The organism is Brevibacterium oceani (assembly GCF_013623835.1).
Classification (GTDB): Bacteria; Actinomycetota; Actinomycetes; order Actinomycetales; family Brevibacteriaceae; genus Brevibacterium; species Brevibacterium oceani.
Map to the genome: position 1 here is coordinate 1 of NZ_JABKDE010000003.1, position 57671 is coordinate 57671.

48 protein-coding genes, 1 pseudogene and 1 riboswitch (1 of these 50 running past the window's edge) are annotated in these 57671 nt (G+C 66.2%); of the genes and pseudogenes, 33 read left to right on the forward strand and 16 right to left on the reverse strand.

Going from position 1 to position 57671, the window contains the following annotated elements; translation table 11 throughout:
* Nucleotides 1-445 precede the first annotated feature (445 nt).
* Entirely contained in the window at nt 446-1306 is an 861-nt protein-coding gene (locus HK401_RS06535; RefSeq protein WP_181273872.1) for a methylenetetrahydrofolate reductase, read from the forward strand.
* A gap of 137 nt (nt 1307-1443) precedes the next feature.
* On the opposite strand, the gene HK401_RS06540 is transcribed toward HK401_RS06535, so the two are convergent.
* A complete protein-coding gene (locus HK401_RS06540; protein WP_181273873.1) occupies nt 1444-2193 on the reverse strand; it encodes an IclR family transcriptional regulator in 750 nt (249 codons plus the stop codon).
* Nucleotides 2194-2435: 242 nt separating this feature from the next.
* On the opposite strand from HK401_RS06540, the gene HK401_RS06545 reads away from it, so the two are divergent.
* The 13 genes and pseudogenes from HK401_RS06545 to HK401_RS06605 all read left to right on the forward strand — a co-directional run bounded on the left by HK401_RS06545 (nt 2436) and on the right by HK401_RS06605 (nt 17167).
* Complete coding sequence (locus tag HK401_RS06545; protein WP_181273874.1) at nt 2436-4949, forward strand: GcvT family protein; 2514 nt, start codon at nt 2436-2438, stop codon at nt 4947-4949.
* Between the two features lies 1 nt (nt 4950).
* On the forward strand, nt 4951-5820 hold the full coding sequence (locus tag HK401_RS06550) for an electron transfer flavoprotein subunit beta/FixA family protein (protein ID WP_181273875.1): 870 nt from the start codon (nt 4951-4953) through the stop codon (nt 5818-5820).
* Nucleotides 5817-6821: an electron transfer flavoprotein subunit alpha/FixB family protein gene (locus tag HK401_RS06555; RefSeq protein ID WP_181273876.1), complete on the forward strand. Its 1005-nt coding sequence runs from the start codon at nt 5817-5819 to the stop codon at nt 6819-6821. Before HK401_RS06550 ends, HK401_RS06555 begins: the two co-directional genes overlap by 4 nt.
* 81 nt (nt 6822-6902) lie before the next feature.
* Entirely contained in the window at nt 6903-7298 is a 396-nt protein-coding gene (locus tag HK401_RS06560) for an acyl-CoA thioesterase (protein WP_181273877.1), read from the forward strand.
* Between the two features lie 313 nt (nt 7299-7611).
* Complete coding sequence (locus tag HK401_RS06565) at nt 7612-8244, forward strand: HAD domain-containing protein (protein WP_181273878.1); 633 nt, start codon at nt 7612-7614, stop codon at nt 8242-8244.
* Nucleotides 8241-9023, forward strand: coding sequence for a glutamate racemase (locus HK401_RS06570; protein ID WP_181273879.1), 783 nt, complete (start codon nt 8241-8243; stop codon nt 9021-9023). Before HK401_RS06565 ends, HK401_RS06570 begins: the two co-directional genes overlap by 4 nt.
* A gap of 159 nt (nt 9024-9182) precedes the next feature.
* Nucleotides 9183-10187 (forward strand): slipin family protein, encoded by a 1005-nt coding sequence (locus HK401_RS06575; RefSeq protein WP_181273880.1) that lies wholly within the window; start codon nt 9183-9185, stop codon nt 10185-10187.
* Between the two features lie 139 nt (nt 10188-10326).
* The gene (locus HK401_RS06580) at nt 10327-10923 is read left to right on the forward strand and encodes an HdeD family acid-resistance protein (RefSeq protein ID WP_181273881.1); all 597 of its coding nucleotides are present in this window, start codon (nt 10327-10329) and stop codon (nt 10921-10923) included.
* A gap of 391 nt (nt 10924-11314) precedes the next feature.
* Nucleotides 11315-12829 carry an inorganic phosphate transporter gene (locus tag HK401_RS06585; protein ID WP_181273882.1) on the forward strand — a complete coding sequence of 505 codons (1515 nt, stop codon included), beginning with the start codon at nt 11315-11317 and terminating at the stop codon, nt 12827-12829.
* A 523-nt stretch (nt 12830-13352) separates the two neighbouring features.
* Nucleotides 13353-14135: pseudogene (gene erm / locus HK401_RS06590) on the forward strand (23S ribosomal RNA methyltransferase Erm); the annotation flags it as partial.
* 382 nt (nt 14136-14517) lie between these two features.
* A complete protein-coding gene (locus tag HK401_RS06595) occupies nt 14518-15318 on the forward strand; it encodes a hypothetical protein (protein ID WP_181273884.1) in 801 nt (266 codons plus the stop codon).
* Between the two features lie 25 nt (nt 15319-15343).
* Nucleotides 15344-16447 (forward strand): XRE family transcriptional regulator, encoded by a 1104-nt coding sequence (locus HK401_RS06600; RefSeq protein ID WP_181273885.1) that lies wholly within the window; start codon nt 15344-15346, stop codon nt 16445-16447.
* A gap of 60 nt (nt 16448-16507) precedes the next feature.
* Nucleotides 16508-16618, forward strand: a riboswitch (SAM riboswitch).
* 42 nt (nt 16619-16660) lie between these two features.
* Nucleotides 16661-17167 carry a hypothetical protein gene (locus HK401_RS06605; RefSeq protein WP_181273886.1) on the forward strand — a complete coding sequence of 169 codons (507 nt, stop codon included), beginning with the start codon at nt 16661-16663 and terminating at the stop codon, nt 17165-17167.
* Here HK401_RS06605 and HK401_RS06610 read toward each other — a convergent pair.
* The gene (locus HK401_RS06610) at nt 17164-17832 is read right to left on the reverse strand and encodes a metal-dependent transcriptional regulator (RefSeq protein WP_181273887.1); all 669 of its coding nucleotides are present in this window, start codon (nt 17830-17832) and stop codon (nt 17164-17166) included. The genes HK401_RS06605 and HK401_RS06610 overlap by 4 nt on opposite strands.
* A gap of 167 nt (nt 17833-17999) precedes the next feature.
* Between HK401_RS06610 and HK401_RS06615 the strand changes: the two genes are divergently transcribed.
* The 5 genes from HK401_RS06615 to HK401_RS06635 all read left to right on the forward strand — a co-directional run bounded on the left by HK401_RS06615 (nt 18000) and on the right by HK401_RS06635 (nt 24859).
* Complete coding sequence (locus HK401_RS06615) at nt 18000-18533, forward strand: hypothetical protein (protein WP_181273888.1); 534 nt, start codon at nt 18000-18002, stop codon at nt 18531-18533.
* A gap of 130 nt (nt 18534-18663) precedes the next feature.
* On the forward strand, nt 18664-20922 hold the full coding sequence (betT, locus tag HK401_RS06620) for a choline BCCT transporter BetT (RefSeq protein WP_181273889.1): 2259 nt from the start codon (nt 18664-18666) through the stop codon (nt 20920-20922).
* Nucleotides 20923-21244: 322 nt separating this feature from the next.
* Nucleotides 21245-22087 (forward strand): hypothetical protein, encoded by an 843-nt coding sequence (locus HK401_RS06625; protein ID WP_181273890.1) that lies wholly within the window; start codon nt 21245-21247, stop codon nt 22085-22087.
* A 110-nt stretch (nt 22088-22197) separates the two neighbouring features.
* The gene (locus HK401_RS06630; protein WP_181273891.1) at nt 22198-23793 is read left to right on the forward strand and encodes a lipase maturation factor family protein; all 1596 of its coding nucleotides are present in this window, start codon (nt 22198-22200) and stop codon (nt 23791-23793) included.
* 4 nt (nt 23794-23797) lie between these two features.
* Nucleotides 23798-24859, forward strand: a complete 1062-nt coding sequence (locus tag HK401_RS06635) for a hypothetical protein (RefSeq protein ID WP_181273892.1) — start codon at nt 23798-23800, stop codon at nt 24857-24859.
* A 70-nt stretch (nt 24860-24929) separates the two neighbouring features.
* Here HK401_RS06635 and HK401_RS06640 read toward each other — a convergent pair whose 3' ends face one another.
* Complete coding sequence (locus HK401_RS06640) at nt 24930-26204, reverse strand: Nramp family divalent metal transporter (RefSeq protein WP_181273893.1); 1275 nt, start codon at nt 26202-26204, stop codon at nt 24930-24932.
* Nucleotides 26205-26365: 161 nt separating this feature from the next.
* On the opposite strand from HK401_RS06640, the gene HK401_RS06645 reads away from it, so the two are divergent.
* The 5 genes from HK401_RS06645 to HK401_RS06665 all read left to right on the forward strand — a co-directional run bounded on the left by HK401_RS06645 (nt 26366) and on the right by HK401_RS06665 (nt 30759).
* A complete protein-coding gene (locus tag HK401_RS06645) occupies nt 26366-27055 on the forward strand; it encodes a TetR/AcrR family transcriptional regulator (RefSeq protein ID WP_181273894.1) in 690 nt (229 codons plus the stop codon).
* Nucleotides 27056-27137: 82 nt separating this feature from the next.
* Nucleotides 27138-27497, forward strand: coding sequence for a DoxX family protein (locus tag HK401_RS06650; protein WP_181273895.1), 360 nt, complete (start codon nt 27138-27140; stop codon nt 27495-27497).
* A 290-nt stretch (nt 27498-27787) separates the two neighbouring features.
* Entirely contained in the window at nt 27788-28603 is an 816-nt protein-coding gene (locus tag HK401_RS06655) for a class I SAM-dependent methyltransferase (protein ID WP_181273896.1), read from the forward strand.
* Between the two features lie 78 nt (nt 28604-28681).
* The gene (locus tag HK401_RS06660; RefSeq protein ID WP_181273897.1) at nt 28682-29191 is read left to right on the forward strand and encodes a hypothetical protein; all 510 of its coding nucleotides are present in this window, start codon (nt 28682-28684) and stop codon (nt 29189-29191) included.
* A gap of 179 nt (nt 29192-29370) precedes the next feature.
* A complete protein-coding gene (locus HK401_RS06665; RefSeq protein WP_181273898.1) occupies nt 29371-30759 on the forward strand; it encodes a uracil-xanthine permease family protein in 1389 nt (462 codons plus the stop codon).
* Between the two features lie 77 nt (nt 30760-30836).
* Here HK401_RS06665 and HK401_RS06670 read toward each other — a convergent pair whose 3' ends face one another.
* The 3 genes from HK401_RS06670 to HK401_RS06680 all read right to left on the reverse strand — a co-directional run bounded on the left by HK401_RS06670 (nt 30837) and on the right by HK401_RS06680 (nt 34408).
* Entirely contained in the window at nt 30837-32042 is a 1206-nt protein-coding gene (locus HK401_RS06670) for a LacI family DNA-binding transcriptional regulator (protein WP_258234049.1), read from the reverse strand.
* A 117-nt stretch (nt 32043-32159) separates the two neighbouring features.
* Nucleotides 32160-32870, reverse strand: a complete 711-nt coding sequence (locus HK401_RS06675) for a sulfite exporter TauE/SafE family protein (RefSeq protein ID WP_309135925.1) — start codon at nt 32868-32870, stop codon at nt 32160-32162.
* Nucleotides 32867-34408, reverse strand: a complete 1542-nt coding sequence (locus HK401_RS06680; protein ID WP_181273899.1) for an amidohydrolase family protein — start codon at nt 34406-34408, stop codon at nt 32867-32869. The genes HK401_RS06675 and HK401_RS06680 overlap by 4 nt, the downstream gene beginning before the upstream one ends.
* Before the next feature lie 152 nt (nt 34409-34560).
* Here HK401_RS06680 and HK401_RS06685 point away from each other — a divergent pair, with 152 nt between their 5' ends.
* From HK401_RS06685 to HK401_RS06695, 3 genes are read left to right on the forward strand one after another with little or no spacing between them, the layout of a single operon-like run.
* On the forward strand, nt 34561-35886 hold the full coding sequence (locus HK401_RS06685) for a methyltransferase domain-containing protein (RefSeq protein WP_181273900.1): 1326 nt from the start codon (nt 34561-34563) through the stop codon (nt 35884-35886).
* A 55-nt stretch (nt 35887-35941) separates the two neighbouring features.
* A complete protein-coding gene (locus HK401_RS06690) occupies nt 35942-36145 on the forward strand; it encodes a CopG family transcriptional regulator (protein WP_181273901.1) in 204 nt (67 codons plus the stop codon).
* 23 nt (nt 36146-36168) lie between these two features.
* Complete coding sequence (locus HK401_RS06695; RefSeq protein ID WP_258234050.1) at nt 36169-36513, forward strand: type II toxin-antitoxin system death-on-curing family toxin; 345 nt, start codon at nt 36169-36171, stop codon at nt 36511-36513.
* Nucleotides 36514-36592: 79 nt separating this feature from the next.
* On the opposite strand, the gene trpS is transcribed toward HK401_RS06695, so the two are convergent.
* Nucleotides 36593-37651: a tryptophan--tRNA ligase gene (trpS, locus tag HK401_RS06700; RefSeq protein WP_181273903.1), complete on the reverse strand. Its 1059-nt coding sequence runs from the start codon at nt 37649-37651 to the stop codon at nt 36593-36595.
* A gap of 498 nt (nt 37652-38149) precedes the next feature.
* Here trpS and HK401_RS20630 point away from each other — a divergent pair, with 498 nt between their 5' ends.
* On the forward strand, nt 38150-38296 hold the full coding sequence (locus HK401_RS20630) for a VOC family protein (protein ID WP_258234051.1): 147 nt from the start codon (nt 38150-38152) through the stop codon (nt 38294-38296).
* A 119-nt stretch (nt 38297-38415) separates the two neighbouring features.
* Here the strand turns inward: HK401_RS20630 and HK401_RS06710 are convergent, their stop codons facing one another.
* Nucleotides 38416-39300: a LysR family transcriptional regulator gene (locus HK401_RS06710; protein WP_181273904.1), complete on the reverse strand. Its 885-nt coding sequence runs from the start codon at nt 39298-39300 to the stop codon at nt 38416-38418.
* Between the two features lie 88 nt (nt 39301-39388).
* Between HK401_RS06710 and HK401_RS06715 the strand changes: the two genes are divergently transcribed.
* The 3 genes from HK401_RS06715 to HK401_RS06725 are packed head-to-tail and all read left to right on the forward strand — an operon-like array spanning nt 39389 to nt 42550.
* On the forward strand, nt 39389-40843 hold the full coding sequence (locus HK401_RS06715) for a CitMHS family transporter (RefSeq protein ID WP_309135926.1): 1455 nt from the start codon (nt 39389-39391) through the stop codon (nt 40841-40843).
* Nucleotides 40831-42237, forward strand: a complete 1407-nt coding sequence (locus HK401_RS06720; protein ID WP_309135927.1) for an acyclic terpene utilization AtuA family protein — start codon at nt 40831-40833, stop codon at nt 42235-42237. Before HK401_RS06715 ends, HK401_RS06720 begins: the two co-directional genes overlap by 13 nt.
* Nucleotides 42238-42250: 13 nt before the next feature.
* Nucleotides 42251-42550 (forward strand): AtuA-related protein, encoded by a 300-nt coding sequence (locus HK401_RS06725; protein WP_181273906.1) that lies wholly within the window; start codon nt 42251-42253, stop codon nt 42548-42550.
* A gap of 208 nt (nt 42551-42758) precedes the next feature.
* Here HK401_RS06725 and HK401_RS06730 read toward each other — a convergent pair whose 3' ends face one another.
* From HK401_RS06730 to HK401_RS06765, 8 genes are all read right to left on the reverse strand, one after another.
* Nucleotides 42759-43577 (reverse strand): IclR family transcriptional regulator, encoded by an 819-nt coding sequence (locus tag HK401_RS06730; protein WP_181273907.1) that lies wholly within the window; start codon nt 43575-43577, stop codon nt 42759-42761.
* Between the two features lie 61 nt (nt 43578-43638).
* Nucleotides 43639-45051 (reverse strand): formimidoylglutamate deiminase, encoded by a 1413-nt coding sequence (locus HK401_RS06735; RefSeq protein ID WP_181273908.1) that lies wholly within the window; start codon nt 45049-45051, stop codon nt 43639-43641.
* Nucleotides 45048-46331, reverse strand: a complete 1284-nt coding sequence (locus tag HK401_RS06740; RefSeq protein WP_181273909.1) for an allantoate amidohydrolase — start codon at nt 46329-46331, stop codon at nt 45048-45050. The genes HK401_RS06735 and HK401_RS06740 overlap by 4 nt, the downstream gene beginning before the upstream one ends.
* 137 nt (nt 46332-46468) lie before the next feature.
* Nucleotides 46469-48145 carry a histidine ammonia-lyase gene (gene hutH / locus HK401_RS06745; protein WP_181273910.1) on the reverse strand — a complete coding sequence of 559 codons (1677 nt, stop codon included), beginning with the start codon at nt 48143-48145 and terminating at the stop codon, nt 46469-46471.
* Between the two features lie 84 nt (nt 48146-48229).
* Nucleotides 48230-49501, reverse strand: coding sequence for an imidazolonepropionase (hutI, locus tag HK401_RS06750; protein WP_181273911.1), 1272 nt, complete (start codon nt 49499-49501; stop codon nt 48230-48232).
* Nucleotides 49502-49841: 340 nt separating this feature from the next.
* Nucleotides 49842-51563: a urocanate hydratase gene (hutU, locus tag HK401_RS06755; protein ID WP_181273912.1), complete on the reverse strand. Its 1722-nt coding sequence runs from the start codon at nt 51561-51563 to the stop codon at nt 49842-49844.
* 279 nt (nt 51564-51842) lie between these two features.
* Complete coding sequence (locus HK401_RS06760) at nt 51843-53039, reverse strand: CaiB/BaiF CoA transferase family protein (RefSeq protein ID WP_181273913.1); 1197 nt, start codon at nt 53037-53039, stop codon at nt 51843-51845.
* On the reverse strand, nt 53036-54859 hold the full coding sequence (locus HK401_RS06765; RefSeq protein ID WP_258234052.1) for an acyl-CoA dehydrogenase family protein: 1824 nt from the start codon (nt 54857-54859) through the stop codon (nt 53036-53038). Before HK401_RS06765 ends, HK401_RS06760 begins: the two co-directional genes overlap by 4 nt.
* Before the next feature lie 89 nt (nt 54860-54948).
* Between HK401_RS06765 and HK401_RS06770 the strand changes: the two genes are divergently transcribed.
* Both HK401_RS06770 and HK401_RS06775 read left to right on the forward strand, forming a co-directional pair.
* Nucleotides 54949-55851, forward strand: a complete 903-nt coding sequence (locus HK401_RS06770; protein ID WP_181273914.1) for a LysR family transcriptional regulator — start codon at nt 54949-54951, stop codon at nt 55849-55851.
* Nucleotides 55852-56250: 399 nt separating this feature from the next.
* Nucleotides 56251-57671, forward strand: partial view of an MFS transporter gene (locus tag HK401_RS06775; protein WP_181273915.1) — the 5' portion only. The gene runs 103 nt beyond the window's last position; only the first 1421 of its 1524 coding nucleotides appear in the window; its start codon is at nt 56251-56253; its stop codon lies beyond the right edge, outside the window.

Below are 57671 nucleotides of genomic sequence, written 5' to 3' on the forward strand. Positions count from 1 at the left end.
CCGCCGGTGGAGTTCGAAGAGGCTCTTCTGGTCGAGCACAGTGCCGGCCGGGTTCAGGAGGAAGCGTCTACGCAGGCTGCGTGACGTGGTTCACGTGTCCACGACTTGCGGGGAGCCCCACGCGGGTGATACATGCGGTTGTAGATCGACGCCCGCCAGCACCCCTGCTGCATGGACAGCTCCCAATAAGGAGACTTGCGGACACGGGTGTCGATGAGCATCTCGACCGGAGTGGGGCCGGATTGACGAAGGTTGATCGGGACTTCTCTGTCGCTTTGATCCACTGACGGGACGTTGTTGTCCATGGTGTTCCCCCTGCTCACACAGTTCTATATTATGGAACTCGACTCCCATATTATGGGTACAATGAGTGTAGGATCGAACACACCGGGACGCAAGGGATTCGCTCCCGCGAGTTTCATGCGACGCCACGAGGGAGACGAGGATGTCACAGGCAACACTGCGCACGCTTCTGACCACCGCCCGCTACGAGATCCTGCCGACGGCAGGCATCGTCGAACGCGTCGAGGAGTACGTCGCTCCCGGCCGCGAGATCACGATCACCGCGTCGACGGGGCTGAGCCTCGAAGCGACGCTGTCCACCGCCGAGCAGCTGCAGGCCCTCGGCTTCCGTGCCGTGCCCCACCTCGCCGCACGGATGATCCACGGCCGCACCGAACTGACGGAGATCGTCGATCGACTCGCCGAGGCGGCCATCGACCGGATCTTCGTCCCCGCCGGTGACGCCACTCCCCCGGCCGGCGGGTACGTGGGAGCGCATGACCTCCTCGTCGATCTCTCCTCCATGGCCGCACCGTTCCAGCACCTCGGCGTCAGCGCCTATCCGGAATCGCATCCGATCATTCCCGACGACGTGACGGTCCAGGCGATGTGGGACAAACGCGACTACGCCACGCACCTCGTCTCGAATCTCTGCTTCGATCCGAGTGTCATCGCCTCGTGGGTGGCCCGGGTCCGATCGCGGGGGATCGAGCTGCCGCTCGTCCTCGGCATCGCCGGCAAGGTCGAGCTCGCGAAGCTCGCCAAGGTGGCGACAAAGATCGGCGTGGGCGAGTCCACGCGGTTCCTGCGGAAGAATACGGCGACGTTCACCCGGATGGCCAAGCCCGGCGGGTACAACCCGCGGAAGTTCCTCGACAAGCTCGCCCCGATCCTCGACGACCCGGGCATGGGTGTGGCAGGGCTGCACATCTACACGTTCAATCAGATCAAGGACACCGAGGTGTGGCGGCGCAAGCAGCTCGCTGCCCTCGGCGGGGCGGAGGAGTTCTCCAGCCTGCAGTGACCTGTTCTCACCGAAGAGCGGGGCGCCCTCAGACGACGCCCCAAGATTAGGTCGCAAACGGACATTTCCGCCGCGCAGAAATTATCCGATTGCGACCTATTTTCGGGTGAGCAACGGCATTGCCCGACGTTCAACGCTCATCGGTGCGCGACCTTGCGTCGCAGGGTGCGTGAGAGCAGACCCGCTTCGTCGGTCAGCAGCGCACCGAGCTTGTCGTGATGCTCGGCGATGCGCATCGTCGGACCCGAGATGCCGACGGCCGCGACCACGGCGCCATCGGCGCCGAAGACGGGGGCGGCCAGGGCGTCGAGGCCGATCTCGAATTCCTCGTGCACGATGGCGAACCCGCGTTCGCGCACCTCGGCGAGGTTGTCCGTGAGCTCCTTACGCGACCCCAGCGTCCGATCGGTCCGGCGTTCGAGCCGACCCGTCGGCAGGGGGATGACGTCGAAGGCGTACATGACCTTCCCGAGTGCCGAGCAGTGCGGCGGCACGTCGACATCGGCCCAGTTCGTGGCCCCGAGGACGAACGTCGAATCGACCTGAGCGACCTGGACGACGCCCTTCGGTCCGGGCATCGCCAGATTGACGGTCTCTCCGGTCTCCTCGCTCAGGCGCTGCAGAGTCGGGTCGGCCGCGGAGACGAGGTTCTCGACCCGGTCGAAGCGCGAGGCATAGGTCGCGAACAGCGAACCCCCGCGATAGAGACCATCGCCGTCGCGTTCGACGAGGCCGTTGCGCTCGAGCGCCGAGAGCAGCCGTGAGACCGTCGATCGGGCCAGCTCGGTCGCGTCGACGACCTCGGTGTACGAGATCGGGTCGTCGGAGTTGACCACCAGCGACAGTATCTCTGCCGCCCGGTCGATCGACTGGGTCCCATTGCTCATCGTGCTCAGCTCCGTCGGGGAAAGGTGGGTCGGCGCCCTTCGGCAGACCGACCGGAATCACCCTACCGCACGGCCGTCTCCCGGGCCCGGCCATCGTCACCTGAGCAGCCGAGGGGAACCCTTGACACGCCTCGGCGACGGGGAGGACGATCAACCTACCGAGTTCCACCTCGTGCAGTCTGCCGCCCGCCGCGCGGCACCTGCCGTTGGAGGCGAAGGTGCCTCCGGAGAGGGGCCGTCCCATGGCTTCCATCCCCGCCCAAGCCAGCGTCGTCGTGATCGGCGCCGGCATCGTCGGCAACAGTCTCGTCCATCATCTCGCCGAGCTCGGCTGGACCGACATCGTCCAGGTCGACAAGGGTCCGCTGCCGAACCCGGGCGGCTCGACCGGGCACGCATCGAACTTCATCTTCCCCGTCGATCATTCCCGTGAGATCGCCGACCTCACCCTCGATTCGATGGCCCAATACAAGGAGCTCGGCGTCTTCACCGAGTCCGGCGGCTTCGAGGTCGCCCGCACCGAGGAGCGGATGGAGGAGCTGCGACGCCGCATGGCCTCGGCCAGGGCCTGGGGCATCGAGTCCTCCCTCGTCACCCCCGCCGAGGTGGTTGAGAAGGTGCCGTTCCTCGATCCGTCCGTGATCGTCGGCGGCTTCTGGACGCCGACCGTCGGCGTCGTCGATTCCGTGCGAGCGGGCACGATGATGCGCGAATCCGCCGAGGCGGCCGGTGCGCTGACCGTGTCCCCGAACACCGAGGTGACCGGCATCGACGTGGACAACGGCCGGATCACACGCGTGCACACGAGCAGGGGTGAGATCGTCACCGACCGCGTCTTCGTCGCCTGCGGGGTGTGGTCACCGCGGATTGCAGCGATGGCCGGCGCCGAGATCCCGCTGACTCCGGCGGTGCACCAGATGATCAGCGTGGGCCCGGTCCCGCAGCTGGCCGAACGCCCCGGCGAGATCTCGTTTCCGATCGTGCGCGACATGGACACCTTCTGCTACGAACGCCAGCACGGTTCGGACATGGAGATCGGCTCCTACGCGCACCGCCCGATCCTCCACGACCCCGATGAGATCCCGTCCATCGAGGCGGCCAAGCTCTCCCCCACGGAGATGCCCTTCACCGATGAGGACTTCGACCCGCAACTCGAACAGGCCGTCGAACTCATGCCCGAGGTGCTGTCGAACCCCGATGTCGAGATCCGCTATGCGATCAACGGCCTGCTGTCCCTGACTCCCGACGGAGCCCCCATCCTCGGCGAATCACCGCAGGTGGCGGGCCTGTGGTCGGCGGCAGCCGTGTGGGTGAAGGAAGGCCCGGGGGTCGGTCGGGCGGTGGCCGAGTGGATGACGAACGGACTGCCAGAGATCGATGTCCAGGGCGCCGACATCGCCCGCTTCCACCCCCACCAGCGCACCCGGGAACACGTGCGGGCCCGAACCTCGGAGGCGTTCAACAAGACCTACGGCATCGTCCACCCCGGCGAGCAGTGGGCTTCCGATCGGAACGTCCGCCTCTCTCCGATGCATGCTCGGGAGAAGGAGCTCGGCGCGGTCTTCTTCGAAACCGGCGGCTGGGAGCGGCCGCAGTGGTACGAGTCGAATGCGGGCCTGCTCGAGGAGTTCGGCGACCGTGTGATGCCGCGGCCGAACGAATGGGATGGACGCTGGTGGTCACCGATCATCAACGCCGAACACCTCGCGATGCGTCAGCGCGCCGGCCTCGTCGATCTCTCGAGCTTCGTCATCTTCGACGTCGCCGGACCAGCCGCGCTCGACGCGGTCCAGCGCATCGCGCTGGCGCAGATGGATGTGACGATCGGCCGGGTCGTCTACACCCCGATCCTCGATGAGAACGGCGGGTTCCGCTCGGACCTCACGATCATGCGCCTGGCCCACGACCGGTTCCGTATCGTCACCGGCGCCGCCCACGGCATGGCCGACGTCAAATGGTTTCACGACCGGCTGCCTGCTTCGGGTGCACAGATCGCCGATCTCACGAGTTCATGGACGACGATCGGGCTGTGGGGACCGAATGCCCGCGACATCCTCGGCGGTCTCACCAGTGCCGATGTCTCCTACGAAGGATTCCGGTTCGGCACCGCCCGCACGATCGAAATCGGGTCGCTGCCGGTGTTGGCCTCGCGCATCTCCTATGTCGGCGACCTCGGCTGGGAACTCTACGTGCCGATGGAATCCGGGCTGAGACTCTGGGACGTCCTCTACGAGGCCGGCCGGGACCACGGCCTCATCCCCGTCGGCCTCGGCGTCTACGGCACCACCGGCCGGATCGAGAAGGGCTACCGTGCGTTCGGCGCCGAACTCGACTCCGAACGCAGCGTCGTCGAGGTCGGGATGAGCCGGCCGAAGGTGAAGTCCCAGGATTTCGTCGGCAGGGCCGCACACCTGCGCCACCGTGAGGAGGAGCCGAAGGCGGTGCTGTGCTCACTCACCGTCGATGACCACACGAGCGCCAGCGGTCAGATGCGGTACATGCTCGGCGGGGAACCCATCGTCTCTGCCGACGGCGATCCGCTGATCGACGGGCACGGACGCAACGCGTACGTCACCTCGGCGGGGTCGGCTCCGAGCCTCGGCAAGCACGTCCTCATGGCCTTCCTCCCACCCGCCGAGGCGGTGCTGGGCAACCGTCTGCAGGTCGTGTACATGGAGGAGTTCTATCCCGTCACGGTGGCATCGGTCGATTCGACGCCGCTGTTCGACCCCGACAACGAGTGCATCAGGAGATGAGATGAACATTCTCGTGTGCATCAAACGCGTCCCCGATATCGCCGGCTCCGTCACCCTCGATGCCACCGGCACCAGGATCGACGACTCCGGACTCGGCCACACCAAGTCCTCGCATGAGGAATGCGCCGTCGAGCTCGCGATCCAGACCGCGGCCGCCACGGGTGGGACGGTCACGGTGCTCACGGTCGGTCCCGCCGAGGCGGTCGAACAGCTGCGAGCGGCCGTGGCCGTGGGTGCGAACGACGGCATCCTCGTCGAGGCGGCCGACCCATCCGTGTTCGCACCCGAGGACATCGCGCAGATCATCGGCGATGTCATCCGCGATCGCGCCGAGGCGGGACAGACCTTCGATCTCGTCCTCACCGGCGACGATGCCGCCGACACCGGCGATTTCCAGGTCGGGATCCGCCTGGCCTACGACCTCGAGTACCCGGTGCTGACGAATATCCAGACGATCAGAGCGGTCGACGGGGATGTTGGTGGCGGCGGTGAGGGCGGCGCGACCGGAAGCGGCGCGGTTGGCGCAGCCGACGGTGGATCCGGGGGTGTTGCCGACGGCGGCGCCGGGGTCATCGAGGCGCGCGGGATCGGTCCGGCCGGCACCGAGGTCTTCACGCTCGCGCTGCCGGCGGTCATCGCTGTCCAGGAGGGCGGAGTCGACCCCCGCTACCCCTCGATCACGGGGCGGATGAAGGCGAAGAAGGCCCCGATCGCCGAATACGACGCGCCCGAACCCGGCACCGGCAGCCCGCGGATCCGGCTCGAGCTGCCGGAGGTCAGGCAGAGTTCGGTGACCATCCTCGGCGAGGGCCCCGATGCGGCGCCGGCACTCGTCGACGTCTTGGAAGAGATCGGAGTGATGAGGCCATGACACTCGTCTTCGTCGAAACGGACACCTCCGGCGAGGTCACTCTCACCTCCGCCGAGGCGGTCACCTTCGCCCGCAAAAACCCCCAATTACTACCTGACGGCGGCGCAACAACCTCGCGCGAGGGTGCTGCGCCGCCGTCAGGTAGCACGGAGGGGGTGGTGATCGGGTTGCTGAGCGATTCCGCCGTGAACGAGCTGGGGCGCCTCGGGGTCAGCGTCATCCACCATCTCGAGCACCCGGACCTCGCTGACTATTCGGCGGCTGCATGGGCGCAGGCGATCGTCGACATCACTCCCGAGTCCGGGACGCTCATGGCCTCGGGGACGCCGCGCGGCATGGAGCTCATGGCCCACGCCGCCGTGCGCACCGGCCAGCGGATGGCCGCGAACGTCATCGCCTGCGATGACGACGGGCTGCTGCGGCAGGTCTTCGGCGGCACCGCGTTCGAGAGGCTCCGCCTCGACGGCGATCTGCACGTGATCACGATCGCCGGCCACGCCTGCACCCCGGAGGAGACCGACCCGACCGATCCGGAGGTCTTCGACTATGACCTCGACGTCGCCGAGGCGGACCTGACCACCCGTGTCCGACGCACCGAGGCCGAGGCCGCCGACGACGCATCCGGACTGACCTCGGCCCGGGCCGTCGTCGGGGCCGGTCGCGGTGTCGGTTCCGAGAACGGCTTCGGCGAGGTCCTCGAACTCGTCGACCACCTCGGCGGGGCTTTGGGCGTCTCTCGCGTGGTCACCGGACTCGGGTGGCGACCGCACGCCGAGCAGGTCGGCCAGACCGGTTCCCGAATCTCCCCGGACGTCTACATCGCCTGCGGAATCTCCGGCGCGATCCAACACATGGCCGGCATCGAAGGCGCGAAGACGCTCATCGCCATCAACACCGATGAGGAGGCGACGATGGTCCAGCGCGCCGACTACGCGATCATCGGCGACCTCCACGAGGTGATCGCCGCCGTCAACGAGGAGATCGTCCGCCGCCGAGGCTAGAATTTCCGTTGCCGCAGTGCACCTGGTTTACTGTAGAACGCTCGTTAAGTACCAATTTCTGCGACGTTCCCGGAGGCAAGCGTGGCGACATTCGAATACACACCCGAGGTGCGCTGGTCGGACCAGGACATGCTCGGCCACGTCAACAACGCGCGGCTGATCACCATCGTCGAGGAGTGCCGCATCCGCTGGATGCACGAGGTCAAGGCCGGTCACATCACCGGCGGCGGAATGCTCGTCGCCAACCAGAGCATCGACTACCTCGTGCCTGTCATGTACGGATCCGAACTGCTGATGACCGTGACCGTGAAGCGGATCGGCACCTCGTCGTTCACCGTCAACACCCGCGGTGACCAGGACGGACGTCAGGTGTTCGACCACGACTGCGTGCTCGTCCACATCGACCGTGAGACACAGAAGCCGACCCCGCTGACGCCCGAGCTGCGCGCCGCGTTCGAGCCCTACCTCCAGAGCTGAGACCCAATCCGCCCGGCCTGAGCCTCCCGCTTGGGTGGTCGAAATGGTCGGGCCCGCCGCGGGCGGAACCCGACCATTTCGACCACCCAAGGAGAGCAGACAGGCTCTCCCGGAACCGGGCGATGCGGGCCTGTCTGTACACTTACTCGGCCTTCGGTGGCGGTCGGCGGTAAACTCGAGGGTGATCTTCTCGTGCGAGCGACGCTATCTGTCCCCAAACCAAGTGATCGTCCCCGGACTCAGCGGTCTGCCCCCACACTAACGCGCGATCGGTCCTCACGGGGCCGACCCCACAGACTCACAGGAAGGAACGATGGCAGCAGCATCCGCAGCGCCGGTGTCGGCGCGCAGGCAGGCTCGCCATGTCACCGTGTTCCTCGATGTCGACGGCGTCCTCAACTCCTACCCGGTGCCCAAGCTGCGCGGCATGGCCGAGGGGCGGAAGAAGCTGCACGCGTGGCATTACGAACTCCACTACCGGCCGTCCGTCGTCGAATTCTTCGACCGCATCGTCGAGACCCATGAGGTCGATGTCGTGTGGCTCTCGACCTGGTCGCAGCGGTGCAAGTCCGAACTCGAACCGAAGTTCGGTCTGCGCAACTCCTTCGACGTCATCGAAATGCCCGATGAGACGCACAACCGTTTCGCTCACGATCCGCAGCAGTGGTGGAAGGCCCGCGCCATGGAGGACTGGCTGGCGGAACACGAGCACGGGCGCGCGATCTGGATCGATGACGACCTGGCCTGGCCGGCCACCCGCGAGTACTTCCTCAGCCACTACTCGCCCAACCGCCTCAAACTCATCGCCCCGGACTTCGCCCATGGCCTGACGAAGGCCCATCTCAAGGAGATCCGGGAGTTCGCCTACCCGAAGGCCAGCAGTCCAAAGACCGACGAAGCCAAGACCGGCGATCCGACGACATCCGACCCGAAGGGGACTTCATGACGCGCATCGGCCTGCTCGATTCCGGACTCGGACTCCTCGGCACCGCCGACGCGCTGTTCAACCTCGCTCCCGACGCGGATCTCGTCCTCGCTATGGATCCCGACTTCACTCCGTACGGCAGTCTGAGCACCGACACCCTCGAACAGCGGGCCCTGCATTCGGCCGGGGTGCTCGCCGACTGGGAACCCGACGCCATTGTCATCGCCTGCAACACCGCCTCGGTGCAGGCCCTCGAGGCCGTCCGCGCCCGCTACGAACCGGCCATTCCCGTCATCGGCACCGTGCCGGCGGTGAAGATGGCCGCCGGCACCGGGCAGGACTTCGCGATCTGGGCGACCCCGGCGACCACGGGCAGCGAGTATCAGCAGAACCTCATCGACTCCTTCGCCGCCGACCTGCACGTGGCCACGGTGGCCTGCCCCGGCTTGGCCGAGGCCATCAACGCCGCCGACCTCGCGACGATCGACCAGGCCATCGAGGACGCCTTCGCGACGATGGGTCCCGGCATGGAGACCGTGGTGCTCGGCTGCACCCACTACGGCCTCATCGCCGACCGGATCATGGCCGCTCGCGCCGGGGCCGTGACCCTCTTCGATTCGCCGCTGCCGGTGGCCAAGCAGACCCTGCGTCGCATCGGCCTCGAACCGGCCGGCGTCGGCGAGGAGCAGCCGGGCACCGGTCGCGTGCTCGCGACTTTCGCCTCCGGCCGTCGCGTCAGACTGCCGGAGTCGCTGGGCGCCTACCCCGCGGGGAAGAGGTTGCTGGCGCGGGAGGCGTGAGCGGGGCGGAACCCGCTGTCAGGCCCGGCTGACCGCCCGCACCGCCACAACCATCGCCACCCCAACCCCCACCTCAGCATTGCCTCTGAACCGGGTCTTTCCGCGCCCGCCAGGGGTAAAATGGGGTGGACAGTCAATCGTCAAAGGAGGCGATTCGACATGTTGGCACTCAGTATCCTCGCCGCACTTGTCGCACTCGGAGCCATCACGCTGGGAAACAGCCTGAAGATCGTCAAACAGTACGAGCGTGGGGTGGTGTTCCGACTCGGCAGAGTGAGTTCCGCGCCCAAGTCTCCCGGCATGACGGCGATCGTCCCCTTCGTCGACAAACTCGAGAAGGTCAACCTCCAGATCGTGACCATGCCGATCCCGGCCCAGGAGGGCATCACCCGCGACAACGTCACCGTCCGCGTCGATGCGGTCATCTACTTCAAGGTCATCGACCCGCGCAAGGCACTCGTCGACGTCGAGGACTACCAGCTCGCCGTCGGTCAGGTCGCCCAGACCTCCCTGCGGTCGATCATCGGACAGAGCGAACTCGACGACCTGCTCACCAACCGCGAGCGCCTCAACCAGGGCCTGGCGATCATGATCGACAGCCCCGCCGTCGACTGGGGCATCCACATCGATCGCGTCGAGATCAAGGACGTCGCCCTGCCCGAGACGATGAAGCGCTCGATGTCGCGCCAGGCCGAAGCCGAACGCGAGCGCCGGTCCCGCGTCATCATCGCCGATGGTGAGCTGCAGGCGTCGAACAAACTCGCACAGGCCTCCGAGGCGATGGCGCACACGCCGTCCGCCCTGCAGCTGCGTCTCCTCCAGACCATCGTCGAGGTCGCTGCCGAGCGGAATTCGACCCTGGTCCTGCCCTTCCCCGTCGAGCTGCTCCGCTTCCTCGAGTCCAACACCCCGACATCTCGTCCCACCGCCGAGGCGGCCGCCGACTCCCGCACGCACGCCGAGTCGGGTGCGCCGACCGATCCCACCACCGCCAACCCGACCGCACCTCCGGCCGACCTCGACGCGATCGTTCAGGCGATGTCCGAATCGCTCAAGCTCACCGGGCTGATGCCCGAGACCGAACGCGTCACTTCGGACATGCCCGAACAGGAGCGCACCACTTCGGACGCCGCCGAGCAGGAAGAGCATCTCGGCCACGCGTGAACGCCGAAGCCCTCGTGATCGTCGAAGCGCGTGTGAACGTCGAGGCGGTGGCGACCGTCGAACCAGCCGACCGCGACAGCCGCCACAGCCGCAGCCGAGTGCTCAGCATCCGTCCAAATCGACCGACTAGGCTGTGTCCATGGACCTCAAACGCACCGGCAGAACAGTCATCATCAACGGCGTCATCGCCTTCGTGATGGGTGTGCTGATGATGGCTTGGCCCGGTGCCACCGCCGAGGTGGTCGTGCGCATCTTCGCCTGCTGGCTGGCCGTCATCGCCGTCTCCTCCCTCGTCTTCGCGCCGCGGGGAGGCCGCACCGGCAGCCTGGTCACACGGGTGGTCCTGCTCATCCTCCTCGGGGTGCTCATCTTCCTCACCCCGATGCTGTTCGCCTCGATGGTCACGGTGCTCACCGGCTTCGCGATCGTCTTCTTCAGCTTCCTCGCCCTCACCGTGTCTTTCTTCATCCGCCGTCTCGGCGTCCGCTCGTGGTGGGTGCTCACGGTCATCGGTGTGCTCGGCATCATCCTCGGTGCGTTCTTCCTGTTCGCTCCGGGTGCGGGAGTCCAGGCGCTGATCTTCACTCTGGCCGGGTTCATCATCCTCGTCGGCATCGCCCTGGTCTCACTCGGATGGCGCCTGCGCAAGGTTGACCAGCGGATCAAGTCCGATCCGCATCGCAATCGTCCCGAAGACGGGGGCGGCGACGTCATCAGCGGCGAGATCATCGAATAGGGGCGACCACCTCGGCGGGCATTTCCCACCGAGTTCGCGGCCACCTCGGCGGGCATCTCCCAGCGACGCCGCGCCAGGGCCCGGATGAGCACATCTGCTCGTCCGGGCCTTTTCGTGCCCCGTTCCATGCGTTCGTGACGATGTTCACACCGTCATCCTGTGCCCCGCTCGGTCCCCTTCGCTCCCCTCGGGCACTCGCGCTCGTAGCACCTGACCTGGAACATTGCGTGAACTGCCGGCGAAAAGCACCGACTGTGCATGAGCATTTCGCGCACGTCCGATACGGAGTTCACCGTCTGTTCACCGTATCCGTAACCTGGCAGTCATCCAGCCTGCGAATCATGGAGGCAGACCCCAGCCTCGACGACTGATCCGCGCAAGGAGAACTCACATGACCCAGGTTCTGGCCCCGGAGCACCACGCTCCGACGCCTGCCGTCGGCCGCAGCAACGACCGCCTCTGGCACCTGGCCTTCGGGGCCCTGCTGGCGATCACCCTCATCGCCTTCACCCTGTGGTCGTTCGACTTCGTCGGCCGGGACGCACCGCGCATGGTGCTCATCACGACCGTGATCTTCGGTGCCTTCATGGCCTTCAACATCGGCGGCAACGATGTCGCCAACGCCTTCGGAACATCGGTGGGCGCGGGAACTCTGACGATGAAGCAGGCACTGCTCGTGGCAGCCGTGTTCGAGGTCAGCGGCGCCCTGCTCGCCGGCGGAGATGTCACCGACACGGTCAAGAGCGGAATCGTCGACCTCGGCGCGGTCGCCCTCGACCCGATGGACTTCGTGTTCATCATGATGGCCGCCCTCCTCGGCGCCTCGGTGTGGCTGCTCCTGGCGACCCGGATGGGCTGGCCGGTGTCGACGACGCACGCGATCATCGGCGGCATCATCGGCGCCTCCCTGACGATCGGCTTCGTCACCGGCACCGGCAGCTTGGCCATGGTGCAGTGGTCCGAGGTCGGGCAGATCGCGGTCTCGTGGGTGCTCTCCCCGGCCCTCGGCGGACTCGCCGCGTTCGTCATCTACGGACTGATCAAGAAGTACGTTCTCGGCAGCTCGCTCTCCCACACGCTCAAGCCGCATATGCTCGCCCCGGTCACCGCTGCGGACGATTCCGTCGATGCCCGACTCGACGAGGTGACCGACAGCTCGGACTCGGCTGCAGCCACCGGTTCCGGCCTCATCGGAACGCACGCGGCGCTGCAGCGCTGGGTTCCGCTCATCGCCGCCTTCGGTGCGGTGATCATCACCGCGATGCTGCTGTTCAAGGGCCTGAAGAACCTCGACATGAGCGTGTCCACCGTCGGCGGCGTCATCATCATGACGATGATCGGCGTGGCCGTGTGGCTGGCGGTCTTCGTCTTCGCCAAGACCCTGCGCCGACAGACCGTCCCCCGCGCCACCTTCGTCCTCTTCTCCTGGATGCAGGTGTTCACCGCCTCCGCGTTCGCCTTCAGCCACGGTTCGAACGACATCGCGAACGCCGTCGGACCCTTCGCCGCCGTTCTCGACGTGCTCCGCACCGACAGCATCCACGCCGAGGCGACCGTGCCGTTCGCGGCAATGCTCACCTGCGGGATCGCCCTGGTCGTCGGGCTGTGGTTCATCGGCCGCAAGGTCATCGCCACCGTCGGCACCAAACTCACCGAGATCCACCCGGCCTCCGGCTTCGCTGCGGAGCTCGCAGCGGCCGGAGTCGTCATGGGCGCCTCGGTGAGTGGACTGCCCGTGTCCTCGACGCACATCCTCATCGGCGCGATCATCGGCGTCGGCCTGGTCAACAGGTCGGCGAACTGGAAGCTCATGAAGCCGATCGCGTTGGCATGGATCATCACCCTTCCGGCCGCCGCGGCCATCGGTTCGATCGGCGTCATCACCTTACGCACCATGATGGGATGACCCACTGACACGAACGCCCCCGAAGCGTTCATCGGGTCGCACTCGCAGCATCCGCTCGAAGGGATCCGGCTCCCCGCCCCTTCCGCCCCGCCGATCCCCCGCCCCGCCGACCTCCCCGCCGACTCGATTCAGAAGTCGGCGGGGTGTTTTTTCGTCCGCACCCTGGTGGAGGCAAAGCACCCTGTGCTACCTTGTCCAGCATGGGAACATTGAACAGCAGCGCAGTGACTGCGCCTTGCTTCTACATTCGTCACCGCAGCGCCTGACAGCGCGCTCGACGAATTCATTCGTGATCGGCTGACCGACGACGGTCATCCGGATCCATTCTGCAAGCGCGTTGTCCTCCCGGATCACTACGGCATCCGGGCGATGCGGCAATCGGCTGACTCCCATCTGATCCTGCACTGATCTCATCGGTCAGCACGGGTCGATTCGACCACCACAGAGCTGGTCCTCACCGATCCACTCATCCTCATCGCGCTGCCTCGGTTGCCTCCACACTTCTTTTCTGGAGCACCGCCATATGCGAACCCATGCACGTTCGACTCAATCACGTTCGACTTCTTCACGTTCCGCACACGGAGGCCGGCACGAACTCGGCCAGAACTTCCTGCGTTCACGCACCATCATCAACACGATTGCGAGCCTGGCTCGCTCCACCTCGGGGCCGATCATGGAGATCGGGCCCGGCGACGGAGCAGTCACGGCCGAGCTCTACCGGCTCGGACGCCCGCTCACTCTCGTCGAACTCGACGAAACGAGGCTTGATCACCTTGAAGACACATTCCCGCGGGCAGAGGTCCGGCACGACGACATCCTGACCACCCGGCTCGACCGGCCGGTCATCGTCGGCAATCTGCCGTTCCACCTCACCACTCCCATCCTCCGCAGGCTCCTGCGTGCAGAGCGGTGGCAGCAGGCCATCCTGCTCACCCAATGGGAGGTGGCCCGCAAACGTGCCGGAGTCGGCGGTTCGACCATGATGACCGCGCAGTGGTCACCCTGGTTCGACTTCCGCCTCTCACGACGCGTCCCCGCCGACGCGTTCACCCCGAAACCCAGCGTCGATGGCGGAATCCTTGCCATCGACCGCTGTTCCACCGGCCGGATCCCGTTAAAGGACCGCGCCGACTATCACCGATTCGTCCATTCGGTCTTCACCAGCCGTGGGCGAGGAATGAAAGGAATCCTGACGAAGATGAGCATCACCGATCAGCGCAGCCTGCAATCGACCATGGACCGCAACGACGTCAGAGGAGACACCTTGCCCAAAGACCTCACCCCCGAGCAGTGGGCCGGACTCTACACCGAGCTGAGCACCGGTTCGGACCGTGCACACACCGCTCATCAGCCGAAATCTGCACAACAGAAGAAGAATTCACAGAAGGGAAACACCAGGCGAAACAACAAAGGATCAAAGACGAGCCCCATCGCCGAGGCGGCTGCTGAGAAGCCGGTGATCACCGGAGAGATGCCCATCATCGGTGCCGAACAGGCCACCGAGAAGCTCCAAGCATCCATCCCAGGCGCAGAAGCGAGGGGGAAGAGTCACGACAAGGGACATCTGCAGGCCGAACGCGGATTCATGAATCAGCATCAGAAGCCGCAGAAGCCCCAGCCGAGGTGGAACCTGCCGCGGCGGTGAACCGCTCACAGGGTCGATCCCCAGACGACCGTGAGCCGACGAAGTGAACAGCTGCGGCCCGGCGACTCCAGGGAACTGGAAGTCACCGGGCCGCAGCTCTTCCGCTTTCGAACACTTTTATGAGAGCATGAAAAGCAGGCGCATAGGAGGATCGGAAATGACTGGAACAGAGCACTCGCTCGCGGGCGACGATCCACGGCGAGTCCGGCAGGGTGCGGACGCACTGCAACGGCTGAGTGAACTCGCCATCAATGCCGAGGCGATCATCACTGCACTCAGAGCCGGCGAACTGAGCGCGCGACAAGCCGACGAATTCAGCCCGGTGACTGCCGGTGGCACACAGCAGTGGAACGGCACCGTCCAGGAGCTCAGACGAAACCTGGCGATCGACGGTTGGCTTGTGAGGAATCCGAACAACTCACCCAGGGTCGTCCGCCCCGATGGACAATTGTCCATTGCTGTCGTGTCGGGCAACCACAACACCGGAATTCCCTTCAAGGAGCCGAGGAACGCACATCCGCTGGGCCCGACTGTCGATGCCTCAGTAGTCAGCAATCGACTCGGCGAGGTCACGGGTCAGCTCGTTTTCGAGAGCGTCGAAGAGGCGGCGATTGCCGATGCCGTCTCTACACCGCGCCTCGATCCCAACACGTGGATCCTGCTCTACGTCGACGATCCCGTCAATGGTGTTCGAGCCGAGCTGTCCCGCCCGGATTCGACTGCCGACAGATTCATCTCGCATTGGCTGGAACGCATCATCGTGCCCGTGGAGAATACGATGGACGAGACACTCCCGATCGAGACCCCGGTCGAAGACGTCCATTTCGATATCCGCGAAGCCTGACCGTTCCGAGAAAGCAGAAATCCCCATGCTCAACCCTGCCCGCATCACTCTTGCGCGGGAACTGCGCGGCCTGACCAAGGCCGCCTTCGCCGCCGCACTCGGGGTCAGCTCGCGTACTGTGCGGACCTTCGAGTCCGACGGAGCTCCGACATCACGGTCGGCGGACATGGCCGGGGTTCTCGATGTCAGTGAAACGTTCTTCAGCCTTCCCGACGCCACGGAAGTCTCCCTGCAGGACGGCTTCTTTCGCTCACTGCGGTCAGCGACGGCATCGCAGCGTGCCTCGGCCCGCGCCTCTGCGTCCATCGGCACGGACCTCTATCGGTTCATCACTGACAGGTTTCAGCTGCCCCACCTCAACCTCCCCGAGGAGGCTCTCTCATCTCCGGAGCAGGCCGCTCGCAGCCTGCGGGCGGCATGGGGACGCGGCGCCGAACCCTTACCGAACCTCATCCAGCTCTCGGAAGCCCATGGGGTGCGAGTCATGTCGCTGCCGGTGAAGTCTCAGACAGTCGATGCCTTCAGCTTCGTCCGCGATCAGCAAGCCTATGTTTTCTTATCGACGGAGAAGACTGCGGAACGATCCCGCTTCGATCTCGCACATGAGCTCGGACATCTGGTGATGCATACGCACCAACCACTGACAGATGACGCGGACTCGGCGCCGAACCGGGAACTCGAGCGTGAGGCCGACAGGTTCGCTGCCGAATTCCTTATGCCCGAAGAGGCAGTGCTTCCCCGCAGCAGCAGGGAGCCTGCAGTTCCGGAGATCCTTAAGCTCAAGGGGCATTTCCATGTGTCGGCGATGGCGATGACGAAGAGACTCCACACCGTGGGACGTGCCACGGATTGGACGTACCGAAAGAACTGCTCCGAGCTCACCAAACGCGGGTTCAAGGCCGACGAGCCCGAGGGCATGCCGCGTGAGCGCTCACGAGTCTTCGATGTCGTATTTCCCGCACTGCGCAACAAGGGCAATCTCGAAGAACTGCTGTCAAATGAACTGGGCATATCGCTCCCTTTGGTGCATGAACTGTCCTTCGCCCAGGTGCCGATCTCTTTGTCCGGGGGGCGGGAAACAGTCACCTCTGACCGTCCGAAGCTGACGGTCGTCAAGGGATCCGCCTGAAGTCTGCAGTCTTCGGTGTCAGACCATCCGTGTCACCGCCCCCCGCTACACTGAGAGCACGTTCACGAGTCGTGGCCATCGGTACCTGGCCGGCCACGCGGCAACCCGTCATCGACCGGGTGCCCCAGGGGAAGAACGGGTCCGGACAGCCAGTCCGGACAAGCTTCGATCCGGGTCTGCGCCGAACGGCGCTCCCGGGAAGGACGGTCCATCATGACTGCAGACTTCAATGAACATTCCTCGTCCGACAGCGACGATGAGTCCAACAGCAGCCGCGAACCCGGATTCCGCTGGCCGGGATTTGAGAAAGACGAGGCGCTGCACTGGTCGCGTGTTCTCCTGCGTCACTCCCCCGACCCGCAGCGTGCCGGCATCAAGGCGCAGATGTCCTCAGCCATCGCGCGCGGTGTCGCCGTCGCCGGACCCGGCTGGGTGAGCACCGCCGATGCCGCCCGCAGCGACGGCTTCACACCTGTGCTCTACCAAGCTCTGTTCGAGGCGCTGGGCACCATCCCACCCGGCTCGTTCCGGTCCCACCCGGGGCATCGGAAGGTGACGTTCAAGACCTATCTGCCCGGCATCCCCTATGAGTCCGAGCTCTGGAGCGACTGGCCGCGTCTCTTCCTCGACGAAGGGTTCGATGCCCATGCGGCCACGGGTCTCACGCTTTTGCGGGCCGAGCCGAAATTTCCCGTGACCCGAGGTCAGGAAGGGTCTTAAGGCGCACTCAGATACACCGCCGAGGCGGCTTCCGGGTCGATTGAGACAGACGTCTCTGCATCGATGACCACGGACAGGTCCTCTCCCTCCACGGTCACCTCGATGACCTCGACGGAGGCCCCCGGTCGCACCCCCGCCTCGGCGAGCTGTCCGAGAACCGCGGGATCCGCATCGGAGACCCGCAGCACGACGTAGCGACCGGGGGCAGCCTCGGCGAGCAGGGTGGGCGTGTGGGAATCCACGCGCCCATCCGGCCCCGGAATCGGATCCCCGTGCGGGTCCGCGGTCGGGTGCCCGAGGAACACGTCGATACGGTCGATGAGCCGATCCGAGGCGGCATGTTCGAGGATCTCGGCCTCGTCGTGGACCTCGTCCCACCCATAGCCGAGCGACTCGACGAGGAACGTCTCGAGCAGCCGATGCCGTCTCACCATCGACAGGGCGATCGTCTTACCTTGGGCGGTGAGCACCGGCGGACGGTAGGGCACCCGCGTGATGAGGCCGAGCTCGTCGAGACGCTTGAGCACCTCGGTGACGTTGGCCTTCGTCGTGCCGAACCGGTTCGCGAGCTCCGTGGCCGTCATCGGATCCCCGCCCCATTCCTGGGCCGACCAGATCGCCTTGAGATAGTCCTGGCTGACCTCGGACACTTCGCCTGCACGCATGAGTTCAGTATCCCACGGACGTTCCGAACCTAGCCGATGACCGCGGGCGCCTGGCTCCGGAACCAAGCCGCTCACTTCACCGGTCGTGAACGTTCGGGAACAGATGTTGCGAAACGATTACCTGCCGACCGGTCCCTCGCCGAGGCGGCCCTGCCAGAATCTCAGACATGACCTCCCCTTCCACCCCCTCCGAGCCGGTGCCCCCGACCGGCGACGCCGGCCCCACCCGCTCCGGCCCATCCGGCTCCGCTTCCGAGAAGTCCTTCCTCGCGTTCGTCCGCGCACCCTTCCTCGCGCTGCGCAGACGACCCGAAGTCAGCCGCGCCCCTGCCACCCGGGGCTCCACCCGTCGCACCCCTGCCGGCCAGTCGAGCCTCCCACCGGCAGAACTGTCCGGGCTGTTCCGCCCCGGCGAGGTCGAGTACACCCGGCTGCGCAGCCAACCGCCCTTCGACTCCGACCTGTTCATCCTCACCGACCGGCGGCTGATGCGGGTGCGCACCGATGGCTCCGGCGCCGTCGCCCAACTCTCCCAAGCCTCCCCCTGGCAGATCGCGCGCGCCCGCGCCGAAGACTTCCGCAATCATGCGAGCGTCACCGTCGAACTCCACATCGGTGCCACGATGCGACTCGAGGAGACCGCACCGAACGAAGCCGAACGTTTCGTCGCCACCCTCACCGAGGTGGTCGCCCGCGCCTGACCAGGACCTCCACCAGGCTTAGTCGGTTTCCTGAGAAGAGGGGGTGCTGTCTTTGTGAAAATCCTCCACTCGTAAGATGGATCAGGCCCCTTTTCGGGGCCGTCCGTTCTTCCCGACCGGAGGTTGATGCGTGCAGGACCCGAACGACGAGAAGTTGAAGCGCCCGGTCGTCGAACGTGAACGGTTCGGCGGCACCGATCGAGCGACGAGAATCAGCAGAGACATCGACCCCGACAAGCGGCCCCCGATCGACAGTTCGGAGCTGAGCAAGGGGCCGGCGGAACTCACCGACGAACGTGGCTCTCGGATCAACTGGCGAGTCTTCATCGTCGCTTCGCTCATCATCCTCGCATTCTCCGTCTGGGCCATGCTGATGCCGGGCCAGGCACAGTCGACGATGAAGACCGTCGTGGACTGGATTGCGGAGAACCTCGGCTGGTTCTACGTCGTCACCGTCACCGTCGTCATCGGCTTCGTCCTCTGGGTCGCCCTGTCCAAGGAAGGTTCGGTCAGGCTCGGCCCCGACCACTCCCGGCCGCAGTACAACCTCTTCACCTGGGTCGCCATGCTCTTCGCCGCGGGCGTGGGCATCGACATGCTCTTCTACTCGGTGACCGGACCGATCACCCAATACCTCGAACCGGTCAACGCCACAGCCGAATCAGCCGCCGCCGCACAGGACGCCGTGGTGTGGACGATGTTCCACTACGGCATCGCCGGATGGTCGATGTACTCACTGCTGGGCATGGCGATGGGTTACTTCGCCTACCGCTGGGGCATGCCCCTGTCCATCCGCGCGGTCCTCTACCCGCTGCTCGGCAAGCGCGTGCGCGGTGCCACCGGTGACGTCATCGACATCTTCGCCCTCGTCGGCACAGTCTTCGGAGTGGCCACCTCGATGGGCATCGGCGTCGTCCTGCTCAACGTCGGCTTCGCCACCCTCTTCGGACTCGAACAGGGCCTGGCCCTGCAGATCGCTCTCGTCATCGTCGCCGTGGTCATGACTGTCGCCGCCTGCACCTCGGGCGTGGACAAGGGCATCCGCCTCGTCTCCGAACTCAACCTCTGGTCATGTGCGGCGATGATGCTCTACATCCTCGTCACCGGCAAGACCGCGTTCCTGCTGGGCGCCATGGTCGAAAACGTCGGCCGGTTCATCTTCACCCTGCCCGAACGCACCCTCTCGACCTTCGCCTACGTCGACGGCGGCTCCGAATGGATGGGCGGCTGGACCCTGTTCTTCTGGGCGTTCTGGCTCGCCTGGGGTCCCTTCGTCGGACTGTTCCTCGCCCGCATCTCCCGCGGTCGCACTCTGCGCGAGTTCGTCATCGCCGCGATCACCGCCCCCGTCATCTGCGACTTCATCATCGTCACGATCTTCGGCAACTCGGCCCTGTCCGAGGTATTCGACGGCAACACCGAGTTCGCGCAGACGGCCATCGCCTCCCCCGAACAGGGCTGGTACGACCTGCTCGAGATGTTCCCGGGAGCGACCTTCCTCATCGGCCTGGCCACACTGTCGGGTCTGCTGTTCTACCTCACATCCGCGAACTCCGGGGCCATGGTGATGTCGAACTTCTCCTCCTCGATCCCGAACCCGGAAGAGGACGGAGCCAAGTGGCTGCGCATCTTCTGGGCCCTGGTCACCGCGGTACTCACGATCGCCATGCTCGTCGCCGGCGGCGTGACCACCATGGAGTACGCGACACTGATCTTCGCCCTTCCGGTGACGATCATCGCCTACCTCGTCATGGCCTCGTTCTCGAAGGTGCTGCGCATGGAGCGCGCCGAACGCGAGGGCCGGACCCGCAGGCGGCGGACCACTGCCGCCCACGGCGGCAGGGCGCCGGAGAAGACCTGGCGACAGCGGCTGGCAACTCTGCGGTCGTATCCGTCGAAGAAGTCCGTCGAACGCTTCGTCGCCGAGGTGGTCGGGCCGTCCCTGACGGCTGTGGCTGCGGAGTTCCGCGAACTCGGCTACACCGTCGAGCACGTTCAGGCCATGGACGAGGACGCCGGCATCACCTCGAACACGATCAACGTCGACATGGGCGAACAGCGCGACTTCCACTACGAGGCGGCCGCCGTCGAGGCGAACGTGCCGTCGTTCGGTGCCCGCAACGCACCACGCGGAGACGACCGCTACTACCGCATCGAGGTGTTCACGCAGACCGGTTCGGAGGGCTACGATCTCATGGGCCTGAGCGGTCAGCAGATCATCGACGACGTTCTCGACCGCTACGAGAACCACCTGTCGTTCCTCGCCTACTCGCACGAACATTCGTACCAATCGGTCGTCACCCCGCCGAGTCCGCCGGCCACGGATTCGATCCCGGCGGTCCCCACCTCGGCGGATGACGTCGAAGAGCTCGAAGACCCGAAGCACTGACCCCGCCCCTTCGCCGAGGTGGCTGTGCCCACCGGTGCACAGCCGCCTCGGCGCGGGGATGAGTTCAGAAGGAGCGGTGACCGTATCGGTCACCGCTCCTTCTGCGTCGTCGAATCAGAACTGGAACACGCGACCGCCGCTCGTCGCAGGCGCAGCTGAGAGAATCGACGCATGAAGCTGAGAGCCCACAAACTGAGTACGACGGTCTTCTACGGCATCGTCCTCGCCGGATTCGTCACCGTCGTCTTCTTTCCTGACCAACGCAGGCATCGATCCGCGCGCCCATCGCTACGGGGACTTCGATCCTGCGAACGCCGGCGCAGTGAGCATCGGTCTCTTCGGGCTCTACCATGCGATCGCGATCATCTTCTTCGATGACGACCCCGAGCTGGTCTCTGCCGAGGATGGCCGGCCCACCGATGTTCCGACGACGCCGAGGAAGGCCGGGTCGTTCACCGCGTTCGTTCGCCAGCCGGCGCTCAAGGTCTTTTCGGTCGGCCCGATCTGGGCGGTGATCTCTGCGGCGGTGATCTTCATCTGGTTCGCTGCTGCGGACGTGCCCGGAGCAATCGGCACGGTGTGGGGCGACTACGGCGTCTCCCCGGTTCCCGCGCTCGCCGTGCTCTTCACCTGCTGGGCGGCAGCCAACCTCGGTTTCACTTTCTCCACTCTCGCCGGGGCGGGCCACCGTGACAATCCGCCGCTGTACGTCGCCTCCCTGGTCCTGCTGTTCCTCGTCGCTGCTGGTGTCATCATCTACTTCCTGGCAGCGCTGCCTGACATGCGTTCGGGTACGGCCCTGGCGGTCAACGGACTCATGCTGCTCATCTCCTTGGCGGGCCTCATGGGCGCCCGGCTCTGGGCTATGCCCCGCTTCGCCCGCGACGCGAAGGAACAGCAACAGGGTTCACGCGGACGCAGGCAGCACAAGCGCTTCGGCTCACGCCCCGCGGACTCCCCTCAGCCGCCGCATGACGTGCTAGAGGCCGGCGAGACGCTGCTCGGCGCCGAGATGACCCGGAAGGGAACAGCGATGGTCACCATCGTGCACCTGCGCGATCGTCCGACCATGCTCGTGACCGGCGGCGATCCTGCCGCTGCCGCCCGGTTCGCCGAGGCGCTCACGTCCCTTGCGGGCACAGGACAGCTCCCGAACACCCGGTAGCCCCGGACAGCCCTTGCACAACCTCGGCACGAGGACCATAGTCGTCACCAGGGCATCCGGAGCGCAGCGGACCACAGCTGCGGCAATCGACGGGAAGGGTGGTGCATACCGTGGACCTCAGCCAGGTGATCGCGCTCCTCACCGCGGGTGATTACACCATCTCCCGCGAGATCATCCAGCGCGGCTTCGGCGCCCTCTTCTTCATCGCTTTCCTCTCTGCTTTCAACCAGTTCCCGGCACTGCTGGGTGAGCGCGGGCTCACCCCCGCCCCGCGGTTCATCGCCCTGACCACCTGGGCGCAGGCGCCGAGCCTCTTCCGGTGGAAGCGCTTCTCGTATTCGGATCGGCGGCTGCGCATCGTCTGCGTGGTCGGAATGGTCCTGGCCGCCTCGGCGATCATCGGACTGCCCCAGGCCGGGCCCGCGTGGGTGCCGATTCCGGTGTTCCTGGCGATGTGGGGACTCTACTTCTCGGTCGTGTCGATCGGGCAGCGCTTCTACGGCTTCGGCTGGGAGTCGCTGCTGCTCGAAGCCGGGTTCCTCATCGGGTTCCTCGGATCCGCCGAGGTGGCCCCGACCCTGCCGATGATCCTGCTGCTGCGGTGGTTCGTCGTCCGCGTCGAGTTCGGGGCGGGCATGATCAAGATGCGCGGCGATGCGTCGTGGCGCGATCTCACGGCGATGGACTATCACCATCAGACTCAGCCGATGCCGAACCCGGTCTCCCGACGCGCTCACTTCATGCCGGGCTGGTGGCACAAGGGCGAGACGCTGGGCAGCCATATCGTCCAGCTTGCCGCCCCATGGCTGCTGTTTCTGCCCCAGCCGATCGCGTCGTTCGCCGCTGCGTCGATCATCATCACACAGCTCGCACTCGTCGTGACCGGCAATTATGCGTGGCTGAACTGGGCGACGATCCTGCTCGCCTGCTCCGGCATCAGCGATACGTTCTTCCGCTGGATCGTGGGCGGGCCGTTCCCCGGGTGGGGATGGAATACCGTGGGCTCGATCCTGTCGGATCCCACCGGCGCCGAGGCGGCTGGTGGGGGCGTCGGCCCCGTGTCGCCTGTGCCCCTGTGGTGGCTCATCGTCGTCATCGTGTTCGTCGCGTGGCAGTGCTGGTTGAATGTCCCGGCGCTGCGCAATCTCTTCTCGTCACAGCAGCTGATGAATGCGAGCTTCAACCGGCTCGGCCTCGGCAACGCCTATGGCGCGTTCGGGTCGATGACCGAGACCCGAGAGGAGATCATCATCGAAGGCTGGATCTCCGACGGTGCCGACAGCGCGGGTGATGACGACGCGGACAACGACGATGCGGACGGCGCCGATGACGGCTGGCGGGAATACGCGTTCAAGGGCAAACCCGGTGACGTGCACCGTCGCGCACCCGTCGTCGCGCCCTATCACCTCAGACTCGACTGGCTGATGTGGTTCGCCGCCCTCGGTGACTATCGACAGTCCTGGTTCACCGAGCTGCTGCGTCGCATCGGCACCGGCGACGCACAGATCCGCCGCCTCATAGGCCCCGATCCCTTCGCCGGTCGCGCCCCGGACCTCATCCGCGCCCGCGTCTTCACCTACCGCTACGCCACCCGAACCGAACGCCGTGACGCCGCCGCGGCCGGGCAGCCGCGACCATGGTGGGTGCGCTCGGACCCACGGATCCTCGTGCGGCCGATCGATCTGCGGACCGAGCGGCAGAGCTGACGACATGAGCGAACACAGACGGATCCTCTCCCACGCTCTCCTCGGAGCCGTCACGTTGAGCGTCCTGGCGACGATGCTCTTCTTCGTCTTCAACACCGGGTCGGCGCGCGCATCCAGCACCTCGAACAGCGTCATCGACGCCGAGGCGGCCGGACCGCTGAGCTTCGCGTTCATCGGACTCATCACCTTCGTGGCGATCATCTTCTTCACCGGCACCGACCGAGGCGAGGGTCTCAGGTCCGAACTCAACGGTGCCCCACGAGGTGCCCTCACACTCTTCACACGAGATCCGCTCATCGGGTTGATGAGCATCGCGCCCCTGTTCGGTCTCTTCTTCTCCGCGGCGGCTCTGCTCTGGAACTCCTTCGCCACCGCACCTGGAACACCCGGAACCGTGTGGGGAGATCTCACGAGTTCTCCGCTGCCCTTCTTCGCCCTGTTCGCGGCGACGATCGCCTCGACGAACTTCGGTCTGGCGCTCGCGGGACTCACCGTTGCCGTGCGCAGCCGGGTTCGGCTCGCACTCACCCTCGTCTTCGCTGAAGTCATTCTGGGAATCGGCGTCGGCGCGCTCTTCGCCTGGTTCTCTGCGGCAGGCACCGTCGTCACTGCCGCTGCCGCTCTCCCCCTGGCCATGATCTCCGTCGTCGCACTGGTCGGGGCGCGTCGCCTGGCCGTCTCGAGCCTCGGTGCCGATGGGCACCTCTCTGCGCGTGCCCGCCGGAGGGGTCCGACCCCACCTCCCTATGACGCCCTCGAGCGCGGGGAGACCGTGCTGCTGAAGATCGGCAACCGGATTCCGCGTGGACAGGAATTCCTCCTGGCCACCGCCACCCGCTTCGTCCACGCCCGAACGCGCACTGCCGGCCCCACGGAGATCCTCGACGAGGCGGCGCCGAATCAGCTGATCGAAGCGAGCACCCGCATCGACCACGGGCACACGACCGTCGTCGTCCGGTTCCACGACCGACCGGCGATGCGACTGCTCCAGGCCGACACCGAGGAGGCATCCGAGTTCGCACACAGGCTCACCGTGCTCGCCCGCTCGGGAATCCTCCCCGACTGACGGGCCCCTCCAGGGAAGATCCCCGGATCCGCAGCACGAGCATGGCTGCCGAGGCCCACCTCGGCGAAGGTCATTCCACGCCGAGCGCGAGGAGGACGATGAGCACGACGTTGAGGACGATGATGAGCGCCGAGGCGGCCGCCGCGATGGCCGTGATCCACCGAGCATTCGCGAACTCGCCCATCACCGTCCGGCTGCTCGTGAGCCTGACCAGGGGAATCATCGCGAACGGGATGCCGAGGCTGAGCACGACCTGGCTGAGTACGAGCGCCCATGTCGGGTCGATGCCGAGACCTAAGACGATGAGCGCGGGGATCATCGTCACCGCGCGCTGCCACACGATGGGGATGTCGACGCGCAGCAGACCCTGCATGATCGACGCCCCGGCATAGGAGCCGACCGCGCTCGAGGCCAGGCCGGAGGCGAGCAGGCCGATGCCGAAGAAGAGCCCGACGATCTCGCCGAGGTTGGCCGTGACGACGGCGTGCGCGCCCTCGATCGTGTCGGTGCCCGCCTGCCCGCGCAATGATGCCGCGGCCAGGAGGAGCATCGCGATGTTCACGGAGCCGGCGACGACGAGGGAGAGGACGACGTCCCACCGGCTCGCGCGCAGCAGCTGTCCGGTAGAGGCTGTCGTGTCGCGGCGGTGGCGGTCGACCGAGAGTGCCGAGTGGAGGTAGATCGCGTGGGGCATGACGGTGGCGCCGAGCATGCTGGCGGCGAGCACGACCGAGTTCGTGCCTTCGAGTCTCGGCACGATTCCACCGGCGGCGTGTCCCCAGTTCACGTCCCCGACGAACAGCCCTGCTAGAAAGCCGATAGCGATGATGACGAGCATCGCGATGATGACGAACTCGAAGGGGCGCTGACCGCGGGTGGACTGGATCGAGAGCAGGAACAGGGACACGACGCCGACGATGAGTCCGCCGAGCAGGAGGGGTAGGTCGAAGAGGATCTTCAGCGCAATGGCACCGCCGATGACCTCGGCGAGGTCGGTGGCGACGGCGACGATCTCGGCCTGGCCCCAGTATGCGAGGCGGGAGCGTCGGCGCAGCCGATCGCCGAGGATGCTCGGCAGGGACTGTCCGGAGACGAGCCCGAGCTTCGAGGACAGGTATTGGACGAGAACGGCGATGAGGTTCGCGGCCACGAGCACCCAGACGAGCAGGTACCCGTATTCGGCTCCGGCCGTGAGGTTGGCCGCGACATTGCCGGGATCGACGTAGGCGATGGCGGCGACGAAGGCCGGGCCGAGCAGCGCGACCGTGGAGATCTTCTTCGTCCGGCCGCGCCGGTTCCGCCCACGTTCGCTGGTGTGCACTGCTGCAGATGGATCGACGTTCATGAAGTTAAGGTACATTAACTTTTCTGTGCGGGCAAGACGATCGGCAACGCAGAGGCCAAGCCTCTTGCGATGCTCGGATCGGGCGACTCGCACCTCATCCACCAGCCCCACCCGCGACGCATGACCTGGAAAGTGAACACGAAAGGACTTAAGGTTCGAGCATGGTGAGTGAACATGTTCAATTTTGCGCCGACAAGCGTCGACAGACCGAAGCGAGGATCATTTCGGCCGCCGCCGACCTGTTCCTCGAACACGGGTACAGGGCCACGACCATCCGTGCAGTCGCGAAGGCCGCCGAGGTGTCCGTCGGCCGAGTGATGGCGATCGGCGACAAGGACTCCATCCTCGTCGCCTGCTTCGACCGCTGGATCGGCCAGCTCCAGGACGGAACGTACACCCCTCCGCCACCGCGGAGAGCGACCCTGTCGAAAGCAGGCAGCGAGCCGGCAACAGCCGCGGGGACAACGTCAATCGGTGGGGCCACGACCGCCGCCGATCTTCGACCCGCCTCGGCGGTGCAGCGGCACCTGCTCGACCTCTTCCTGCCCTTCCTCGAATTCTTCGCCGCACACGAAGATCTGTCGCGCGACTACACGGCCGCGATGGTGCGGGTGAAGGAGGATCCCGAGGTGTTCCACACTCTCGCCGAGGATCTGCAGGGCCGCCTCGGCGACTCCCTGACCTCGATCGGCATCGGCGAGGACCATGCCCGGGCCAGCGCGGTCGCACTCTATGACTCCTACCTGGGCATCCTCTTCCGCTGGGCGGCCACCTCGATGACTCTCGCCGAGGCCACGGACGCACTGCTCGCTGTCATCGCCTTCCACACTCGCGTCAGGAGTCCGCTGTGAGCGCGCAGCCTGAGACATCTATCGCTGCCCCTGACACCGCCATGCGCCGAACGCGGATCGCTGAAACCGTGGAGGTTCGCCCATGACGCTGCTCCCCGATCCCATCTGGCCCGTCATCGTCCTCGCGGTCACCGTCTTCGGCGACGGATTGCTGACGTTCCGACCGCCCAGGGCGATCGCCGCGTGTCTCGACGGGGTCGGATTCCCGCGTGACTGGTGGTGGGTGATCGCGGTCGTGAAGTTCCTCTCCGCGGCGGGGCTGGTGGCGGGCATCTGGGTCCCCGGGGTGGGTGCGGCCGCCTCGGCGGGGCTCGTCGCCTACTTCGCCTGCGCGGCCGCCGCTCACCTGCTCGCACGCTATGTCGGGCGGGACTTCTGGCTCAACTGCCTGGGCATGCTCATCGTCTGCCTGGCCGTGTTCGTCATCTGCTTCCTCGTCTAGCCACGCCACGCACACCCGCAGCCCGCGACGCGGACGAACCAGCTGTCTTGGGTGGGCGAAATGATCGGGACCACTCGCCTTGGGCGGGCGAAATGGTCGACCCGCCGGCGGTGAGTATCGGAGAATTCCGGCGATTCCCATGTGCGCCGCGGCATTTCTGCCCTAGAGTCGAAGTACGGCATCGCCGCCGGCCCAGGCACAGCACGAACCGCCATCGGCGGCAGATCGTTCGGCTGACGCACCGCGTCGTCCGGCAACCGTGCCGAACCGCCTGGCAGAGGAGTGTGGACATGCCCGAATATGCCGACAGCAGTCGCACCCGCGACGAAACTCCCCACGAACGCTACGAGCGATGGTCCTGGATCCACGAGACGGCCACCATGACGGGATGGGATTTCTCCGCACTGGCCGGCCGCCTCATCGCCGATGACCCGCCGTGGGACTTCGACGAGATCTGCCTCGAGGCGATGGCCGAATCGACTACCTGCCTCGACATGGGCACCGGCGGCGGCGAGCGCCTCAGCGAACTCATCGACCGCCTCGACGAGGCACGGCCACCCGGGGAATCGACCCCGACGATCACCGCAACCGAGGGGTGGGAACCGAATGTCCCGTTGGCCACCTCGGCGCTGGAGGACTACGGGGTCACCGTGACCCGGTACGACAGCGATCACCATCCGGAGATGCCGTTCGGCGACGGCGAGTTCGACCTCGTGATGAACCGACACGAAGGCTATGACATCGCCGAGGTGGCCCGCGTCCTCACCCCGGGAGGGCTGTTCCTCACCCAGCAGGTCGACGGCACCGAGGCACAGGAGTTCCGTGATTACTTCGGCGGCGGCCTGGGCAATCTCAGCCAGCAGCTCGAACCCTGCCTCGACGGCCTCGAACGTCACGGGCTGACGATCGAGGCCGCCCGGAAGTGGCAGGGGACGATGTCGTTCACCGACGTCGAGGCCGTCATCGAATACCTCGCCTACATCCCGTGGGACGTGCCCGGATTCACGGTCATGCCCAACCTCGGCGTGCTCGGGCGCCTGGCCGAATCGAGCGATCCGATCGAGGTTACGCAGAAGAGATTCCTCATCGTCGGCCGCAAGCCCTGACCTGAGGGAGGTTTTCCCGACCCACGGCTTGGGTTATCAGCATGGGCCGCGTCACGCCCGCGTCGATAGCGTCGAGGTATGACTTCGACGGACTTCACCTATCCCCAGCCGACCGATGACGAGCTCGCGGCACAGCAGCCGCGACATCCCTCCCCTGACGCCCCGCTGATCTACTCCTCACCCGGCGCCGCCGGGCGGCACTCTGCCGCGCCGCACTCTCACAGAACCAACTCCGCCGATGCGACGAACTCGCCTGCCCTGGGTCGAACGGCGATGGTGCTGTCGCTTGTGGCCGGAGTTCTCTCCGTGGTCGCCTCGGTGATCCTCGGCGCCACGGTCGGACCCTCCGAGGCCGCCTCCGGGTACTACTTCACCGACACCCCGGACTGGTACCAGTCCCTGGCGGCCGCTCTCGTCGGCCTGCAGGCCCTGTGCACCGGGCTGGGCGTCACGGCCATCATCCTCGGCATCGTTGCGGCGGTCACGGCACGCGGTCGCACCTTCGGCATCATCGCGAATTCTGCGGCAGTGGTCGCTCCGTTCGTCTCCTTCGGCACTTTCATCGCCCTCAGCTTCGCCTTCGCCTGACCGCCGACCGCCGAACGCCGAGCGGCACGCAGCGTCGGCACCTCGTGCCGGCAGCCTCCCGGCGCTGTCCGAATCGCGAGTCACCTGTTGACACTGCCCCCACCACGGTGCACGATTGAACAAATCGATTTGGCCATTGAGTTCCAGGCCGATCACGATGCGCCTCAAGGAGCAGTGCCATGAGCGAGACGAACGATGCCAACGACGACATCCACCCGGTCGACCGACTGCGTCCGATCCACACACTCATCCCCTTCGCGATCCAGCATGTGCTCGTCATGGTGGCGACGCCGATCTCCTCGGTGTTCCTCATCGCCACCGCGCTCGGGCTGGATGCCAGGACCACCTCGGCAGTGCTGTCTGCGGTCTTCGTCTTCTCCGGTCTCGGGTCGATTCTGCAGTCGGTGGGGGTGTGGAAGATCGGCGTCCGGCTGCCGTTCGTCATGCTTCCCGGCGGGGCGGCGACGATCCTGTTCATCACGATCGCCCAGGGCACCGACGTCGAGACGGCGGTCGGCGCCGTCCTGCTCACCGGTGTCTTCTACATCCTCGCGGTGACCCTGTTCGTCAAGGTCCTCAAGTTCTTCCCGCCGCTGGTCATCGGCATCATGGTCATCGTCATCGGCATCAACCTCGTCCAGGTCACCGGCAAGCTCATCGTCGGCGAAGCGGACTCTCCGGACTTCGGCGACCCGCAGAACCTGCTGCTGGGACTCATCACCATCGTCATCACGGTGCTGTGCTTCCGGTTCCTGCGCGGGATGCTCGGCAAACTGTCCGTGGCCATCGGGCTCGTCGGCGGCACCATCGTCGGCGCCTTCATGGGGGCGACGGACTTCGCCGGGCAGACCGACGGCCCGCTGTTCGCCCTGCCCACGCTCTTCCCGTTCGGTTCTCCGAAGTTCGACCTCATCGCCGCGATCCCGATGCTGCTGTGGGCACTGGCCTCCATGGCCGAGGCGACCGGGCAGACGATCATCAACGCTGAGGTCGTCGAGAAGAAGGTCGAACCCGCCCGCGCGGTCCCTCGCCTCATCCGCGCCGACGGAATCACCACGATCATCGGCGGGCTCTTCGGCACCCCGGCCATGGTCACCAGCGGCGAGAACGTCGGCATCGTCCGTGCCTCCGGCGTGCGCAGCCGGTACGTGACCGCGATCGCCGGCATCATCCTCATCCTCATCGGCGTCAGCCCGATCGCCCGGATCCTCAACGGAGTGCCCTCGGCTGTGGTCGGCGGCACCGCCGTGATCGTTTTCGCGATCATCGCGGTCCTCGGCATCCAGATGCTCGCGAAGATCGACTTCAACAAGACGGGCAACCTCATCACCGCCACCGTGGGGTTGGCCGCGGGTCTGATGCCCGTGCTCATCCCCGGCATGTACGCGCAGCTGCCGCAGAGTGCGGCATCACTGCTCGGCAGCGGTGTCGCCATGGCCGCGTTCGTCTCGGTGCTGCTCAACCTGCTCTTCCATCACACGGGCAAGCGCAACCGCCACCCGAAGGCACGCACACCGATCGCCGATCCGAGCGGCCTGGAGCAGCGGCCCGCCGACTACCGGATCTGAGTCGGGCGGACCGTCCGCTGCGGTTGGTGGGCGGTGTGGCTGACTGACTGAGTCGGCGAACTCGCGATCGCCTCAGCCTAGCGCCGCGATCCCGCGGTCGATTCCCGGACGACGAGTGCAGGTCCGGGCATGGTCGCCGAGGCGGCTGTACCCGTGGCCGTGGCGGTGGCAGTCTCCCCGGGGCTCGCTGACTTGCCTGGCTCACCTGGCCCCGTCGGCCCCGTCGGATCGTACTTGAGGACGGCCACCAGCATCTCGACGGCTGCGGTCGAGATCGCCTCGAGTCCGAGGTCGACCGCCGTCAGCGGCGGCGTGCTCGTGCGAGCGCGCAGCCCGTCGTAGCGGGTGGCGATGAGCAGGTCGCCTCCGACGGTTCGCCCGGCTTCCTGCGCGGCTCTCACCGCGCCGGTGGCGAAGGTGTCGATGGGAGCGAGCAGGGCATCGATGTCCGGGTGGGCGGCCAGCAGCCGCGCGGCGGCCGCATAGGCTCCGTCTTCTCCTGTCGTTTCGTCCGCCTCGGCGATCAGTGGGGCAAATCCCCTCGCCGAGGCGGTCTGAGCGTAGATCTCGCGTGCTGCCGTCTGCGCACCGCGCCGACTGCGACCGACGAGCAGAGCCGGCTGCCGGGCGCCCTGGTCGAGGAGGTGATCGAGCAGAAGCTGAGCGGTGCGCTCGTGATGCAGGTCGATGCTCCACCGGCTGTCGGCAGCACTCGGCTCGCCTCCCTCGGCGGCTGGCTCACCTCCCCTGGCAGCGGACACCCTCGGATCGGAGCCGGGCTCACCCGCCTCACGCTCAGCACCCGCCTCGGCGCCGGGCCCGTCGATCGTGACATAGGGGACCCCCCGGGCACGCAGCGCCTCGGCGATGGGGTCGTCGGCGGCCGGTTCGAGCAGGATCGCACCATCGATGTCGAGCAGATCGACGGGATCGGTCTCCTCATTCGGCGGCGCGAGGACGAAGACATATCCTTCGAGCAATGCGGTGCGCGCGCACCCCATTGCGAGTTCGGTGAAGAACCCGAGCTGAGAGGGCCCGGCAGACACGGCCGCCGGCATCGACGACAGCAGTGCGAGAGTCTGCGACTTCCCGGATCGCAGGCTCTGGGCACGGGCGCTGGGTCGATAGTTCAGCCGGTCCGCGACCTCTTTGACCTTGGCTCGAGTGGCCGCGTTGACCTTGCCCTGACCGCTGAGCGCATGGGACACCGTCGTCCGCGACACTCCGGCCTCACGCGCCACATCGGCGATCGTGACGCGGTGTGCGCGCGGGAGGTCGGACATGGAATCAGCCTACTTCACACAGCGACGGGAGGCGGGCCGACAGAACCCAGGTCGCAATCGGACATTTCTGAGCCCTGAAAGTATCCGATGCTGACCTATCTTTGCCGCGACCGGCCCTCACGCCTGGACGATGACGATGGCCCCGGACACGATGGCGAAGCCGAGGACGATGTAGCGCAGCACCGGTCCGTCGAGGCGGTGGTGGACGTAGCGGGAGAGGAACGACCCGACGGCGAGGAACGGCAGCATCCACGCCGTCGTGACCATCGTGTCCGCTGAGACCTGCCCGGAGAAGGCGAGCACGATGAGCGAGATGACCTCGCCGACGAGGAAGCACACCGCCACCGTCGACCGCAGCTCCGGGCCGGGACTGTGCTGGTAGGCCAGCGCATAGGGCGGCCCGCCGATGCCGGTCGACGTCTCGGTGACGCCGGTGACGAGCCCGACCGAGGCGAGGACCATGCGATTCGGCGTGAACTTCGGCGCGAGCAGGGCGATGACCGCGGCGATGAGCGTCGACCAGCCGATGAGCAGGGAGAGCTGGTGGAGGTTGATGATGACGAGGATCCACAGACCCGCGAACGTCCCGGCGAATCGACCGACGCTGATCCATTTCACCCCCGTCCAGTCGATGTGCTCACGTTCGCGCGCGGCCACGTAGAAGTTGAGCGGGATCATCAGCACGAGCAGCATCACCGGGATGAGGCTTGGATCGATGAACGTCACAACGGGAGCGAGGATCATCGCAAACCCCATCCCCGTCGACCCCTGCACGAACGCAGAGATAAGAACGACGACGGCGATGATCGTGAACGCGAGACCCGTCACCAGTCGACACCTCCCGCCGAGGTGGCTGTGCCGTTCCGTGAACCCGTCACCGAGGCGACGCCTCCGTCCCGAAGCGGAGTGCCCTCGTGCTCGGCCATCCACCTCGACCGATGCTCGGACGCGCTCGGATCGATGCGGGTGATCGGCGAGTTCTCGACGACTCGGCGCGAGACCTCCCTGGCACGGTCGAGGAATTCGCGTCCGTCCCAGTCGACGGGCCACCCGTGTTCGAGTCGCAGCTTTCCGTCGACGATGACCGCCTCGATCTGGTCGCGATTGGCCACGCGGACGAGTTCCCAGGGCAGGTCCCAGGAGGGGACGAATTCCGGGGTGTCGATGTCGACGACGAGGAGATCGGCGTGGGCACCGGGGGCGATCTCGCCGACCCGGCCGCTCAGTCCCACTGCGTCAGCACCGCCGCGCAGTCCCTGTTCGAGCCAGGTCCAGCCGCCGCCGGACGAGGAGTCGACGACGTCCATTCCACCGGTGAGTCGCTGCGCGGTCTCGGCGGCGTCGAGGAGTCGGAACGCATCCGAGCGGGTGCCGTCGGTGCCGAGTCCGATGCGCACACCGAGCTCGTGCATGAGCAGGGCGGGCGCCACGGCGTTGCCCTTCCATGAGCTGGCCACCGGATTGTAGGCGATCGCGCCGCCGGAGTCGCGCAGCAGGCGGATCTCGCGCGGGGTGAGCAGGGTGGCGTGCGCGGCGAGCAGTTCGGGACCGAGGGCGCCGAGGCGGGCCATCCTCTCGAGCGGACGTTCCCCGCTCGAATTCAGGGAGCGTTCGACGGCGACGATGTGTTCGTTGAGGTGCGTCTGGAAGGGCACTCCCGCCTCGCGGGCCATTCGCGTGAGGGCTACGAGAGCCTCGTCGGAGGCGACCTCGGGGATGGATACGGCCAGGGAGGGGTGGACGAGCGGCTCCGCGTCCCACCTGGTCAGGTGGGATTCGGCGGCGGCGACCACCTCGGCGACGGTCGAGGTGCGCACTCCCCCGCCGAGGTCGTTGCCGATCATCCCGAGCACGCAGCGCAGACCCACCGCCGAGGTGACGTCGGAGATCGCGGAGACGTCGACGCTCGAGCGGGTGCCGGCGTCGGCGACGGTGGTGAAGCCGCCGCGCAGTGATTCCCAGGCGGCCAGCCGGGTGGCGACGTCGATGGCCTCGGCGTCCATGTTCGACTCCATCGGCACCCACACGCGCTGGAAGATCTCGGAGGGTTCGCCGAAGACGAGGGACTTGCCGAAGGTCTGCGTGAGGTGATGGTGGGCATCGATGAAACCGGGCATGAGCAGGCGACCGGGCAGGTCGATGCGGGTGACCTGGCGTTCGATATGGGCGGTGCCCGTCGTTACGGGGGCGTGCACTTCGGTCAGCAGCGCTGGGACTTGGGCGGCCACCTCGGCGAGGGGACCGACGGCGAGGATGCGGCCGTCGGCGACGAGGACCGCATGACCGGTCTGCGGACCCTCGGGGAGGAGGACCTGGTCGGGAACGAGCAGGGCCGGGGACTGGTGGAGCGTGCGCAGCTGGGACATGGGTTCCTTCGCACTCGACAGGGATGGAGCCAAATCGATTTGGTTACTTCGATTGTACTGTTCCCGACAAGCTGGGGTCAACGATTTCTCGGGGGTCGCGGCACGAGGAGCTGCGCGATTCCGCGGCCCGGATCGGCGACTAGAATGAGGGGATGACGACCCTGCCGCTCACCCCCGCCTCGGCGGATCATGGGCACTTGGAGTGCGGGTATTTCGACCGCGGAGAGTGCCGCTCGTGCGCGCTCCTCGAGACGCCGTATCCACAGCAGATCTCGGACAAGGAATCCTGGTGCCGGGAGATCCTCGCCGAGGCGGCTCCGCAGGTGTGGCTGCCGAGTTTCGCCGGCGGGATGGCCGGCTTTCGCAATCGGGCGAAGCTCGCCGTGGGCGGGTCAGCCGGTCGCGTCACCTTGGGCATCCTCGATGGGGAGTTCCACGGCGTCGATCTGCGCGACTGCGGGATCCAGGCGCCGGCGATCCGGGGCGTGGTCCCGGCCCTCGCGGACTTCCTCGACGGCACCGGGCTCGAACCCTACGATGTCTCCGCACGCCGCGGTGAGCTGAAGTTCGTCCACGTCACGGCGGCCCCGTCCGGGGATCTGATGGTCAGATTCGTCGTGCGCACCCAACACGGGCTCGACGTGCTGCGCTCGCGACGGACTGCACTGTTCGAGGCGGTGCCGAGCGCGACCGTGGTCTCGGTGAATCTGCTGCGGGAGCACAAGGCCGTGCTCGAGGGCAGCCGGGAAGAGATGCTGCGGGGCGAGTCGCTGCGGATGAACCTCGACCGGGTCGATCTGCACCTGAGGCCGCAGAGTTTCTTCCAGACGAACACGGATGTGGCCATCGGTTTGTACAACCAGGTGGCCGAGTGGGTGGATTCGGTGGAGGCGGAGAACCTGTGGGATCTCTATTGCGGTGTCGGCGGGTTCGCTCTCTACTGCGCGGGCGCCGAAGCGACGGCGGCGGGCACCGCTGCGGAGCCGTCAGCGGCCGCGTCCGGAAACGAACGGTCGATCGACGAGGTCACCTCAGGTTTCCGCCGACCCCGCCGAGTCACCGGCGTCGAGGTCAGCGAGCAGGCGATCGAGTCGGCGAAGATCAGCGCCGCCGAGCTCGGCATCGATGCACGTTTCCTCGCCGTCGATGCCACGGAGTTCGCGGAGGAGCACCTGGGTGGTGCTGGTTCCACGCCCCTGGTCGGCACTTCCGCCTCGGCATACGAGGAGCAGCTAGCCACGGATGAACGGCCGGACTGCGTGATCGTCAACCCACCTCGGCGCGGGATCGGGGCCAGGCTGTCGTCCGCACTCGAGGATTCGGGTGTCGAGCACATCGTCTATTCGAGCTGCAACCCCGTCTCCCTGGCCAAGGACCTCGCCCGGATGCCGAGCTACGCGGTCGAGCAGGCGCGGATCTTCGACATGTTCCCGCACACGAAGCATCTCGAGGTCGCGGTCCTGCTCCAGCGAAAGTGAACAACTGCGGACCTTCACCCTTCCCCTTCTGCTACCACATTGATACCATGGGAATATGGCTATGACACTGCGGTTGAATTCGGACGATGAACGCCTCCTGGCCGAGCTGGCAGAAGCCGAAGGCATCAGCCGCCAAGCGCTGACGATTCGCGCCATCCATGAGATGGCGGAGCGACGCGGCCACGCCGCCAAAGTCAGTCAAGCTTCCGAACGCGCGCGCGACCGCTATGCCAAACTCCTCGAACGCCTCGGTGAATGACTTCTTACCTCCGCACTGAGGACATGCTCGCGCTGACCGCCGACCTCAATGTGGGGCCGGTAAGAGATCTGGGCTTGTCGGAGTCAGCAACGCACCGTCCTCGAACTGTGCTCTGGGGAGCGGAGGCGTACCCTTCTCTGGAGACCAAGGCGGCTTCGCTCCTCGAATCCGTCGTACGCAACCATCCGCTTGTCGACGGAAACAAGCGTCTCGGGTGGCTGAGCGTCGTCGTCTTCTACGAGCTCAATGGGGTCTTTCTCGAAGCACCAGACGACGAAGCCTATGACCTGGTGATATCGGTCGCCAGCGGAGAGCTCGGTGTCGATGAGGTCGCTCACTCCCTCCGCCGGTGGCGTGACCAAAGCTGAAGACCCTCACATGAAGCACCTCGAGGTCGGGGTCCTGCTGCGCCGGCAGTGAGGACGGAAGACTCACAGCGCTGGAAACTCACGCCGTGTAGTCCATCCCCATCGCCGTGCGCACCTCGGCAAGCGTCGCCTCGGCGATGGCATTGGCCCGTTCGTTGCCGGCAGCCAGGATGCGCCTCACCTCGGCGGGGTCGGCTTCCAACTCGGCGCGACGGGACCGATGGTCCGCGAGATAGTCGTTGACCACCTCGGCGACATGGTTCTTCAGTGCCCCGGCACCTGCGTCGGCGATGGTCGCCGCAATGGCCTCGGGCGGCTCACCGGTGCACACCGACGCCGTCGACAGCAGCGCCGAGACCCCGGGACGATTGTCGGGATCGAAGGTGATGTGCCGGTCTGAGTCGGTCTGGGTCCGGCGGATGGTCGCAGCTGTCTCGTCAGCGCTCATGCCCAGGGAGATGGCGTTTCCGTAGCTCTTCGACATCTTCCGTCCGTCGAGTCCGGGGAGTTCGGGTGTAGTGGTGAGCAGGGCTTCCGGCTCGGGGAAGATCGCGCCCGAATCAGACCCGTAACGCTCGTTGAAGCGGCGGGCGATGGTGCGAGTGATCTCGACGTGCGGCAGGTTGTCCTTACCGACCGGCACGAGGTTGCCCTTGCAGAAGAGGATATCCGCGGCCTGGTGGACCGGGTAGGTGAGCAGGAGCCCGCTGAGTGGTCGCTCAGAGGCGGCGAGTTCGGATTTGACCGTCGGATTGCGTCGGAGTTCGGAGTCGGTGACGAGGCTGAGGAACGGCAGCAGCAGCTGGTTGAGTGCGGGAATGGCTGAGTGCGTGAAGGTCGTCGTCCGTGTCGGATCGACGCCTGCCGCGAGGTAGTCCATCATCGCCTCGAGGACGTTGTTGTGGACATTCGCCGAGGTAGCCCGGTCCGTGATCACCTGGTAGTCGGCGATGACGATGAACGTCTCGATGCCGAGGTTCTGCAGGCGCACACGCTCGAGTACGGATCCGAAGAGGTGCCCGAGATGGAGCGGTCCGGTGGGCCGCTCGCCGGTGAGCATGCGAAATCGGCCGGGGTGAGCGTCGATGTCGGCGCGCAGCTGCGGCATGCGTTCGAGGGTGGCCGTGAGTGAGTCCATGGATGTGTCTCCTGTGTTCGTGTCGATGTGATGACAAGGACTGCACGGAAGGGGCCTCACAGGGAGAGCGGGCTGCCATGCAGCCCGCGGGTATGCGTCAGTCGGCTGCGTCGAGAGGCAGCCACCACCAGTTGAGTCCGGAATTGCGCATGCCCCGATCGTACTCGTGTCGAATCATCGCCGAGGCGGCGGGTGGGGTTTGTCAGCGATGAGTTGGCGGGCGGCGAGGTGGTGTTCGTCTGTATTGAGTAGCGGTAAGCTCGACACCATGACCGGACAGGCACACAGCCGCTCACGGATCGGTAACCCGGTCGGCAGTTGAGCCGCAGAGGGCAAAAGCGTTCGGCTCGCTGCCCTCCCACGAAGAAGTCTTCTCCAACATCATGCTCTCCGACGGAGTGAAGCTCCAGTTCGCCTCTCCCCCCGCCGGGGTTCGACATCCTCCCGGTCCATATGGCGTTCCTGTGCACGGATGAGCACTTCGATCGGGCCGTTGGCTTGCTCGAACGACGTGGCCTCGACTTCTGGGCCGATCCACAGCGCACCCGCCTACAAGAATCGAACGAGGAGCACGGCGGTCGCGGCGTCTACTTCCTCGACCCGTCGGGCATGTACTTGGAGCTCATCACCAAGCCGTACCTGTAAGGATCGCCGAGCGCTTAAGTCGGCGCCCACCGCGCACCGCATAACGCACTACAGTGTCGGCAACTTGAGCGGTCGGCGTCCTGCTCGCTCATGTGCCGCCGCTGTCGACTGCGCCGAAGCTATGCCAGCAGACTCTGCCGGAAACGCTCGACGACAGCCGGCAGGGGCCCGCGCTTGCGATGAACGACGACAAGTGTGCGCTCGATGGTCGGACAGATCGGTATGCTCACGATGCCTTCGAACTGCACCAGCGGCACGACCATCTCGGGCACGACCGAGACGCCTAATCCAGCTGAGACCAAACCGCCTACAGCTGGAATGCTGCGGGCCGACTGCACTACGTCGACACTGACGTCGTACTTGGCGAACGCGTGGTCAACCAAGGGTCCGATGCTGGTGACCGCATCAAAGCCGATGAACTTCTCCAGAGAGAAATCACTCCAGGTGAGTTTTTTCAGCTCGGCCAGCCGATGACCAGTCGACATTATCGCCACCAGCTTGTCGGAGACGACCTCTTCGATCTCAAGCTCGGCGGGAATACTCGAATCAAGGGCCAGGATGCCCAAATCCACGGTGCCGTTGAGGATCTTCTCCGCCACGTTCTCCTGGGGTTCGTCGTGGATCTTCAACCCCACCTGCGGCAGATCTCGGCGAAAGTCCGCGATCACGTGCGGCAGCAGCGTCGCAGTCACTGATGGAAGGCATGCCACTCGCACGATGCCGTCTTCCCCGTTCATATGTCGTGCGATGCGATCCAGTGCCTCATCGTAGGTGGCGACTGCCATCGAAGCGTGAGCCGCGACCTCTTCGCCCAGACGGGTCGGGACGACCGATCGTGTGCTCCGGTCGAAGAGCCTGCTGCCGATGCGCCGTTCCGCCTCAGCCAATGCCCGACTCACAGCTGGCTGGCTGATCTGCAAGCCCTCGGCGGCGAGGGTGAAGCTGCGCAGTCGGTGAAGCGCCTCGATTGCGCGCAGGTGGTAAATCGCCAGATTAATAACCATAGTTCATCAGTGTAGAGCGAAACGATATTGGACGAAGCCTTCAATGAGCCTGGATCATGGACTTTGATCTCTGAGAAAGGAATCAAAGGTGCTTTCACTCATTGGATACGTATCAATGCTGGTGATCCTCGCTCTGCTGCTCTGGCAGAAGGTGTCACCCATCGTCGCTCTCGCAGGAGTCCCGATCGTTGCGGCTCTCATCGCAGGCAATTCACCGGCGCAAGTCAGCGAATTCGCGTTGGCCGGTATCAACAGCGTCGCCAGCGTTGTCGTGATGTTCGTATTCGCCATCGTGTTCTTCGGCATCCTCCGTCACGTCGGGTTCTTCGACCCGATCATCGACAGGATCGTCCGCCTCGGCGGCTCGTCTCCGAAAGCCGTGGCGGTAGCGACGACACTGTTGGCCTCCGTGGCTCACCTCGACGGCGCCGGCGCGACAACGTTCCTCATCACCATCCCTGCGATGCTGCCGATCTATCAGCGTCTCGGCATGAGTCGCTTGACGCTGACGGCTTGCGTAGGCCTTGGTGCGGGTGCCATGAACATGCTGCCCTGGGGAGGTCCGACCGCACGGGCCGCGGCAACCGTGGGTGTCGAACCCAATGTGGTGTGGACACCGCTCATACCGGCCCAGATCGTCGGTGTCATCGCTGCACTCGGCGTCGCATGGTTCCTCGGCAGTCGCGAAGCCAAGCGCATCACGAAGGGTAAGCCTGCCGAATTCGCCGAGGCGGTCGACACTCACAACGGTGACCACTCCACTCGTTCGATCGAGGTCGACACAATCGAGGCCGGCCGGAACAGGGCCGAGTCATCCGAGCACAACAGCTTCAACTCACGTTCAACCTCGGTAGTGGAAGACAAGGGTCGTCAGGAATCCGGCGACCGCTCCGACACCGTCGAGAAGGACTTCCGCAACATTCCGCTGTGGGTCAACGGGCTGATTCTGCTGGCAACCCTGGTGGTGCTGATGTGGGGCATCGTCTCCCCAGCTGTCGCCTTCCTCGTCGCGACGATCATCGCACTCATCATCAATTTCCGAGGGTTGGAGAACCAGTCACGGCAATTCGACATCAGTGCGAAGTCGGCAATGCTCATGGCCAGCACCTTGCTGGCCGCAGGTGTTCTCCTCGGTGTCCTCGACGAAAGCGGGATGATCGAGTCGATGGCCGAATCAGCGGTCAAGATCCTGCCGGCGGGAATCATGCCGATCCTGCCGATCGCCGTCGCCGTACTCGGCGTGCCCATGAGCTTGTTCTTCGGGCCTGACGCCTACTACTTCGGCGTCTTGCCGGTCCTATCCGCCGTGGGCTCGAACTACGGCATCGATCCTGTTGTGCTCGCCCAGGCATCAGTCATCGGACAGGAGACACTCGGATTTCCCATCAGCCCCCTGACCGGGGCGTTCTACCTTCTCGTCGGGCTGGCAAACGTACCGATCGGCAAGCACATCCTCGGCCTATTCGGCTGGGCATGGCTGGTCAGTATCATCGTGATCATCGCCGCAATCGTGATCGGAGTGATTCCCCTGTGGACAGCCTGAACCTTTCGAACCCGAACGGACTCTCGTCCCCTCCCAAAGCTCCGGATCAGGTGCGGCTCGGAGCCGGCGCCGGATTCGCAGGGGATCGGCTCGATCCGGCGATCGCCCTTGCCGAGCACGGCCGACTCGATTTCCTCGTCTTCGAACTCCTGGGAGAGCGGACTGTGGCCGCGGCCCAACGACGCGAACGAGAGATTGCGGACACGGGCTTCGACCCGACCTTGATCGATCGAATAGTCTCGGTCGCCCCCCACTGCGCAGCCAACGGCACACGCATCATCACGAACGGCGGTGCCGCCAACCCGAGGGCCGCTGCCGAAGCCGTCGCCGAGGCGGTCCGGAAACTGGACGTCGACCTGCCCGTTGCCTATGTCAGCGGAGATGATGTCCTTCAGATCGTTGAAAACACCGATCCAGTGACTTGGGAGACCGGACAGCCGGCATCCTCTATCGACGGGGAACTCATTTCGGCCAACGCCTATTTGGGCAGTGAGCCGATTCGGCGGGCCTTGGATGCTGGTGCCAGAATCGTCATCACCGGTCGCGTCGCTGATCCTTCGCTCTACGTCGGGGCGATGGCTCACCACTTCGATTGGGACCTCCACGATGCCGACCTCATCGGTCGGGCCACCGTGATCGGGCACCTGCTCGAATGTGCCGGTCAGGTCACTGGCGGATATTTCGCTGACCCAGTAACCAAACCCGTGAACGGTCTCGCGGAACTCGGTTTCCCTTTCGCCGATGTCGATGCCGATGCCCAAGCCGTCCTCGGTAAACTCGACGGTTCCGGAGGAGAAGTGTCCGTACATACCTGCACTGAGCAGCTGCTCTACGAGGTCGCCGTCCCGAGCGCCTACATCACACCGGATGTCACTGCCGATTTCTCACATGTGAGTTTCGAGCAAGTGTCCGCTGACCGTGTGCGCGTGAGCGGCGGCTCGGGCGCGGTCAAGCCCTCTGACCTCAAGGTCACGCTCGGCTACGACTCCGGATGGCAGGGTGAGGGGCAGATCTCTTACACCGGCATTCGGTCGAAGGAACGCGCGGAGCTGGCGGCAGCGATCATCCTCGAGCGCCTCAAGTCGCTGCATGGCTTCGACCCAAACTCCGTGTTCGTCGAATACATCGGAATGGCCGCGGCGTTCCGCGGGCTGATGAAGGTCGATACCTCAGCCGAGGTGCGGCTGCGCATCGTTGGAAGCGCTAACTCGCGACGGAGAGCAGCCATCATCGGCGACGAGGTCGAAGCCCTCTACACGAATGGACCGGCAGGCGGCGGAGGTGCGAGGAAGTCCGTGCACAGCGTCATCTCGGTCAAGTCGTGCAGCGTCGACCGAGCGATCATCGAAGATGCCGCATCCGTTGAGTTCGTCGATGGCTGCGCTGAGATCTGAGGAGAGAGTTCGAATGACAACCATCGACGAGCTGGCATCGGTGCGCACCGGCGACAAGGGCGATACGCTCATCCTCGGCGTGATCGCCCACGACCCGGCCGCATTCGAACGTATGGACAGAGATCTCAGCGCACGACGCGTCGCCGAGCACTTCGGGCTCGATGCGCAGAAGGTGACTCGCAGCGATCTTCCGTTGCTGAATTCTTTCAGCTTCGAACTCTCCGGGCTGCTCGGCGGCGGAGTGACTGGTTCACCCAACCTGGACGGGCACGGGAAAACCATGAGCTACCACCTTCTGACCCTCGACATCTGAGTCTCCCGCTCAATCTCGAGGCGCAGATCTGCTCATCACTCGAGATCATCTCGGGTTGCGGTGCCTGGGAGACGCGCCCACCGCTTAAATTGGCAACCACCGCTCACCGCATAACGCTCTACAGTGTCGGCAACTTGAGCGGTCGGGGTAATAAGGCGGCGGGGACCTGCGTCAGCGGGTGCGCGCAGCGGCAGCGCAACCTCGCGCCTCACCGCAGCTTCGCGGTCACCTCGGCGGCGGTGGCGATGACCTTCTCGACCAGCGGCGCCAACGGGTCGGAGTCCTTCCCCAGGTCTTTCCCGGAGTCCTTCCCGGACCCCTTATCCGTGTCCTTCCCGGACCCCGTCCCCGCGTCCTTCACGCTGTCGGGCACTGACAGTCCGACGGCCGCGATCGGGCGCCCGAGCACATCGAACACCGGCGCCGCGATCGTCGAGATGCCGGGCGTCACCTCGCCGTGTTCGATCGCCCAGCCGACTCGTCTCTCCTGGGCGAGGACGGCGTTGAGGGCCTTGACCGAGGTCGGACCCTTGCCCGTGCGGGTGACGAATCCGGTCTCGGACTGGAGCATCGCGAGCACCTCGGACTTCGGCAGCTGCGCGAGGATCGCCCGCCCCGTCGCGGTGAGGTAGCTGGGCATGCGCACCCCGGTCGCGGTGATGACGGCGACGGACTTCAGCGACTGCTCCTTGAGCACGTACTCGGTCTCCCAGCCGCGGATGACGGCGAGCTGCGCGGTGGCGGCGGTGTCTTCGGCGAGCTGCCGCACGATCGGCTGCGCCAACCGCTGCAGCGGGTTCGTCCGAAGGTAGGAGGCCCCGAGCTCGTGCACTCCGGCCCCGAGCACATACCCGGATTCCGTGCGCGCCACGAGCCCGAGTTCCTCGAGCACGGCGAGGATGTCATAGGCGCTCGACCGCGGAATCTCCAGAGACCTGACCAGCGCACCGGCCGTGATCGCCCGGTTCGATGCCGCCATGTGCCGCAGGATCCCGATCGCCCTGCGCAGCGCGGGGACCTCAGCCACGGCAGGTCCCTCCGATACCGGCGACGCCGACATTCCGACCCGCGACGATCTCACCCACGACTCAGCCCTCCATCTCCAACGCGGCGAAGGCTTCCGCGTAGAGTGCGGAGATGTCCCCGAGTTCGGCGTGCACGCCATCGCGCACGCGGACTCTGCCGCCGCTGACGGTCAATGACACATCCGCCGAGGTGGCCGTGAGGATGATCTGCTCGTCCAGTGATCCTATGGTCCGCATGCTGTCGGTGCGCAGGGCCACGAAGTCACACGCCTTGCCGACTTCGAGCGCGCCGACGGGCAGGTCGAGGCTGCGCGCCCCACCCTCGGTCAGCGCCGTGATGAGTTCGGCCGGGGAGAATCGGCCGCGCTGTCCCGAGCGCAGGCGTTCACCGGCTTCAAGGCCCTGGGTCTCGCGGAGTGCGTCGAGGACGACGTGCTGATCGGAGCCGAGTGAGATCACAGCCCCGGCGTCGGCGAGTTCTCTGGCCGGTCCGATGCCGTCGGCCAGGTCCGCCTCGGTGCAGGGGCACATGACGATCGACGCCCGCGAGCCGCCGAGGATCGCGATGTCCTCCTCGCTCAGGTGCGTGGCATGGACGGCGGAGAGTCGGTCGGTGACGACTCCGGAGCGTCCGAGCACCTCGGTGGGGCTGGCCCCGTACGCTGCCTGACAGGCCTCGTTCTCCGCGGGCTGTTCGGACAGGTGCACGTGCACGGGTCCGTCGAGTTCGGCGAATCGGGGCAGGTTCGCGGCCGGGACGGCGCGGATCGAGTGGATGGCCGCACCGACGTGGACGAAGCTCTCACCTGGGGCGTTGACGGGGAATTCCTCGGCGAAAGCTTCGGTGAGTCCGGCATGCCGGTCCATAAAGCCGTCAATGGTGCCGTCGCCGAATCGGGCCTGCTCGGCCGAGAGCTCCGCGTCGATGGCGCCGGTGAGGTAGCAGGTGTCGAGGAGACGGATGCGGATCCCCGCCGAGGCGGCCGCCCGTGCCAGCGCCCGTTCCATGGCGTGGGCGCGGGCTGCGTCGACCGTGCCGTCGGCAGTGCCCTCGCTCGCGTCCCCGCGGGGACGTTCGCTTCCGTACGGAGTTCCGTCCTGGGCGTGGTGGACGTAGTGGAACTCCCCCACCGAGGTGTAGCCGCCGGCGAGCATCTCGGCAAAGACGGCACGGGCCACGGTCTCGTACGTTTTCGGCTCGAGCTTCGCGGCGACGGAGTACATGACCTCACGCCAGGTCCAGAAGGTGCCACCGTCACCGTGGGTGCGGCCGCGCAGCATGCGATGGAAGGCGTGGGAGTGGGCGTTGACTGCGCTTGGCAGGGTGAATCCGGGCACCGCCTCGGCGTCGGAGGGGGCGGTGTCGATGCCGGTTTCGACGGCGGTGAGCGTGCCGGTGTCATCGGCGGTCAGCAGCACACCGTGGGCGACGGCCCGGTCGACCCATGCCGTCTCGCACCAGTAGCGGGTGCTCATGCCGCACCTCCCGTCGTCGGACCTGCGGTGACGCCGTCGGTCGGGGCAGCGTCGGTCGGGGCGCCGTCGACGCCGAGTTCGCGTTCGAGCACCTTCACCAGCGCATCGACTCCGGCTCGCTGGTCGTCGACCTCGCAGGCCTCTTCCGGAGCGTGCGAGACGCCCGTCGGGTTGCGGACGTAGAGCATCGCCGAGGGCACGTGGGCTGCGAGGATGCCGGCATCGTGTCCGGCGCCCGAGGGCAGCAGCGGTGCGGTCGGCAGCACCGAGCTCAGGCGTGCGTTGAGGTCGGCGGTGAAATGCGTGGTCGGCGAGTAGGACTCGCGTGACACGGTGACCTCGACGCCGGTCGCTGATGCGTATTCGCTGGCGCGGCGGGAGATGGCTTCGAGGACCTGCTCGACGACGGCGTCGTCGGGGTGGCGGATGTCGAGCCAGAAGCTCATGGCCGAGGCGATGACGTTCGTCCCGCCCGGGTGGACGAGCGTGCGGCCCACGGTCGCCACCGCGCTCGCGTCAGTGGCTGCCGCTACGGTCGGGATATCCCCGATCACACGGGAGGCGGCGACGACCGGGTCCGCGCGATGGCTCATCGGCGTGGTCCCGGCATGATTGCCCTGGCCTGCGAAGGAGAAGTGCCAGCGGCCGTGGCCGATGATCGAGGAGCCGATGGCGACGGCCTGATCGGTGTTGATCAGACCGATGCCCTGTTCGACATGGAGTTCGATGAAGGAACCGATTCCGGCCAGCCGAGACTGGTCACGCCCGACCCGTTCCGGGTCGAGGCCATAGCCACGGGCGACGTCGGCGAAGGTGTCACCGGCGGAGTCCTTGAGCCCGAGCGCCCGATCGGCGTCGATGGCGCCGGTGATCAGCCGTGAGCCGAGGCAGGCGACGCCGAAGCGTGAACCCTCTTCTTCGGGGAAGACCGCCAGGGCCAGGGGCCGGGTTGCCCGGTCGAGCGCACCCGATGCCTTGAGATCATCGAACGCCGCCAGCGCCGAGGCGACACCGAGGGGTCCGTCGAAGGCGCCGCCGCCGGGGACGGAGTCGAGGTGTGAGCCGGTGACGACAGCGTTGTCCCCGGGCTGGGTGGCCCAGGCCCAGGTGATGCCGTTGGCGTCGATCTCGGTATCGAGACCGCGGCGGTCCGCCTCGGCGAGGAACCACTCGCGCAGCTCCCGTTCGGTGCCTGAGAATCCCGGGCGCTGGTAGCCGGGACCGCGGCTGTCACGGCCGGTGTCCTCGATCTGCCCAAGCAGGGAGACGACATCGCTCATTGTCTGTTCACTCCGTTCGAAATCGGTCGGGGCCGGCCCGGCCCCAACGTCGGGCCAGTCCCGGTGCGGGCCTGCTCTGGTGCAGACCAGGCCCGGGATGGGGCCACCCACTTGGCGGGATGGGCCCCAGCCCTGCCTCAGTCCTTGTGGGTGGTGGCTGCGTCGGTGCCCGAGGCTTCGGCCGCGGCGTCGAGGTTGCCCAGTGCCGTGAACTCGGGGTCGTCCACGGCCGGTCCGCCGCCGGCCGGCTGCCAGGTTCCGGCCGCCGACGTCACGGTGTGGCGGAACTCAGCGACCGCCTCGGCGGCGGAGACGAGGGAGCCGTCCTTGACCTTCGCGATGGTCTCGGCGAGCTCGGGCGAGAGGAACCGGTCCGGTCCGGGGCCGGGCACGGTCTCACGGATCGCGGCGATGACGGCGCCGGTGACCGGGGCCGGTGCGGCCTCGCGCATATCGCAGGCGCGGGAGGCAGCGTAGAGCTCGATGCCGATGACGGATGCGAGGTTGTCGACGACCTTGCGCAGCTTCCGGGCGGCCGACCAGCCCATCGACACGTGGTCCTCCTGCATCGCCGAGGACGGGATCGAGTCGACCGAGGCCGGGGTGGCACCGCGCTTGGCTTCGGAGACCATCGCGGCCTGCGTGTAGTGGGCGATCATCAGTCCTGAGTCGACGCCGGCGTCATCGGCGAGGAACGGGGTGAGGTCCTGGTTGCGGGCGACATCCATCATCCGGTCGGTGCGGCGTTCGGACATCGAGGCGACGTCGGCGGCGACGATCGCGAGGAAGTCGAGTGCGTGCGCCAGGGGTGCGCCGTGGAAGTTGCCGTTCGAGGACACCATGCCGTTGGTGAGCACGACAGGGTTGTCGATGGCCGCGCGCAGTTCGCGTTCGGCGACTCCGGTGGCGAAGGCGACGGCGTCGCGGGCGGCGCCGTTGACCTGTGGGGCGCAGCGCATCGAGTAGGCGTCCTGGACGAGGTGGGTGGACTCGCGGTGGCTGGCGGTGATGCCCGAGTCCTTGAGGGAGGTGAGCATGTTCGCCGCCGAGGCGGCCTGACCCTCGTGCGGACGCAGGGCGTAGTGGAGTTCGGGGGCGAAGACGGCGTCGGTGCCGAAGAGTCCTTCGATGCTCATGGCAGCGGACACGTCGACGGCGGTGAGCAGGTTCTCCAGATCAGTCAGCGCCATGATGAGCATGCCGAGCATGCCGTCGGTGCCGTTGACCAGGGCGAGGCCTTCCTTCTCCGCGAGCGTGACCGGGGTGATGCCGGCGGCGGCGAGGATCTCATCGGCAGGTCCGGCGACGCCGTCGGGTCCTTCGGCCACGCCTTCGCCCATGACGACGAGCGCGCACGCGGACAGGGGTGCGAGGTCGCCCGAGCAGCCGAGCGATCCGTATTCGTGGACGACGGGGGTGATGCCGGCGTTGAGGAGGTCGACGTAGGTCTGGAGCACCTCGGCGCGGACTCCGGCGCGGCCGGTGGCCAGGGTCCGGGCGCGCAGCAGCATGAGTGCGCGCACGACCTCGCGCTCGACGGGGTCGCCGACTCCGGCGGCATGGGAGCGGATGAGGGACTTCTGCAGCTGGGTGCGCAGCTCGGCAGGGATGTGCCGCTGGGCGAGTGCACCGAACCCGGTCGAGACGCCGTAGACGGGCTTCGGTGCCGAGGCGAGTGCGTCGATGGCCTCACGGTACTTGTTCACTCGGGCCAGGGTGGCCTCGGACAGGGAGACCTTCGCGTCGTTGCGGGCGACGTCGACCACCTCGGCGAAGGTGAGCGTATCGGGGTCGAGATCGATGAAGTCGGTCATCGTCTTCCTTTCCTGGGATTCGTCGGTGATGAGGTTCAGTCGGAGGGTGGGTTGAGGTTCAGTCGTGGGGCGGCTTGCCGGCGATCAGCAGCTGGGTCGGTTGTCGGCGATGAGGTCGCCGCCTGAGTAGACGCGTTCGACGAGCTGCACGCCCGGCCGATAGGCCAGGTGGCGGCAGCTCGGCGCGTCGAGGACGGCGAGGTCGGCGCGGGCCCCCACACCGAGGTGGCCGACGTCAGTCCGCTGCAGAGCGTTGGCTCCGCCGGCGGTCGCCGCCCACACCGCCTGTTCGACGGTGAAGTGCATATCGCGGACGCCGATGGCGATGGCGAACGGCATGCTGTTGGAGAACCCGGAGCCGGGATTGCAGTCGGTGGCGATGGCCAGCGCGACTCCGGCGTCGACGTAGCGGCGGGCGTCGGGGTAGGGCTGGCGGGTGGAGAATTCGATGCTCGGCAGCAGGGTGACGACGGTGCCCGCCTCGGCGAGGACCTTCAGATCGTCGTCCGAGGCGAAAGTCGCGTGGTCGACGGACGCGCACCCGAGTTCCGCTCCGAGCTGGAGTGCCCCGCCCTCGGTGAGCTGGTTCGCGTGCAGGCGCGGAATCATGCCTGCGGCCTTGCCGGCGTCGATGATGCGCCTAGTCTGATCCTCGGTGAAGGCACTGGTTTCGCAGAACACGTCGATCCACTTCGCCTTGCCCGCAGCGGCCGGGATGATCTCATCGATGACGAGGTCAACGTAGCCTTCCGGGTCCTCTTTGTACTCGGGTGGGACGACGTGGGCGGCGATGAGCGTCGATTCGTCGGTGTGCCGGTTGATGATGTCGAGCGCCTGGATCTCGTCTTCGAGGGTGAGGCCGTATCCGGTCTTGATCTCGAAGGTCGTCGTGCCCTGCCGCCTGGCCTGGTCGAGCAGGTGGACGAGGTTGGCCTCGAGCTCGGTCTCGGTGGCGGCGCGGGTGGCGGCCACGGTCGTGGCGATGCCCCCGGCCGAATACTTCTGCCCGGCCATGCGCGCGGCGAATTCCTCGGAGCGGTCGCCGGCGAAGATGAGGTGGTTGTGACTGTCGACGAAGCCGGGGATGACGGCTTTGCCACCGAGGTCGATGGTCTCGAGTCCGCCCAATTCGTTCGCCGAGGTGACTTCCCCGTTGACGATGTCATCGTCGTTGACGCCGTGTGCGGTCGCATCGCCGAGGTGGTTCTGCACTGCCGTGTCCGCCTGGGCGGACGGCCCCGACCAGACGACTCGGCCGTCGTCGACGAGCAGTGCGGCATCGGTGATGACGTCGAGTTCGCCGAGGCGGTCGAGGTCGTTGACGACCAATTCGCTGATCCCGGTGAATAGCTGCATGACGGTCGGCCCTTTCCGATCGAGTGTGGTCCAGTCCCAGTATGGACCGCTCGGAGACCACAGAGAACGGCCCACCGAGAGATTCGTCCGATATTTCGGACGGTCAGAGCGAGGAATGGCCCAAGCGACGTCGCAAGGCATGCCCGCGACGTCGACGACGACAGGTTCGACGGCCCCGGCACGCGTGCCGCCGGTTTCGGCACACAAGAAGCTGAGCAACCCAGTTCGGAAACTGGGCCGCTCAGCTTTTCTTGAGCTGCTTCAGGTCAAGCGCGGACGCAGCGCGCGCACCGCGGCCTCGCACGAAGCGCAACCCTCGCCACCCGCCTCTTGCTGCGCGTTACTGCGCGGCGGATTCCTCGTCGCGCTTGTCGAGCTCGGGGATCATCGGCACGCGCTGACCGCGCTCGGCGGCCACCTCGGCGGCGCGATCGTAGCCGGCGTCGACGTGGCGGATGACGCCCATGCCCGGGTCGTTGGTGAGCAGGCGGGCGAGCTTCTGCGCGGCCAGTTCGGTGCCGTCGGCCACGGAGACCTGACCGGCATGGATGGAGCGGCCGATGCCGACCCCGCCGCCGTGGTGGATCGACACCCAGGTCGCACCCGAGGAGGTGTTGACCAGGGCGTTGAGCAGCGGCCAGTCAGCCACGGCGTCGGTGCCGTCGAGCATGGATTCGGTCTCACGGTAGGGGCTAGCCACTGAACCGGAGTCGAGGTGGTCACGGCCGATGACGATCGGGGCCGAGATCTTGCCTTCCGCGACGAGCTGGTTGAACAGCAGACCGGCCTGGTGGCGTTCCTTGTAGCCGAGCCAGCAGATGCGTGCCGGCAAGCCTTCGAACTCGACGTATTCATTGGCGGCGTCGAGCCAGGTGTGGAGGTGTTCATTCTCGGGGAAGAGCTCCTTGAGAGCCTGGTCGGTGACCTCGATGTCCTTCGGGTCGCCGGACAGTGCGACCCAGCGGAAGGGTCCGAGGCCTTCGCAGAAGAGGGGGCGGATATAGGCGGGGACGAAACCGGGGAATTCGAAGGCACGGTCATAGCCGGCCTTGCGGGCCTCGTCGCGGATCGAATTGCCGTAATCGAAGACCTCGGCGCCGCGGTCCTGGAATTCGACCATGGCCTTCACATGCTTGGCCATGGATTCTTCGGCGCGGATGGTGAACTTCTCGGCATCCTGCTCGGCCTCTTCGTGCCAGTCGTCGACGCTCACGCCCACCGGCAGGTAGGACAGCGGGTCGTGCGCGGAGGTCTGGTCGGTGACGATGTCGACTTCGGCTGCCTCAGGGCGGTCGAGGATGAGCGGGAGGATCTCGGCGGCGTTGCCGACGAGTCCGACGGACAGGGCCTGCTTGTTCTTCTTCGCTTCGATGACCTTGGCCAGTGCGGTGTCGAGGTCGGTTTCGACTTCGTCGAGGTAGCGCTTGGACTTGCGCCGGTCGAGGCGGGTCTTGTCGACGTCGATGATGAGGCAGGCGCCGCCGTTGAGGGTCACGGACAGCGGCTGGGCTCCGCCCATTCCGCCGCAGCCGGCGGTGATGGTCAGGGTGCCGGCGAGGGTGCCGTCGAAGCGCTTGCGGGCGATGGCGCCGAAGGTCTCGTAGGTGCCCTGGAGGATGCCCTGGGTGGCGATGTAGATCCAGGAGCCGGCGGTCATCTGGCCGTACATCATCAGACCCTCGGCCTCGAGCTCGCGGAAGTGCTCCCAGTTTGCCCAATCGCCGACGAGGTTGGAGTTGGCGATGAGCACGCGCGGCGCCCATTCGTGGGTCCGCATGACGCCGACGGGCTTGCCGGACTGGATGAGGAGGGTCTCGTCGTCCTCGAGGTCGTCGAGGGTGCGCACGATCGCGTCATAGGCTTCCCAGGAGCGGGCGGCGCGACCGGTGCCGCCGTAGACGACGAGGTCTTCGGGTCGTTCGGCAACCTCGGGGTCGAGGTTGTTCATGAGCATCCGCTTGGGAGCTTCGGTCTGCCAGGACTTCGCAGTGATCTCGGTTCCGCGGTCGGCACGGATGACGCGGGACGGGTCGTGCTGGGTGAACGACGGCTTGGTGGTCATGGGATTCTCCTTGTCGCTGTGTCCGACGAGGCGGATGCTTGGCTACCGCTTCGCCGTCGCGCCGAGGTGTGGGCTCCCCTGCGCTGTCGGCTCTGACTACACCATCCATTCTGACGACTGGAGCAGAATGCGGAAGTGGCCCGCATCAAGTTCCGTCCGACATTTCGGATATAGATGAATCGATGCCGGGTTCGCCGCTCCCCGAGACTCACGCAGCACTGGTCGGTTCCACGCGCCACCCACACAGATTTCCCACCGAGGCAGCCCCGGCAGTTTCGTTCAGATCCTCGCCGACTCCTCGACAGCCGCGTGCGGGTGCCCTTCGACCTCCGCGCCATACTGCCCTTCGCCATCGTCCCCGCCGGCGACCTCCGCAACCGGCTGCACCGGCGAGATCCGGTAGCTGGCCGGAGTCCGGGCGAGCTTGATCGGCGAGGCCACTCCGCGGTAGCCGTCGCCCATCTCCACGACCATCTCCCGGTGCGCGGTATGCGGATGCTCGACCACCTCGGCGGCGTCGAGGATCGGACCGGCGGGCACGCCGATGCTCATGAGCTCCTCGGACAGCGCCTCTGCCGACGTCGAGACCATGAGCGCTTCGAGTTCGACCCGCAGCGCATCCCTGTTGCCCAGACGCGCAGCATTGTCGACGAACCGCGGGTCCCGGGCGAGCCCCGGAGCACCGAGGTGGTCGACGAGCTTGGCGAACTGCCCGCCGTTTCCGGCAGTGATGAATACCTGCCCGGCCCCGGTCGCGAACGCCGAATAAGGGGCGATGTTCGGATGGTCGTTGCCGGACAGCTTCGGCACGGCCCCACCGCCGAAGAAGTTCGGCAGGTGCGGATGCATGACGGAGATTCCGCAGTCGAAGAGCGTCGTCTCGACCCGCTGACCGCGTCCGCTGGTCACCCGTTCCTGCAGCGCCATGAGCACGCCGATGGCCGCGTTGAGCCCGGTGACCATGTCGACGGCGGGCATGCCGATGCGCATCGGCCCGGTCGACTCATCCCCGTTGACCGACATCAGTCCCGACATCGCCTGGATGATCGCGTCGTATCCGGGCCGTCCGCCCAGCGGACCGTCATCGCCGAAACCGGTGATGGACGCGTGCACGAGGTGCGGGTAGCGGTCCGGAATGTCCGACACCGGGTCAAGCCCCCACTTCGCCAGGGTCCCGGTCTTGAAATTCTCGACGAGCACATCGGCCCCGGCCAGCAGCCCGTGCAGCGCCTCCTGTCCCTCCTCGGTGCGCAGGTCGAGGGTGATCATCCGCTTGTTCCGGTTGATCCCGGCGAAGTAGCTCGACACTTCCGGCGCCACGAACGGCGGCCCCCAGCTGCGCGTATCATCGCCGGCCGGAGGTTCGACCTTGATGACCTCGGCACCGTGATCGGCCAGGATCTGCGTGCAATAAGGCCCGCCGAGGATGCGCGAGAGATCGACGACCGTGATCCCGGCGAGTGCTCCCGCGCTCACTGCCCGCTCCCTCCGGAACGCGCAGTTCCATCCTCGGCGGACTGAGCTGCTCCACCTTCGCCGAGGATCTCCTCGACAGCCGCGAACGCTTCGTCCCGGCCCATACCGACACCGTCGATGAGGGCGTCGAGTACGGCGTCGTCTTCGACGACCGGGACGAGCGGGTTCTGCGGCATCAGCTTGTGGCGCAGTACCAGTGCGGCGATGACGATGCGCGACCAGTCGCCGCGCCTGTCTCCGATCCGCGCACCTTCCGAGGCCATGATAGACGCGCATACGAGGTTGTAGGTCGCGGTCGCGAGCTGACGCACCCGTGCCTGCTCAACACCTTCGGGAGTGGATTCGAGCGCGTGCAGCAGCGTCGAACTCAACGACTGGAACTGGCTGCGGAACGCGGCCGGGAGGTCGGCCGCCTCGGCGATGAGCGTCTCCAGGTGCAGGAACAGCGGCCCCAGCGTTCCCGCCCTGTGGGCGGCGCGGATGACGTCGAGGGCGACGATGTTCGAGGTGCCCTCCCAGATCGATCCGAGCTGGGAGTCGCGGAAGACGCGGGCGTCACCGTATTCCTCGATGTAGCCGACGCCGCCGCGGATCTCCATCGCGTCCGCGGTGACCTTGCGGGCGTCGCGGGTGGCGCGGAACTTGATGAGCGGAGTGAGGATGCGCAGCACCGAGGCGGCCTCGGCGTCACCGGCATCGGCGCGGGCGAAGACGTCCGCCGTGTGCAGGGAGATCGACAGCGCCTGTTCCGTGGTCGTCATGATCTTCGCGAGCTGCCGACGTTGCAGGGGCAGCTTGCTCAACGTCGAACCGAAGGCTTCGCGATTGCGGCAGATGAACTTCGACTCGCCGAAGGCCCGACGCATGAGGCCGGCCGCGCGCACGGCGTTGGACAGGCGGGAGGAGTTGACCATATCGGCCATCTGCACGAATCCGCGTCCGATATCGCCGACGAGATAGGCGGTCGCTCCCTGCAGGCTCATCTCGCCGCTGGGCATCGACCGGGTGCCGAGCTTGTCCTTGAGGCGGACGATGCGCATGGAGTTCGGCGAACCGTCTTCGAGGGTACGAGGCAGGAGGAAGAGTCCGATGCCCTTGATTCCGGGCTGTGCACCCTCGGGGCGGGCGAGGACCATGGCGAGGTCGGCATCGGCGTTCGAGCAGAACCACTTCTCACCGGTCAGCGCCCAGGTGCCGTCGCCGTTGTCGACGGCCGTGGTCGTCGCCCGTCCGACGTCGGAGCCGGCGTCCTGTTCGGTCATGAACATCGCGCCCTGGGTCAGGGTGTCGACATCGGTGCTCGTCAGTCCGCCGATGAAGCGCTCGACGAGTTCGGGTGAACCGTACTTGCGCAGGGTGCGGGTGAGCGAGTCGGTCATGTTCACCGGGCACAGCAGTCCGAATTCAGCCTGCGTGAACAGGTAGACGAGAAGGTATTTGACGATCGGCGGCATCGGTTCGTCCCAATCGAGGACACCGGGCCGGTGGCTCATTGCGGCCAGCCCGAGTTCGCCGAAGGCGACTTCCTGCAGGCGCCGGTAGGCCGGATGGATCTCGATCGACTGCTGATCGGCGCCGTTGCGGGTGCGGTGCTTGAGAACCGGAGGATTGACGTCGGCATCGTGAGCGAGGTCGTCGAGCTCGCCGCCGAGGCGGGGCCCGAGGTCCTCGAACACCGGCCGGAGGTGCGCGAGCAGCTTCTCGTCGAGATAGAGCGGCAGCAGGTCCTTCAGCGACCGATCGTCGGCGAAGCGGTCGATGCCGTAGCTGTCCGGCACGGGGGTCATGGTCGTATCGGGCGACGAAGCAGTCTCACGCAAGATAATCTCCTTTGATGGTTTCTTCGACCGTACGCCCGAGAATCTGCGGCTGACAAAGACATTTCTCTTATCCCTGATAATCTTCGGTTATGGCTGAACCGAGTCTCAAGCGCCTCCAGTACTTCATCGCCCTGGCAGAGCACGGCAAGTTCCAACTCGCCGCCGACGCGGTGAACATCTCGCAGCCGGCGCTGAGCGCCGAACTCAAGAGACTCGAGGACTTCGTCGGCAAACCGCTGTTCCACCGCAGTCCCGTGACGAAGCTGACCGCCGCCGGAGAGGCGCTGCTGCCCTATGCGAAGTCCGCCGTCGGAGCCGCCCACCGTTTCAACGAATACGCGGCGGCCGTGAACACAGGGGCGCCGACGTCGATCTCGATCGGCACAGTGGCCACCTTCCTCCATCGCGGTCTGCCGCAGACGATCACGGACTTCTCCGCCGCGCACCCGGACATCCTCGTCACCACCGAGGAGGCCACCTCGGCGGCGCAGTCGGACATGCTGCTCGGCCACGACATCGACATCGCCTGCGGACACATGCCCCTCCAACATCCCAGCGTCGTCTGCACTCCGGCTGCCCGGGAGTCGTTCTGGCTGTGTGCTCCGACGGACTCACCGATCACCTCCATCGTCGAGGCGGTCGATTCCCCGTTCGTCATCTTCCGCAAGAGCGCGTCCCCGATCTATCACGACACCGTCGTCGGCATCTGCCGCACGCACGGCTTCGAACCGCAGATCCACCATCGGACGGCCAGCTGGTCGGCCGCCGTCGAGATGGTCGCACACGGGCTCGGCGTCTCGCTCGTCCCCTCACCGGTGGCCCGCAGCTACCACGGCGATGAGCGACTGATCTTCACCCGGGTCGGCACTCGCCCGAATGCCCCGCAGGCGTGGATCACCGTCCGCCGGGAGGATCAGTCGACACTCATCGGCGACCTCGCCCTCGACCTCGTCATCGCCTCGGAATCACTCGCCGACCCGGTCGCCGACTGAGGAACCGAGCCCCGCCGCACGGACACTCCGGCCCGGCTGGAACCGGGCGGCCTCGCCCCGCCCGGTACCGCAACGGCGAGCGAGAGCATCTGCTTCGCTTGACGTGTGGGCACAGCCGCCTCGGCGAGGGCATGGCCGCACTCTGATACACATCGCGCAACAATCCGTTACTCGACTACCGGTGCCAGTATCAGCAGAAATTCTCTCCTCGCGTCCTACGGCCCGGTAAGCCGCAGAACATAAGGGAACCCGGCTATAGCATCACTCTAAGTTATGACGATATAACTAGAAAGTGTTTGCGCGGCCCACAAGGGCAACTTACGGTGAACGAGCACCCATGCCACGTCAGAGACGCCTGGCATCGGTCGGCGCAATGACGCTCCACCTGAGAGGAATCGCATGTCTGATTCGGTCAACACCGCGAAACGCGCTCGCAAAGCCGGAATCGCATCATTCATCGGAACCACCATCGAGTGGTACGACTTCTACATCTACGGCACCGCCTCGGCGCTGGTCTTCGGGCATGTCTTCTTCCCCGACACCCTGCCTGCCGGCGTCGGCACTCTGCTCTCCTTCGTCACACTGTGGGCGGGCTTCCTCGCTCGTCCGCTCGGCGGCATCATCTTCGGTCACTTCGGTGACAAGTACGGCCGGAAGAAGACCCTCGTCGTCACGCTCGTGCTCATGGGCGCGGCATCGTTCCTCGTCGGACTGCTGCCCGGATATGCGACCATCGGCATCGCCGCTCCGATCATCCTCACCTGCCTGCGCATCCTGCAGGGCATCGCGGTCGGCGGCGAATGGGGCGGATCCGTGCTCATCGCCAGCGAGAACGCCCCGAAGGGCAAGGGAGTCCTCTATTCGGCCTTCGCCCAGCAGGGATCGCCGGCAGGAAATCTCATCTCCTCGGGCATGTTCTTCCTCCTCGCGCTGCTGCCGACTCCGCAGTTCCTCCTCTACGGCTGGAGGATCGCGTTCCTCGCCTCGATCTTCCTCATCGTCATCGGCCTCGTCATCCGCCTCAAGCTCGAAGAGCCGGAGAACATGAAGGTCGTGAAGAAGAAGGATGCTGTCGCCAAGGTTCCCGCCTTCGAGGCGATCAAGAAACACTGGGTGCTCATCCTCCTCGGTGCTGGTGCGCTGCCGCTCATCCAGGTCACCTACCTCAAGACGACGTTCGCCACCGCCTGGGCCACGGACACCGCTCACACCTGGGCGTACAGCTCGTCGACGTTCCTCGCCGTCGTCACGCTCGCGCTCGTGGTGCAGTTCATCGTCCAGCCCTTCGGCGCGATCATCCTCGACCGGGTCAAGGACATGCGCAAGGCGATCTTCTGGATCATCCTGCCGGAGTTCGTCCTCATGCCGCTCATGTTCTTCGCGATCGAACTGGGCCATCCCGGCATTGCGCTGGCAGCCATGGCCGCTGCGACCGTTCCGCACTCGCTGTTCTACGCCGGCATCGGCGGCATCATCGCCCGGGCGTTCCCCACGCGGGTCCGGTACACGGGCATCTCGCTGGCCTACCAGCTGTGTTCGATGACCGTCGGAGGCGGCACCGCTGCGGCCGCACAGTGGATGTACACGAGCTCGGGTTCCATCGTTCCGGTGGCGATCCTCAGCGCAGGCTATGCACTCGTCTCCCTCGTCTGCACGCTCATACTGCTCAACAAGACCGGCTGGACGGCCAGCGAGAGCTCGAAGGCCGAGGCTGCCGACGAGGAGGAGTTCGCCGCAGCCCTCGCCGCCGAGCAGACCGAGCGCGACGCCGACTCGAAGGGTGCGCTTGGCGCGACCGGCTCCGCTCCGGCCGCCGACTC

Bases quoted from the DNA above. Each gene is read 5' to 3' on its own strand.
- HK401_RS06535 (WP_181273872.1), top strand. From the start codon at position 446: ATGTCACAGGCAACACTGCGCACGCTTCTGACCACCGCCCGCTACGAG.
- HK401_RS06540 (WP_181273873.1), bottom strand. From the start codon at position 2,193: ATGAGCAATGGGACCCAGTCGATCGACCGGGCGGCAGAGATACTGTCG.
- HK401_RS06545 (WP_181273874.1), top strand. From the start codon at position 2,436: ATGGCTTCCATCCCCGCCCAAGCCAGCGTCGTCGTGATCGGCGCCGGC.
- HK401_RS06550 (WP_181273875.1), top strand. From the start codon at position 4,951: ATGAACATTCTCGTGTGCATCAAACGCGTCCCCGATATCGCCGGCTCC.
- HK401_RS06555 (WP_181273876.1), top strand. From the start codon at position 5,817: ATGACACTCGTCTTCGTCGAAACGGACACCTCCGGCGAGGTCACTCTC.
- HK401_RS06565 (WP_181273878.1), top strand. From the start codon at position 7,612: ATGGCAGCAGCATCCGCAGCGCCGGTGTCGGCGCGCAGGCAGGCTCGC.
- HK401_RS06570 (WP_181273879.1), top strand. From the start codon at position 8,241: ATGACGCGCATCGGCCTGCTCGATTCCGGACTCGGACTCCTCGGCACC.
- HK401_RS06575 (WP_181273880.1), top strand. From the start codon at position 9,183: ATGTTGGCACTCAGTATCCTCGCCGCACTTGTCGCACTCGGAGCCATC.
- HK401_RS06580 (WP_181273881.1), top strand. From the start codon at position 10,327: ATGGACCTCAAACGCACCGGCAGAACAGTCATCATCAACGGCGTCATC.
- HK401_RS06585 (WP_181273882.1), top strand. From the start codon at position 11,315: ATGACCCAGGTTCTGGCCCCGGAGCACCACGCTCCGACGCCTGCCGTC.
- HK401_RS06600 (WP_181273885.1), top strand. From the start codon at position 15,344: ATGCTCAACCCTGCCCGCATCACTCTTGCGCGGGAACTGCGCGGCCTG.
- HK401_RS06605 (WP_181273886.1), top strand. From the start codon at position 16,661: ATGACTGCAGACTTCAATGAACATTCCTCGTCCGACAGCGACGATGAG.
- HK401_RS06610 (WP_181273887.1), bottom strand. From the start codon at position 17,832: ATGCGTGCAGGCGAAGTGTCCGAGGTCAGCCAGGACTATCTCAAGGCG.
- HK401_RS06615 (WP_181273888.1), top strand. From the start codon at position 18,000: ATGACCTCCCCTTCCACCCCCTCCGAGCCGGTGCCCCCGACCGGCGAC.
- HK401_RS06635 (WP_181273892.1), top strand. From the start codon at position 23,798: ATGAGCGAACACAGACGGATCCTCTCCCACGCTCTCCTCGGAGCCGTC.
- HK401_RS06640 (WP_181273893.1), bottom strand. From the start codon at position 26,204: ATGAACGTCGATCCATCTGCAGCAGTGCACACCAGCGAACGTGGGCGG.
- HK401_RS06645 (WP_181273894.1), top strand. From the start codon at position 26,366: ATGGTGAGTGAACATGTTCAATTTTGCGCCGACAAGCGTCGACAGACC.
- HK401_RS06650 (WP_181273895.1), top strand. From the start codon at position 27,138: ATGACGCTGCTCCCCGATCCCATCTGGCCCGTCATCGTCCTCGCGGTC.
- HK401_RS06655 (WP_181273896.1), top strand. From the start codon at position 27,788: ATGCCCGAATATGCCGACAGCAGTCGCACCCGCGACGAAACTCCCCAC.
- HK401_RS06660 (WP_181273897.1), top strand. From the start codon at position 28,682: ATGACTTCGACGGACTTCACCTATCCCCAGCCGACCGATGACGAGCTC.
- HK401_RS06665 (WP_181273898.1), top strand. From the start codon at position 29,371: ATGAGCGAGACGAACGATGCCAACGACGACATCCACCCGGTCGACCGA.
- HK401_RS06670 (WP_258234049.1), bottom strand. From the start codon at position 32,042: ATGTCCGACCTCCCGCGCGCACACCGCGTCACGATCGCCGATGTGGCG.
- HK401_RS06680 (WP_181273899.1), bottom strand. From the start codon at position 34,408: ATGTCCCAGCTGCGCACGCTCCACCAGTCCCCGGCCCTGCTCGTTCCC.
- HK401_RS06685 (WP_181273900.1), top strand. From the start codon at position 34,561: ATGACGACCCTGCCGCTCACCCCCGCCTCGGCGGATCATGGGCACTTG.
- HK401_RS06690 (WP_181273901.1), top strand. From the start codon at position 35,942: ATGGCTATGACACTGCGGTTGAATTCGGACGATGAACGCCTCCTGGCC.
- HK401_RS06695 (WP_258234050.1), top strand. From the start codon at position 36,169: ATGCTCGCGCTGACCGCCGACCTCAATGTGGGGCCGGTAAGAGATCTG.
- trpS (WP_181273903.1), bottom strand. From the start codon at position 37,651: ATGGACTCACTCACGGCCACCCTCGAACGCATGCCGCAGCTGCGCGCC.
- HK401_RS06710 (WP_181273904.1), bottom strand. From the start codon at position 39,300: ATGGTTATTAATCTGGCGATTTACCACCTGCGCGCAATCGAGGCGCTT.
- HK401_RS06725 (WP_181273906.1), top strand. From the start codon at position 42,251: ATGACAACCATCGACGAGCTGGCATCGGTGCGCACCGGCGACAAGGGC.
- HK401_RS06735 (WP_181273908.1), bottom strand. From the start codon at position 45,051: ATGAGCACCCGCTACTGGTGCGAGACGGCATGGGTCGACCGGGCCGTC.
- HK401_RS06740 (WP_181273909.1), bottom strand. From the start codon at position 46,331: ATGAGCGATGTCGTCTCCCTGCTTGGGCAGATCGAGGACACCGGCCGT.
- hutH (WP_181273910.1), bottom strand. From the start codon at position 48,145: ATGACCGACTTCATCGATCTCGACCCCGATACGCTCACCTTCGCCGAG.
- hutI (WP_181273911.1), bottom strand. From the start codon at position 49,501: ATGCAGCTATTCACCGGGATCAGCGAATTGGTCGTCAACGACCTCGAC.
- hutU (WP_181273912.1), bottom strand. From the start codon at position 51,563: ATGACCACCAAGCCGTCGTTCACCCAGCACGACCCGTCCCGCGTCATC.
- HK401_RS06770 (WP_181273914.1), top strand. From the start codon at position 54,949: ATGGCTGAACCGAGTCTCAAGCGCCTCCAGTACTTCATCGCCCTGGCA.